A 55,372-nucleotide genomic window follows, 5' to 3' on the forward strand; every position below is an offset into this window, starting at 1 on the left:
CTTGCCTTCCCACAGCGCGTCCAGCTTCTTCATGCACCAGCCGCCGAGCGGGCCCATCAGCATGGCGCCCATGAACATCGGCACGTCGGAGCCGGTCACCACGCCGATCGTGGCGATCGCCCCGACCACCGCGCCGCGATTGCCGTGCACCATCCGGCCGCCGGTGTAGCCGATCAGGATCGGCAGCAGGTAGGTGATCATCGGGCCGACGATGCCGCCGCCGTCGTAGGAGCCCCATCCCCCGATGTGGGCGACCCACCCATCGGGATTCTTCAACGCAGAGAAGATGCCCTGCAGCCAGCCCTGCTCGATGAACAGCGCGGTGATCAGGCCCCACGCGATGAACGCCCCGATGTTGGGCATGACCATGTTCGACAGTGCCGTGCCGAATTTCTGGACGCGCACCCGCGCCCCGGCACGGGGTGGTGTGTCCTGGGTTGCTGTTGCCATGGAACTCCTCCGATTCTTGCCGGTGACGCCGGTCACATGTGCAAGTAGACCGCACAAACGGGCATTCACGCAAGCATTCGGGCATATTCGGTCAGTATTGATGGTGGTTTTATGCCCGGATGGCGGATAGAGTGCTCAACAGCACACCACTCGAGCACGTTGCCGATCCCGAGAGGACTCCCACGATGAAGGCACTGCGCTTCTACGCCCCCGAAGACGTCCGGTTGGAAGACGTGCCGGAACCCGACTGCGCATCCGATGAGGTCAAGCTGCGCGTGCGCAACTGCTCGACGTGCGGCACCGATGTGAAGATCTTCTACAACGGCCACCAGAACCTGACGCCGCCGCGCACGATCGGACACGAGATCGCCGGTGAGATCGTCGAGGTGGGCGATCAGGTCAACGCCACCTATGGCAGCAACTGGGCCGTCGGCGATCGGGTGCAGGTGATCGCAGCGGTGCCGTGTGGTGAATGCTACGAGTGCCGCAAGGGCTGGATGGCGGTGTGCCAGAACCAGACATCGATGGGATACCAGTACGACGGCGGCTTCGCCGAGTACATGATCGTGCCCCGTGAGGTGCTCAAAGTCGATGGGCTGAACCGCATTCCGGACAACGTCGGCTTCGACGAGGCATCTGCCGCCGAGCCGTTCGCCTGTGCGATCAACGCCCAGGAACTGCTCGGCATCGAAGAGGGCGACACCGTCGTCGTGTTCGGCGCCGGGCCGATCGGGTGCATGCACATCCGCATTGCGCGCGGCGTACACAACTGCGGCCCGGTGTATCTGGTCGACGTGAACGCTGCCCGCCTGCAGATGTCGGCCGATGCCGTCGCTCCCGACGAGATCATCAACGGTGCCGAGGTGGACGTGGTGCAGCGGGTCATGGAGTTGACGGGTGGCCGCGGTGCCGACGTGGTGATCACCGCGACTGCTGCGAATGTCGCTCAGGAACAGGCTATTTCGATGGCGGCGCGCAACGGTCGGATCTCGTTCTTCGGCGGTCTGCCCAAGACCGACCCGACGATCACTTGCGACTCGAACCTGGTGCACTACCGGCAGCTGCACATCCACGGCGCGAACGGCTCTGCCCCCGAACACAACAAGCGGGCGCTGGAGTACATCTCGAGCGGGCAGGTGCCGGTCAAGGACCTCATCACCCGTCACATCCCCCTCGACGACGTGCTCGAGGCCTTCCGGATCGTCAAGAACGGCGAAGCGATCAAGGTGACGGTCGAGCCCGTGCCTGCCGAGGTGCCCGCCGGCGTCTGACGTCGCTCGGCCCGAGCCTGTGACCAAGGCGACCCGGTCGACCCGTGACGGCGTGTTTCAAAAACGAACCGTTCAGGTACCCCTGACCCAACGGCTCGACCCCCGGGCTGGATATCAGAGCGAAGGGACCACGCACATGGGCGCCGAAGACAAGGCCAGCAACAAGATCGACGACTTGGGCGGCAAGGCCAAGGAGGGCCTCGGCAAGGTGACCGGCGACAAGGACACCGAGAACGAGGGCAAACTCGACCAGGCCAAGTCGAGCGTCAAGGACGCCGTGGAGAACGTGAAGGACGCTTTCAAGAAGTAGACAGCGACCTCGAGGGCCCGTCACCCGCGTGGTGGCGGGCCCTTCGCGTGCGACCGGTGGCTACAACACGGACGGCGCCGGGGACGCCACCGTGTACCCCAGGTCACGGAGGATCGCCGATTCGACCGGGCTGAGAACGCGCAGTGTCTTGCCGTTCGGGGCGACCGGTCCCATCAGCTTGGCGTTCGGTCCGCCGTAGGGGAATGTCGCCAGTCGCAGGTGTGAGAGCGACAGCGCCTGCAGGGGAACAGGACCGCCGTAGGCGGCGACGGCATTCGCACCGCCGAAGAAGAGGCCCCCGTCGGCGCCCGACAGATTGGCGGCAAAGGCGCCGTTGAAGCGGCCTAGGCTGCTGATCACCCGGGTACCGCTCTGATCGACGATGAACTTGTCGTAGGTGAGCCAGGACCTGCGGTTGGTCTGACCACCGTCCAACACGGCCTGGTAGCCGAGGCTGTGCAACAGCTCGTGCATCGCCACGGTCTGGAAGTCGACCTCGTTGGCCGCCGGCGAATCGTCGTACGAGTAATAGGGGTACGAGAAGTTCACCAGCAGATTGCCGTCGGCGGCGGTGCGGTTCGCATCGGTGTGGAATCGTGAGGTGACCTTCTTGATCATGGCGTTGGAGAAGGCCGGCCGGCGCGGAACCCCGAAGTTCGTGCCCCCGGTCGCCAGATACGTTGCCGCGGGGTTGTTCTCCCCGGTGACGTTGTAGGTGAGGGTGACCGGACTGGACGTGGCGATGTACTCCGACAAGCGGTCGGCCGCCGCCTGCAGTGCCGCCTTGGCCTGAGGCGTCCAGTACTGCGCCCCGCTGCCGTAGGTGAACCGGAACACGATGTCGTCGACCGCGGCCACGGTCAGTGAGACCACGGCGATATTGCTGGCGGCGAGACCGTCGGACGCGGTGTAGCTGAAGGTGTCGACGCCGTGGTAGTTGGTCGAAGGCGTGTAGACGAACGCGCCGTTCGCGTTCAGCGTCACCATGCCGTAGGACGGACCCGCCACCACGCTGGCGACCAACGTGGTTCCGTCGGGGTCGGTGTCGTTGTCCAGCACATTGCCCTTGATGGTCTTGTCTTCGACACCGGCGTAGACGTCACCGCTGGCGACCGGGGCGGTGTTCGCCGCCGCGAGCGCGGCCGCGCTGACCGCGTCGCCGTCGTGCGTCTGGCGTCGCACCCAGGCCATCAGGCCCCACAGCAGCGGAGTGCCGGGCTGCGTGCCGTACCCGGAGCCCACGGCGACGGCGCCGCTCACCGCCCGCAGGACTGTACGGACTATCGGTGTTCGCGAGAGCTCGGGCGTCTCGGTGTCGGTTACCGGGGCCTGCACCGCGACGGGTTCGGGGACGTTCACGCGCCTCGCCGGTGGGTCGGCCTGCGGTGCGACGGCCGGCTCGGCCGGCGCCTGCGCGGGCTCGACACGGTCTTGCGCCGGCACCGCTTCGGTCTCCGCTTCGCTGACCCGCAGGTGCCGCTTCGGCACCCGAGGCTCGTCGTCGGCTCGCAGGCTCTTTCTGGACTTCCGGCGCTCGGCGACCTTGTCGGTGGTGCGCTGGTCTTGCCTGTCGGTCGGTCGCTCGACCGTGCGCTGGCTGCTGTCGACGGCCGTCTCCCCACCGGCATCGGCCCATGCGACGGCGGGGGCGCCTGTCATCGCCAACCCGATCCCCAGGGCAACAGCTAACGTTCCGATCCGCCCGACGTGTGCGGATTGACCCATGGCGACCCCCCACAGTGAGCGTGCTCCCTGGTGAACGCGCTAATCGACGGCAGGGTAACACCGTGGGGTGCGGTGAGGCAGCAAAAAGCCCCGCGTCTGGATCGCAGACTCGGGGCTTTGGCGGTGGCGGAGGGATTTGAACCCTCGGACGGGGGTTACCCGTCACACGCTTTCGAGGCGTGCTCCTTAGGCCGCTCGGACACGCCACCGTGTGGCAGCTTACCGAGCCGGCGCCCGCGGCCCAAACCGGCCGCTGGTGTGCGGTCAGAGCGCCGTATCGGACCAGAACGCGCTCTGGATGCACACCAGCTCAGCGCTGGCCGGCGAAGAACTTCTCGAGCGGAGCGGCACACAGCTCGGCCAGAACCCCGCCACGCACCTGCGGCCGGTGTGTGAGCCGGCGATCGCGCACCACATCCCACAGCGAGCCGACCGCCCCGGTCTTGGGCTCCCACGCGCCGAACACCACCCGCGCCACCCGCGCCATCACCAATGCACCCGCGCACATCGTGCACGGCTCGACCGTCACCGCGAGCGTCGCACCCTCGAGTCGCCAGCCGTCGCCGTGCACTGCCGCCGCGGCGCGCAGCGCGAGGATCTCCGCGTGGGCGGTCGGGTCACCGAGCTCCTCGCGGGCATTCGCCGCCCCGGCGAGTTCCGTGCCGTCGGCAGCCACGACGACGGCACCGATCGGCACGTCACGCGGTCCGGCCGCCAATGCCGCGGCCAGGGCAGCCCGGATCAGCTGCTCGTCGGTCACCGGCCCAATCTGTCCAGCACAGCGGCGAGTTCGTCGGCGAAACCCATCTCCCGGGCGATCCTGCCCACCTGCTCGTCGGCGTAGAGGTCGTCGCTCTCGTCGAGGATCACGCCCATCACGGCTTCGGGCAGGCCGATGTCGGACAGCAAGCCGATGTCACCTTCTTCGAACGGGTCGGCGCTCTCGAGTTCGTCGTCGTCGAAATCCGCGTCGAGCTTCTCCAGCACCTCGGCGGCGATGTCGTAGTCCAGCGCCGCGGTCGCGTCGGACAGCAGCAGACGGGTGCCCGACGGTGCGGGGCGCACGATCACGAAGAACTCGTCGTCGATGTCCAGAATCCCGAAAACAGCTCCGGCACTCCGTAATTCGCGAAGCTCGGTTTCGGCGGCGGACAGGCTGGTCAGTGCGCCCGCGCGCAGCGCGGTGCACCGCCACTTGCCCTCTTCACGCACCACCGCCACGCCGAAGCCGTCCGGTTCATCGACCGAACGCTGCTGAGCCTGTGCACGCTGCGCTGCCATGAGAGCTAACCGTAGTCCCCTGCAATGGCGTTGACCATGCGCTATGCCAACCTGGACAGGTGGAGAAGACACCCGTTTGCGTCCTGGGGCTCGGGTTGATCGGCGGCTCGCTGATGCGCGCGGCCCGGGCCGCCGGGCGCCCCGTGTTCGGATACAACCGGTCGGTCGAGGGTGTGGAGGCCGCCCGCTTCGACGGATACGACGCCACCACTCACCTCGACGAGGCCCTCACCCGCGCCGCCGATCTCGGTGCGTTGGTGGTGCTGGCGGTCCCCATGCCGGCCCTGCCGACGATGCTCGGCCGTGTGCGCGCGACGGCACCGCACTGCGCTCTCACCGATGTCACCAGTGTGAAGGGGGCGGTCCTGGACGAGGTCCGCACGGCCGGGCTGCTCGACCGGTTCGTCGGCGGCCACCCGATGACCGGTACCGCACACTCCGGATGGACCGCCGGTGATGCGGATCTGTTCGTCGGTGCACCCTGGGTCATCAGCGTCGACGACCACGTCGACCCGCAGGTCTGGGCCGAGGTGATGACGTTGGCGCTGGACTGCCGCTCGATCGTGGTGCCCGCCCGGTCCGACGAGCACGACAGAGCTGCGGCGACGATCTCGCACCTGCCCCACCTGCTCGCCGAGGCCCTGGCCGCGACAGCAGCGTCCGTCCCGCTGGCCTTCGCGCTCGCGGCGGGCTCATTCCGCGACGGCACGCGGGTGGCCGCCACCGCGCCCGAGCTGGTACGCGCGATGTGCGAGGCCAACGCCGACGCGCTGTTGCCGGCGCTCGACGATGCGTTGCGGTTGCTCACCCGCGCCCGCGAGCAGTTGGCTCACCACGGCTCGGTCGCCGAACTGGTCACCGCGGGACACGCTGCCCGCGTGGGCTACGACAACGTCAGCCGACCCGATATCGAGGGCACGGTGATCGGCGCCGAGGGCTGGCGCGAGGAGCTGGCCGCCGCCGGGCGGGCCGGCGGTGTGATCAGATCCGTTCTGCCAAGCCGGGATAGTCGAGGATGAAGCCGTCGGCGTCGACGGTGACGGTGGTGTCGGCGACGGGCGAGTCCAGCTTGATGCCGTCGGGGGTGGCCGCGTAGCTGATGTGCGCGACGTCCACCGACAGATCGGGCACCCGCAGATAGACCACCGGAACCGTCACCGACTCCCCGCTGCCGGGCATCACCGCAGCGCGACGGATGGGCAGGGCGTTGAAGAACGGGCTGAAGACCACGTCGACGTCGAGCGCGCCCTCATAGGACGACCTGCTGGTCTGACCCGAGTGCTCCTGGACCAGCCACATGTTCTCCTCGTCGCGTGCGACCGATAGTTGCCGTTCACGCTCGGCCAGCGTGACGGTCATCGACAGCCGCTTCGTGGCGCCGGTCTCATCGGTGACCAGATCGTAGGAGGCGCTGAACGCGGGGTGCGCCGATGTGGCGGCAGCGACGACGCGGCCGTAGGCCTTGATGCGATTACCCGAGAGCTGCACGCGCACCGACTCCATCCGCGGCACATCAGGCGCACGCCACGTCAGCACAGCGGGAAAGGCGGTCGTCTCAGAGCGGTCGGCTTCACTCATGGGTCTACCGTAGGCGACGGCCCCACCCGTTCGTGGCGGGCTGCCGAACTGGGTCGAGATTCGAGCGCCACCTCGTCGGAGAGCAAGGGGGTGGGCACCGATCGGCTGCCGCGCAACCGGCCCGTACCGGGTACCGACAGCCACACCGCGAAGGCCAGCGCGGCGTCCAGGATCAGCGCCAGCAGAGTCACCATCAGTGCGCCCACCAGCGCGATGTGGAACTGGCGGATCTTGATGCCGTCGATCAGGTAGCGGCCCAACCCGCCCAGGCTGGCGTAGGCCGCGATGGTCGCCGTCGCGACGATCTGCAACGTCGCGGTACGCAGACCGCCGAGGATCAGCGGCATGGCGATGGGGGTTTCGACGCGCAGCAGGATGCGCCGTTCCGTCATGCCCATCGACCGCGCCGCATCGACCACCGAGCGGTCCACGTTCGCGATGCCGGCATACGTGCCCGCCAGTAGCGGCGGGATGCCGAGCAACATCAGCGCGACCGTCGGCGGTACCAGTCCGAGACCCCACAGCAAGACGCCGAGCAGCAGCACGCCCAGGGTGGGAAGGGCACGCAGCGCGTTGACGCCGGTGACCACGAGGAAGGTGCCGCGTCCGGTGTGGCCGATCAGCATTCCGATCGGCACCGCGATCAGTGCGGAGAAGAACGTCGCCACCGCCGTGTACTGCAGGTGCTCGAGTATCCGGATGCCCAGCCCGGCCGGGCCGGACCAGTTGGCCGCGGTGAAGATGAACGAGAGTGCCTGCTGGAGGAAGTTCACACCGACGCCCCCTTCGGTGCCGCGGTTTTCGTCTGCGTTCTCGTCCATGGCGTCATGAGCTTGCCGGCCACCATGATCAGCGTGTCGACGACGAGTGCGAGGACGAAGATGGCGATGATGCCGGCCACGATCTGGTCGCTCTTGTTGGACTGATAGCCCTCGGTGAACCACGTACCGAGGCCACCGATGCCGATCACCGAGCCGACCGACACCATCGAGATGTTGGTCACCGCCACCACGCGCAGGCTCGCGATGAGCACCGGAATCGCCAGCGGCAGTTCGACTTTGAGCATCCGGGTGAGCGGCTTGTAGCCGACGGCGGTGGCGGCGTCGAGCACGGCGGGTGACACCGCGTCGAGCGCCTCGGGGACGGCACGGACCAGGAGCGCCACCGTGTAGAGCGTGAGCGCGACGATGACGTTCGCCTCGTCGAGAATCCTCGTGGGGATGATCAACGGCAGCACCACGAACAGGGCCAGTGACGGGATCGTGAAGATGATGCTCGCCGTGACGGTGGTGAGCCGTCGCAGCACCGTCGTGCGCTGCACCAGCGCGCCCAGCGGGACCGCGATCACCAGTCCCAGCACGATCGGGATCAACGAGAGCCGTAGGTGGATCACGGTCAGCGCCCAGAGATCGTCGAGATGGGTGAGCAGGTATTGCATTACTCGTCGGCCTGCCGGGCGGTGCGCTGCGTCTCCAGTGCGTCGATCACGTCGTCGGCGCGGACCCCGCCGATGACCTGGTCGTGCTCGTCGACGGCGACGCCCAGCCCGGCCGGTGACGAGAGTGCCGCGTCCAGCGCCAGCCGCAAGGTGCCGTCGGGACGGAACAGCGAACCCCCGGCGATCGTGCTGTCGTAGAGCGATCGCCCGGCGCGGTGCAGCTCGACGCCGTCGGCGTCGATCCACGCGTACGGGCTGCCGTCCGGATGGGTGACCAACACCCACTCGCCGGGACCCAGCGTCAGGGCGTCGATCTCGGGCTCACCCACGTGGCGGATGTCGTGAACCGGCAGGCCGGTGGCGTGGAAGAACTGCAAACCCCGGTAGCCGCGGTCTGCGCCGACGAAGCCCGCGACCGCGTCGTTGGCGGGATTGGACAGCAGTCGCGCTGGGGCGTCGTACTGCTGCAGTACCCCGCCGCGCCCGAAGACCGCGACCTTGTCGCCGAGCTTGATCGCCTCGTCGATGTCGTGGGTGACGAAGACGATGGTCTTGCGCAATTCCTTTTGCAGCCGCACGATCTCGTTCTGCAGGTCGTCGCGCACCACGGGATCGACCGCACTGAACGGCTCGTCCATCAACAGGATCGGCGGATCGGCCGCCAGGGCGCGAGCCACCCCCACCCGCTGCTGCTGGCCGCCGGACAGCTGTGCCGGGTAGCGGTTGGCCAGCGCCGGGTCCAGGCCCACCCGTTCCAGGACACCCAACGCGGATTTCCGTGCGCTGCGCCGTGATTCACCTTGCAACACCGGTACCGTCGCGACGTTGTCGATGACCCGCAGATGGGGCATCAGGCCCGCACTCTGGATGACGTATCCGATGCCGAGCCGCAGCTTGACCGGATCGACCTTCGTGACGTCGTCACCGTTGACCGTCAGGGTGCCCGACGTCGGGTCGATCATCCGGTTGATCATCCGCATGGACGTCGTCTTGCCGCAGCCGGACGGCCCGACGAACACCGTGAGTGTCCCCTCGGGGACTTCCAGGGTGAGGTCGTCGACGGCGACGGTGCCGTCCGGGTACTTCTTGGTGACGTCGGTGAACGTGATCATCGCCCCTACTTCCCGATCGGCTTGTCGAAACCGTTGTCGGCGATCCACTTTCCCGCAGCTTCGTCGGGGTCGACGCCCTGGTTGCCTTCCACCGAGGTGTTCAACTCGATCAGCGCCTCGGTGGTGAGCTTGGCGCTCACCGCGTCGAGAACCGTCTTCAGTTCCGTCGACTTCTTCTGAGAGGCGACCAGCGGCACCACGTTGGCGGCGAGGAACACGTTCTCGGGATCGTCGAGCACCACGAGATTGCTCTGCTCGATCGCCGGGGAGGTGGAGAAGATGTTGGCCGCGGTGACGGTGCCGTTGGTGAGCGCCTGCACCGTCGCAGGACCGCCGCCGTCGCTGATCGCCACGAAGTTGGCCGGCGCGATGTCCAGACCGTACTTCTCCTTGAGCCCCACGAGGCCGGTCTGCCGCGTCTGGAACTCCGATGGGCCGCCCACTTTGACCTCCGCCGAGCGCGCGGCGAGATCGGCGATCGACTTCAGGTTCCAGCGCTGCGCCGTGGCCTCCGACACCGCCAGGGTGTCCTTGTCCTCGGCGGGCGAGGGAACCAGGATGGACAGGTCACCGGGCAGCGCCTTGAACAGCGCCAGCAGCACGGCGTCGGGTGTGGTGGCCGGGCTCTTCTCGTCGAAGTACTGCAGCAGGTTTCCGGTGTACTCGGGGATCAGGTCGATCGAATGATCCTGTACGGCCGGAATGTAGGTCTCGCGGCTGCCGATCCCGAACTGCCGGGAGACGTCGAATCCGTTGGCTTCCAAAGCCTGGGCATAGATCTCGGCGATGATCTTGGACTCGGTGAAGTCCGCTGAACCCACCTTGATGGACTTCAGATCACCGGACACCTCACCACCGCCGAGCGGGTTGGAGCTGCCACACGCCGCCGGGGTGAGTGCCAGTACCACGGCGAGAAGGACGCGCAACGGCGCCCATCCGGATTTTCGAGAGTGGTTTCGGAAACGGTTCACTCTGGAACGTCCTCTCCAATTCGCGGAAGCTTTCGTGACCCTAACGCGACATCTGTGCATGTTTCATTCGAAGCGCGAAAGGGCAAGAATGGAGCCATGTCCAGCGAACCGTTCTCGTCGGCTGACCCGCCGCCCGCGCACGACGTGCCGACGACACCGGCACAAGGCAACTCTGTGCCGCCGCAGTCGGCGGTGCACCGCACCCGGGCTGCGGCGCTGTGGTCGGCGCTCGCGCTGGGTTTCCTGATCCTGATCGTGCTGCTGATCTTCATCGCGCAGAACACCGAGTCGGCCGAATTCGCGTTCCTGGGGTGGCGGTGGAGCTTGCCGCTGGGCGTCGCGATCCTGGCGGCGGCGGTCGCCGGCGGCTTGCTCACCGTGGCGGTCGGGGCGGTGCGCATTTTCCAGTTGCGCCGGGCGGCGAAGAAGAACCTCAAGGCCGGGTTGTGAGCCGGATTCACCGGATGGACACGACCTGATCGACCGAATCTCGGGGTAAGTCGCCGTCGACGGTGGCAGTGACGTTCATCGAATTGACCGCGATCGACCCGCGGTGGTTGTCCAGCCAGGCGGTGTCCGCGGCGTCGCGCCCCGTCGCGATCCGCAGCATCGACTGCCGCGGCGCCAGGCATGTCGCGTCGACCACGCGCCACTGCCCGTCGACGAACGCTTCGGCCACGGCGTGGAAGTCCATCGGCGAACAGCCCGGTGCGTACACCGACACCAGGCGGGCGGGCACGTTGACCGCCCGCAGCAGGGCGATGACGAGGTGGGCGTAGTCGCGGCACACGCCGGACCCGGCGAGCAAGGTGTCTGCGGCGCCGTCGATCGGATCGCTGGAGCCGGGGACGTAGTTCAACCGAGACCCCACCCACGACGAGACCTTCTCCAACAGCTTGACGGAGTCGGTGAAGTCGCCGAATTCGGTCGCGGCGAAACCGAAGAACTTGTCGGCCTCGGCGTAGCGGCTCGGCCGCAGATACGTGGTCAGGTCCAGCTCGGTCACCGGTGTCGGATCGGCCTGCCCGAGCACGGACGCTGTGTAGCTGACCTTCAGATTGCCGCCGGCGACCTCGAACTTGTGGATGCGATTGCCGTGATCGCCGGAGATCTCGCGAATGCTCTCGCGGGGAATCTCGTTGCCGTCCAACACGAACGACAGCTTCTCGGTGACCTCCGCCCCGGGCTGAGGCGCCACCGCGATCTGGAATTCGAGCGTCGTGGGCTCGGTGATCTCGATGTCGAGTTCGGCACCGACATCACGCTTCATCTGACCGGAGGGCACGCGTCTCTCTACCCACCGGCTCGAAACGGGAAACCTCCGCGCTCAGGACAGTGAGCGCAACCCCGCGGCGATCAGCGGGGCGACGGCCTCTTCGACGCGATCGCCGTCGTCGGTGACGCCGGCCTCCCGCGCGCGATAGGCGATGCCGGCCCCGATGATCGCGAGCTTGAAGTAGGCCAGCGCCATGTAGAAGTCCCAGTGGTCCAGGTCGACTCCGGCGGCGCGTGAGTATTTCTCGGCGAGCGCGTCGGGGTCGGGCACCAACTCCGATGCCCACGCCGCGTCGGCGTGCACGAAATGGAAGGTGGGGTGCCGGTAGACGCACATCAGCGCGGCGTCGCTGAGCGGGTCGCCGAGCGTGGACATCTCCCAGTCGAGCACGGCCACGACCTTGGTCGCGTCCTCGGCGTCGAGGATCGTGTTGTCGATGCGGTAGTCGCCGTGCACGATCGCCGACCGGCTCTGCGCGGGCAGCGATTCAGCCAGCCGGGCGTGCAGCGTTCTGACGTCGGCATCGCAGGGGTCGTCGGGCTGTTTGACCAGGTCCCATTGTGAACCCCAGCGCCGCACCTGGCGCTCGAGATAGCCGGTGGGTTTGCCGAAGTCGCCGAGACCCACCGCCTCGGGTTCCACCGCGTGCAGATCGGCCAGGACACGGATCAGCGCGTCGACACACTTTTCGATGGCGGTTTCGTCGCCGAGCGCCTCGAGCTGCTCGGTGTGGCGCACCACCCGGCCGGGCACGAAATCCACCATCTGGAAGGGCGCGCCCAGCACGGCGTCGTCGTTGCGCATCGTCACCGCCCGGGCCACCGGCACTTTGGTGTCGGCGAGCGCGGCCACCACCCGGTACTCACGGGCCATGTCATGCGCGGACGGCGTGAGCCCGTGCAACGGCGGGCGGCGCAGCACCCACTTCGATAGGTCGTCGGCGACCAGGAACGTCAGATTCGACCGACCACCGGAGACCAGCTCGGCGCGCAGATCACCGCCGCGCGGAACACCCACCTCCCGCAGGTGGCGATCCAGGGCGGTGAGGTCGAGGCCTTCGAGGTCGGTCACGGCGTTCTGTTTACCACCTGGTGTTTCGCGGCAGCAGATCCCATACGTGTTCGGTCCCGTTGACGCTGGCCACCGAGAGCCGACCGCTGCGCGAGGACAGCACCCGGGTCACCGAGGCGTAGTCGACGTGGAAGTTCAGCAGCCGCGGTGTGCGCAGGATCGTGTGCAGCAGCACGTTGATCACACCTCCGTGGCTCAACACCACGACGGTGTCGTCGTGGCCGGCAGCGCCGATCACGTCGTCGACGCCGGCGGTGATGCGGGCGCGGAAGGCATCCTCGTCGACGCTGCTGGGCAGGTGACCGTCGATCAACCGCTGCAGCTCCTGCGGGCTTTCCTGCGCGATCTGCTCGATCGGGATGTAGTGCTCGAGATCGCGGTCGTACTCGGCCAGGCGGTCGTCGACCTCGATGGGCAACCCGAGCTTGTCGGCGACCGGCTTGCCGGTCTCGATGGCCCGCACCTGCGGACTGCTCACCAGGCGGGTGATCGGGAAGCGGGCGAGCGCGTCGGGTAGCCGGGCGGCCTGGGCCACACCGTCGGGCGACAGGCTCGGGTCCGACCCCTCCCCGGGTTCGCTGCGCAGCGGGAGGGCGTGTCGGACGAGAAGCAGTTGCACCGTGCCACCATAGGGCCCGTGACCGGGTATGCCGATGCGCTGTTCGACATGACGGACCGCGTGGTGCTCGTGACCGGGGGCAGTCGCGGGCTGGGCCGGGAGATGGCGTTCGCCGCGGCCCGGTGCGGCGCTGACGTCGTGATCGCCAGCAGAACGTTCGAGGCGTGCGTCGCGACCGCCGAGGAGATCACCGCGGAGACGGGTCGCGCTGCGCTGCCGTACGCGGTGCACGTCGGGCGGTGGGATCAGCTCGACGGCCTCGTCGACGCGGCCTACGAGCGCTTCGGGAGGGTCGACGTGCTGGTGAACAACGCCGGCATGTCGCCGCTGTACGACTCGCTCACCGATGTCACCGAGAAACTGTTCGACGCCGTGCTGAACCTGAACCTCAAGGGCCCGTTCCGGTTGTCGGCTCTGGTGGGCGAGCGAATGCAGGCCGCGGGCGGCGGGTCGATCATCAACGTCAGCACCAGCGGTTCGCTGCGCCCGGATCCGATGTTCCTTCCCTATGCGGCAGCCAAAGCGGGTCTCAATGCGATGACCGAGGCGCTGGCGAAGGCCTACGGACCGACGGTGCGAGTGAATACGCTCATGCCCGGGCCGTTCCTCACCGACATCGCCGACGCGTGGACGTTCGACCCCGACCAGGCCTTCGGCCACCTGGCATTACGGCGTGCCGGTCAGCCGCCGGAGATCATCGGCGCCGCACTGTTTCTGATGTCGGATGCCAGCAGCTTCACGACGGGGTCGATCATCCGCGCTGACGGCGGCCAGCCCTAGCGAGTCACTAGGGCGTCACGATGTCGAAGTCGGGATCGGGCTTGTCCAGCACGTCCACCAGCTTCGCCAGAACGTCGGCGTCGCCGGCGATCTCGACACCCGGCGACGTCGCGTCGCCGGCCGCGAGGCTCAGCAACCGCACCTTGGTCGCCAGCCGGATCGTCGCCTGCGCGGTCTGATCGTCGGCGTCGACCTTGCGGTAGACCAGCACGCCGTTGCGCAGCGTGAGCCGGTAATTGGTGGCGGTGTCGAGGAAGGTGACGTCGATCGCCAGGTCGAGATCCCATGCGCGCGGCCCGTTCACGCTGATCGCCAGCACGTCGAACATCTGCTCGGGCGACAGCTGGGCGGCCATCGTGGTGGACGTGGTGGTGGGGGTGCCGAAGTTCCCGTCACGCAGTTCGGTGGCCCCTGCCAGGAAGAAGTTGCGCCAGGTGGCGGTCTCCGCCCCGTACGCCAGCTGTTCGAGGGTGTCGGCGTAGAGCTGGCGGGCCCCTGCGTGATTCTCGTCGGTGAAGACGGCGTGATCGAGAAGTGTTGCTGCCCAGCGGAAGTCACCGTCGTCGAAGGCCTCCTGCGCGAGCTCGACCACGCGGTCCAGCCCGCCCATCGCGGCGACGTAGCGCGGTCCGGCCGCCTCGGGCGGGTGCGGCCACAACCGGGCCGGGTTGCCGTCGAACCAGCCCATGTAGCGCTGATAGACAGCCTTGACGTTGTGGCTCACGGAGCCGTAGTAACCGCGGGCATGCCAGGCGTTCTCGAGCGCAGGCGGCATCGCAAACGTCTCGGCGATCTCGATCCCGGTGTAGCCCTGGTTGAGCTGACGCAGGGTCTGATCGTGCAGGTAGGCGTAGAGATCGCGTTGCAGCGACAGGAATTCGACGATGCGGTCCTTGCCCCACGTCGGCCAGTGGTGGGAGGCGAACACGACGTCGGCTCGATCGGCGAAGGTGTCGATCGCCTCGGTGAGGTACCCGGCCCAGCCGTGCGGATCGCGCACCAGCGCGCCGCGCAGAGTCAGCAGATTGTGCAGGTTGTGGGTGGCGTTCTCGGCCATGCACAGCGCCCGGAACTTCGGGAAGTAGAAGTGCATCTCGGCCGGCGCCTCCGTACCGGGCGCCATCTGGAATTCGATCTCGACACCGTCGATGGTGTGGGTCTCGCCGGTCTCGCGGATGTCGATGGTGGGCACGATGATCGCCACTTCCCCGGTGGACGGGGTCTGGCCGAGCCCGCACCCCACCTGGCCCTGCGGCCCCCGCTCGAGGACGGCGCCGTACATGTAGCCGGCGCGCCGCGCCATCGCTGTGCCCGCGTAGACGTTCTCCTGCACGGCGTGCGCGGTGAAGCCCTCCGGTGCGAGCACCGCGACCCTGCCCGCATCGACGTCGGCCTGGGTGGTCACCCCGAGCACACCGCCGAAATGGTCGACGTGGCTGTGGGTGTAGATGACGGCGGTGACGGGCCGCTCGCCCCGGTGCTCGCGGTACAGCGCCAGCGCAGCCGCTGCCACCTCGGTGGACACCAGCGGGTCGATCACGATGATCCCGGTGTCGCCCTCGACGAACGTGATGTTGGACAGATCGAATCCGCGCACCTGGTAGATGCCTTCTACCACCTCGTACAGGCCCTGCTTGGCGACGAGCTGGGACTGTCGCCACAAGCTGGGGTGGACCGACGTCGGCGCGTCCCCTTGCAGGAAGTCGTAGACGTCGTTGTCCCACACCACCCGGCCATCGGCCGCGGTGATGACGCAGGGCGTTCTCGCGGCGATGTAGCCGCGATCGGCGTCGGTGAAATCCCGGGTGTCGTCGAACGGGAGGGTGCTCAGATGATCACGGTGCGCGGCTTCGATGGTGCTGGTGGGCGGCTTGTGCTCCATTCCGCTGAGACTGCCACGATGGGCCTCGTCTCGGTGGTTGACTGAGCCGATGGATGTCCGCCGAGTGGTCACAGGTCACGATGCCAACGGGAAATCGGTGTTCGTCAGCGACGACACCGTCGCGCCTCGCACCCCGGTACTGCTGCCGGGTTCGGAGTTCACGATGCTGTGGGGCGGGGACGAGACGTCACATTTCCCCGACGACGGATCGATGCCGAACTGGCGCACGTACTTTCCGCCGGTCGGCGGGTTCCGCTTCTCGATGTTCACGTTGCCGCCCGGTACCGCGACGGCCCGGACGGACGACCTCACCACCGAGGAGGCGATCGCCGACGGCGAGGAGAAGCTCCCCGGCCTCCTCGGCTACATGGAGCTCGACGACCCCGGTATGCACACCACCGACACGATCGACTTCGAGGTGGTGCTCGACGGCACGGTGATCCTGGAGCTCGGCGACGGCGCGGAGGTGACGCTGCACCCCGGCGACACCGTGGTGCAGAACGGGACCCGGCACCGGTGGCGCAACCCCGGCGACGTCCCGGCGCGGCTCGCGCTGTTCTGCTGCGGGGCCGAGCACGACAAGGTCACCCGTCCCGGCTGAGCCACTGCTGCGCGCGGCGCTTCGACGCGCGCGACAGCCAGGCGTCCTGAATCAGCTCCTGCAGCTCGCTCAGCGCGACCTCGCCGAGTCGGCTCTCCCGCACCAGCACCGACAGATGCCCGTCGAAGTGCGGCGTGGTGAAGAACGGCGACTCAGGATCCTGGGTCAGTGCCAGCTTGTCGGCCTCGGACTCCACCCAGATCACGATGACGTCCGGGTACTTCTCTCCGGTGTCGGGATCGACCGCGTCAGGTCGCGGAGTTCGGAAGAACACGAACGACTTGCCGCCCACCTGATAGATCGCGTTGCCCGCTTTCGGCCCCACGATCCGCGTCACATGCGGCATGGCCGCGGCGATGCGGTGCACGTCGTCGACGGTGGCCGGCCGGTCACTCACGGTGCGGCACCCGGTGCAGCTCGACGTCGGTGAGTGCGCCGTCGGCGACGGTCGCGGTCATGTAGGTGCAGTGCGGCTGGCGGCGCCGGTCGGTCGGCGACCCGGGATTGAGCAGCCGCAGCCCCGTCTCGGCCGTCGTGTCCCACGGGATGTGGCTGTGGCCGAACACCAGCACGTCGGTGTCGGGGTAGGCCTTGGCCATCCGCGCGTCGCGGCCGGGCGCGCCGCCCGTCTCGTGGGTGACGGTGAAGCGCAACCCGCCCAACTCCACGTCGGCGCGCTCGGGCAGCCGGCGGCGCAGCTCGTCGCCGTCGTTATTGCCCCAGCAGGCCACCAACCGACGGGACCGTTTCTCCAGCACGTCGAGCAGGCCCGGCTCCACCCAGTCGCCCGCGTGGATCACCACGTCGGCGACGTCGACCGCGTCCCACACCTGGGGCGGCAGGTCCTTGGCGCGCTTCGAGACGTGCGTGTCGGCGATCAGCAGGAGGCGCACGTGCCCAGCCTAGGCCGTCGGGCGGCCGCGAAATTGGCGCACGGGCCCCCTCTCGCCGGCTAATAGGCTGCTTGCCGTGGAGCGTTCGGTCGAGGTGGTGGTCTCGGAACTGCAGGCGGCATCCGAGCGCCTGCGCGACGCCGGACAGCGCCTGCAGGACGGGCTGTCCGGGGTGGACCTCGAGACCCGCCAGCTACTGGGCTCGGGCTGGAAAGGTGGCGCGGCGTCGGCGTACGGGCCCGCCTGGGATCAGTGGCACACCGGGGCCGGACAGGTGGTCCGCGGGCTGCAGACCATGGCGGACCTGCTGAGCCTGGCAGGCAAGGAGTACGCCAAGACCGACGAGCAGTCCGGCGAGGCGCTGAACGCGACGATGCAGGGCGGTGGGGGTGCGCCCACGGGGGGTGGTGGCGGAGGCGGGGCTCCGAGTGCCGCGCCGGTCACTTCTTCGCCCCCGTCCGAGCCGCTGACGGGGTTGGCGCAGGCCATGAATCTCGAGCAGCTGGGCTCGGTCGCGGAGTCCGCGCAGTCGGCGCCCCAGCAGCTCGGCGGTTTCCTGCAGCAGGGCGCGCAGATGGCCGGCGGATTCGTCGAGCAGGTGGCGTCCCTCGTCGAGGGGGCGGGCCAGGGCGGCGAGGCCCCTGCACCCGACACGGCACCAGATTCCGACCGGGATTCACGGCCGCGGGATGACCGATGAGCAAGCTGATCGTCGACTTCGATGCGCTGCGCGCCGCGATCACCCACATGGAGCAGTTCGGCCGCGAGGTGACCGAATGCCTCGACGACATCGAGCACACGATGACGATGCTGCGCGGGTCGTGGGAGGGCGCCGGGTCGGACGCACAGGCGCAGGCCCAGAAGCAGTGGGAGGACGGCGCCGAGCAGATGAAGGAGGCGCTCACCGCACTGCAGAAGGTCGCCGACACGGCGCACAAGAACTACACCGATGCCGTCGCCAAGAACGGTCAGATGTGGCAGGCATGACCATCGGGGGGTCACGCGGTGCGGATCGAGGTTGACCCTGAGGCGTTGATCGCCGCGGGTCAGCAGACCGGTGCGATCGGTTCTCAGCTGGCTCGGCTGTCGGACGCACTGGGCACGGCGCTGGCCGGCGGCATTTCTTCGGGCACGGACCCGGCGGGGATGAACTTCGGGCTGAAGTACGGCCATCAGGCCGGTGAGTTCACCTCGGCGGTCGCGGATGCGGCCAACGCGTTCAACGCGGTGGGCATGCTGTTGCAGGCGACCGGTTACAACTACCGCAACGCCGACGCCGCGGCGACGATCGGCGGGCCCGGCCCGTCGGGCGGCGTCGGCGCCGAGCCCGACAAAGCCTTGCCTGCGCACGTGCCCGCCGGTCCCAACGGTGTCACGGTTCCGCCGCCGGACAAGTGGTACCTGATCCAACCGTTCCTGCAGATGCTGCCCGGCATCGGATTCCTTGCCGGCGGGGCGATGACGTGGCCGTCGGGCAACGCGCCGATCATGGGCGTGACCGCAACGCAGTGGCGCAACTTCGCCACCGGTTTCGCGTTGATCAAGCCACAGCTGAGCGGGATCGAGAGTGTCGTCGCGGCCCAACAGGTCCCCGAAGGCGCGGCGATGAAGGCAGCGCTGAAGGACCTCGGCACCGCCATTTCATCGCTGACCGACGCGTGCACCTCTGTCGCGCAATCGATTACGGATTTTGCCAACGGTGTGCAGGAAACCCAGGACGCGATTCGGCGGATACTCGATCGGCTGTCTCTCGACGGGCTCTGGGACACCGTGAAGGGCATCTTCACCGGTGAGGCCGACGACATTCTGCGCGAGGTCGCCCACGACGTCAGCACGGTGCTGCACAACTTCCAGAATCAGGTGAAGGGCATCGTCGGCCTGCTCGAGGAACTGACCGGCGTGATCGGTGACGCGGCAACGGCATTCCAGAAGTGGATTCGTCCCATCCTGGTGCAGACGTTCGGCGACGGCGCTGGCAACGTTCTCGCCGACTACCTGACGCTGGTGAACGACGTTCAGGTGGGCGCGCTGACCGGATTGATCGGCACCGTGTCGGGCGTGGTGGCGATGGCCGACCCGGACACCTGGAAGGGCATGGCCGAGATGGCGCTCTCGGTGGCCAAGGATCCGTCCAGTGCGCCCGGCGTGCTGGCCAACATGGCCAAGGAATTCGTGGCGTGGGACAAGTGGTCCGGCGATCATCCGGGCCGCGCGGCGGGCGAGGCGATTTTCAACATCGGCTCGCTGTTCGTACCCGGCGGCGCATTGTCGAAGACCGGCAATGTGGCCAAAGGCCTGAACCTCAGCAGGCGCGTCTTGGAGGAAGGGCGGTTGCCCAAGATCGGCGAGCTGGGCAGCTGGACCCGCGCGACGCCGAGTCCGATTGAGGCGCCTCATATTCCGGAGTTCAACCCCGGCACGGCCGGCGGGATCCCGCCGCTGCGGCCCGAGCCAATTCCGGGCGGGGCGGGGCCGGGGTCTGTTGGCGCCGGTTCGGCGCCGGGTGGGTCGGCACCGTCGGGTGGCAGCCCGTCAGGCAGCGGCCCGTCAGGTGGCGGCCCGCGTACTGGTGAGCCGTCGGCACCGAGTGGCCAGCCGTCGGGCGCAAGGGCCGAGGGTAGCTCCGGCCCACGCGCACCGGTGGATGCGGGACGAGGTGGTGGCGACGCGTCGCCGGGCTCTTCGGCGTCGCCCAACGGATCATCGCCGGGCGGGTCGACGCCGTCGGCTTCTCCGGGCGGGGCGGCGTCACCCGGCGGGGGATCCGAACCCGGCGGTTCCGCACATTCGTCCCCGTCACATGCAGCATCGCCGGAGTCATCAGGCGGACGCGCGGGATCGGAAGCAGGCCCGCACAGTGGTGGTTCCGCAGATCCCGGCGGAACCCATGATCCGGGGGCCCACTCCAACGGCAGCGAGCCGTCCCCCGGCAACGATCATCACACGCCGCCCGGCGGCGACGCTCCGCACGACCCGCACGCGCGGGTTTACTCGATGATGGACGACAGTGAGCACACCACGTCCTTCGCTCCTGAACAGCTCATCGACAACCATCGGGTAAACGATGTCCTCGCTGCACACGGGGTGAATAAGAGCGACCTCGTCGACCTGATCAACACCCCGACTGACGCCCTGACGGCGGACCAACGCCACTTGTTGACTTCGATTCGCGACGCCTTGCCCGCACCGACAGCGGATACCGTGATGCAGAAGGTCATTCCGCCCGGATTCTTCGACTCCGAAGGCAACTTCGTCCGTGGCCGAGCTGACGACTACATCATGGGGGGGACCAATTTCGATCCGCGGATAGTCAACGGTTCGGTCACCGTGGCAGGGGACACTGCGCATCTGTCCTCGCCGGCGGCGATCTATGACCATCTTCGGCTGGACTACGGAGGATCGCCTTTTGCGCAGCATGATCCGGGGACAATGCTCATCCGCTTCCAGGCGGACAACCCGACGTCCAGTGATCTCTACGAGGTACCGCGGAACTCCGATATGGGCGGGAACAGTCGGTTCGACAGCTGGGAAGATCCCTTCACTGGAAACGGATTCACAAAATCCGGTGACGACGTCATACCTGAGTACGTTGCATCCGGGATCACGATGCGGGAAGGTGCGGAGATGTGGGAAATCCTTGACGATGGAACGCAACGATTGGTGGCTGTCCTCGATCGCGATGAGTGGATACCCCAGGGCAATTGACATGGATGTTCCTGTCTCGGGCGGTGTCGCAACATACCGGGGGAAGCAGTACCCGATCGCCTTCACCGGCGACAACTGGATCGCACTACGCGCAGAAGGCGGACCAGAATTCCCCGACGCCATCGAAGCTGGTCAGTCCCGGTTCGAGCCCGGCTATTACCGGCCGTGGGTCAAGGTGCCTCGATCGTCGATAGAGAAGACCGTCTACAGAAAGGTGACCGGACTTCTTTCCGGCCACGAAGTTTCTCTCGTCAGTCGATTCCACGACGGACAAATCGGAGTCTCCTTCATCGGATCGCCCGCCGTTGCAGACGAACTCGGACTCGACGGCGACCAGTACATGGGGTGGACGGGACATTACAAGCCCGAGGACTTCGACAGCATCGCGGTGGAGGAGACGCCTTATGCCTGACCGCCTGATATTGCAGAAACTGCTCAACTCCGCCTTGGCGACGGCCATCGTGGAGACTGGCGACGATCAGGTCGGGGGTCTTGTCACCGATGCCGCAGCTGTCGCCGATTTAGCTACCCCGCAACAACTCCTGGCGGCATACGGGGTGGATGGCGCTCCGCAGTTCGTCGACGTGGTCCGTTTCGAACAACCCCGCCTCGCGTCGTTGCGACCGCCCGACGATGCGCCGCGCCCCTGGCCCACCTTCCCGAACGGCTTCCTCCGTGGCGACTCGCTTGCTCGAGTCTGGTCCATGAGCCGCACCCGGTACCCCTACGGATCGGAATACTGGCGACTTCGCTCAGACGGTGAGCAGAAGGTCCTCTCCCGTTATGAAGGGGTTGCTCGAGGCTGGCTCAATGCGAAGCGGTGGCGCCCGCCGAGTTCGATGGTCGGCACGCTCGCGCGGTGGCGCGGCAGCGAATACTTCGCCGATGTCGTCGCAGAGACCGTTCATCTGACAGCCATCGCAACCGACGGACCGACGGGGTTTCAGCCAGTCCGTGCCAATGTGTGGTCAGCGAGCGTCCCGCTTGCCGAGACCGAAATCTTCGAACGCGTCTACACCGCACAGCTCGACGGTGTCCCGGTGCGCATTCTGCGAACATCGGGAAGAACCGCCGAGTTACTCCTGCTCACCGAAGACCCTGTGAGCGCCCAAAGGATCGGCGCCGGCCTGGTCGAGTCCGGCGTCTACGAAGTCGTCATCGATACCGGCAGGTTGAGCGATGTGCGAGGGGTGGAGAACCAGTTGGTGCCGGAAGAACCGTGAACCGACCTCCTGATCGGCGTTGACCGCCAGACAACACAGAGAGACTGCATGCCGCACCTCACAATCGACAGCATCGACTGGGATCAGTCGGGAGGTGGCCTGCCGTACGCCATTTCGGAGTTGCAGAGCCAACTTCCGGTAGCCGGGCGCGTAGCGCGGCAGATGGCGGGACCAGACCGAAGCGACTACTTTTTGGTCGTCGTCGACACGCCCCTGCGCTTCCACCCCTCGCCAACCTTCGATTGGTCGCGAACCCAACCTGAGTTCCACGGCCGCGACGGTGCTGGCGCATTTCTGTGGGTGTACGCGGTGGTGGTGTGCAGCCTCTTGGCGGGCATGCAACTTCACAACGGCATGAGAAGTTTCCCCGTACGGGTCGCTCTGGTCGTCGACAACACCCTCGGCAACGATGAGCGGCTCTCTTTCGAGAAGTGTGAGTACGCCGCACAGGGGTTCGTGAGTGACCTCCCCGGGCGGGAGCCTGTCTCGGAGCCCATCCGGGACTGACGTTGCACGGCAGGGTGACTGACTACCCTTCGCAGAGAGATGGGGACAACGTGATTGATGATCCGTCCCTCGCAAAGTCGGTACAGCCACATCGGAGTGGTGAACCACGGCAGAGTCCCCCTGCAATGCTCAGCCGACATCGCGGCGTGCATCCGGCACGAGTACCCACACACCAGTTACATCGAGAACACAAGAGCCGATGTCCGAAGGGAAGGCCATGCCGGCTGAAGAACTGGCAAGCCTTTCTCGGTCTAGACATGTGGGCAATCTTCTATCGTGGACCGGACTGCAGAGTCCAAGTGCATTGGTCAGAACGACACGGCGCAATCAACTTCATGCTCGCACTGCCGCACGCGGACAACACTTTTGGATTGTCGAACCGCACCGGCACGTGGCGACTGATGCTCCTCCTTTCCCGAGCCCAAGGACAACCTGGTCACGCCTGCCCCCGAACGCAAACGAGAACGAGTTGATGACTTGGCTGCGTGACATCTTCGGCAGTGATTTCCCATCGGCCTGAAGAGCTATGGATTCGGTGACTAGGCCGACTGAATGTCAGCGATCGGAACGACGCGATCGAGCTACGCGACAAGTCGGATTGCGAGGCTTCAAAGAGGAATGAGGACAACGTGGTTGATACTCGTATCGCACCCTCTGGCCGACATCATCGCGTCCTACGAGGATGCCGAAGGCCGCCCACTGTTCAGTGTGTGACGCCGCTACGAGCCCGTCACGAACCCCAGCACCGTCAGCCCGAACACACCCATCAGCAGCAGCGTGCCCGCCACATCGGAGACCGGATTCGACCCCACCGCTGCCGTCACCAGACCCAACAGCACCGCCAGCGCCACGAACGCCAGCCGAACACCCAAGAGAAATCGTTGCCGGACAACCAGATTCAACACAGTGCCGGGCACGGTACGGAAAACCCACACCAACGGCACCACCAGCGCTGCACCCAGCACGCCCGCCGCGATCCGCGGCAGCACCGTCGACATCCCGTCGTCATCGGCCGCCATCACCACGATCAGCGCCACGGCCAGGAACACCACCGACGCCGTCGCCATCCGCAGCACCCGCGCCATCGCCAGCCCGATGTTGTCGATCACCAACGGCCGCAACGCCGGATTCAAACCATCCGCGACCAACAGCCCCCGCACCGCCTGCGTCAACGTCCCCCACCGCAACCGGCTCACCGCAAGGTTGTGCGTCGCCAACGCATTGTTCGGCTCGATCCGCAGCGCCTGCAGATACTGCTGCTCTGCGGCCTGAGCGCCCCACGTCGTGCGAAAGATATCGCCACGCAATACCAGTGCGTCCGTATTCGTCGGGTCGAGCCGCAACGCCTCGTCGACGACCGCCGATGCCTGCTGATCCTGCCGCAACTCGTGCAGCAGGCTGGCGTACGTGTAGTGCGCCAGCGCCGACCCCGGGTGCTGAGTCACCAGACGCCACGCCATCGCCAGCGCATCAGCGCCCCGCCCCTGGCCGTGCAACGCGAGCGTGTAGAGCCGCATCGCGTGCTCGTTGGACGGATCGACGTTCAACACCGCCCACGCTGCAGCCGCGGCCGCACCGTAGTCCTTGACACCGAGGCTCGCCTGGGCGGATCGCGTGAGCATGGAGACGTCGGACATCACCGAAAAGCTTATCCGGGCTTTCACCCGGCCCGGCACACCAGTTTCAGGCGCCAACCTCGTGCGTCCGTCCAGCGTGCGCCTCGGCACGCATCCGCTCCACCATGTGGGGATGGTGCAGTTCGAAAGCGGGCCGCTCCGAACGGATCCGGGGTAGCTCTGTGAAGTTATGCCGCGGGGGCGGGCAGCTGGTGGCCCACTCCAGGGAGTTCCCGTAGCCCCACGGGTCGTCGACCGTCACCGGCTCGCCGTAGCGCCAGCTCTTGAAGATGTTCCACACGAACGGGAGCATCGAGACGCCCAGGATGAAGGAGCCGATCGTCGAGACGATGTTCAACGTCGTGAACCCGTCAGTGGGTAGATAGTCGGCGTAGCGACGCGGCATCCCTTCGTTGCCGAGCCAGTGCTGCACCAGGAACGTGGTGTGGAAGCCGATGAACGTCAACCAGAAATGCAGCTTGCCCAGCCGCTCGTCGAGCAGCCGACCGGTCATCTTCGGGAACCAGAAGTAGATGCCGGCGTAGGTGGCGAACACGATGGTGCCGAACAGCACGTAGTGGAAGTGCGCCACCACGAAATAGCTGTCGGTGACGTGGAAGTCCAGCGGGGGACTGGCCAGCATCACCCCCGACAGCCCACCCAGCAGGAACGTCACGATGAACCCGACCGCGAACAGCATCGGCGTCTCGAACGTCAGCGTGCCCTTCCACATCGTGCCGATCCAGTTGAAGAACTTGATGCCCGTGGGCACCGCGATCAGGAACGTCATGAACGAGAAGAACGGCAGCAGCACCGCACCCGTGGCGAACATGTGGTGCGCCCAGACCGCCATCGACAACGCCGCGATCGAGAACGTGGCGTACACGAGCGTCGTGTAGCCGAAGATCGGTTTCCGGGAGAACACCGGAATGACCTCGCTGATGATGCCGAAGAACGGCAGCGCGATGACGTAGACCTCAGGATGGCCGAAATACCAGAACAGGTGCTGCCACAGGATGACGCCACCGTTGGCGGGGTCGTAGACGTGAGCACCGAGGCGCCGATCGGCCGCCAGGCCGAAGAGCGCCGCCGTCAGCAGCGGGAAGATGAGCAGCACCAGGATCGAGGTCACCAGGATGTTCCACGTGAAGATCGGCATCCGGAACATCGTCATACCGGGCGCGCGCATGCACACGACTGTGGTGACCATGTTGACCGCACCCAAGATGGTGCCCAGACCGCCCACCCCGAGTCCGAAGATCCACAAATCCGCGCCGACCCCCGGAGAATGCACCGCATCCGAGAGCGGAGCGTAAGCCGTCCAACCGAAGTCGGCCGCCCCGCCGGGCGTGATGAAACCTGCCAATGCGATCAGCGCACCGAAGAGGAACAGCCAGAACGACAGCGCATTCAGTCGCGGGAACGCGACATCCGGCGCGCCGATCTGCAACGGCAACACCAGGTTCGCGAACCCGAACACGATCGGGGTCGCATAGAACAGCAGCATCGCCGTGCCGTGCATGGTGAACAGCTGGTTGTACTGCTCGTTGGACAGGAACTGCAGTCCTGGCAGGGCCAACTCGGTGCGAATGAACAGGGCCATGAGCCCGCCCACCATGAAGAAGACGAAACACACGACGCAATACATGATGCCGATCCGCTTGTGATCGGTGGTCGTGATCAACTTGTAGAGCAGGTTGCCTTTGGGCCCCAGGCGAGGAGGGAATGGCCTGCGTGCCACCAGCCTCTCGGTTTTCTCGACGATCGCCACGTCGGCAGTCAACAACTGCGGCGCGGTTGTCCTCTAGGGACGAAAGTCAGCACTTATCCTGTGGAGGTCGAGACAACGGACGGGAAGGTGAGCTGCAGTCATGGCAGGCCGCACCCGCAAGACGCCCGCGAACGGCGAAGACTCCCGCATCATCCGCACCCGCGCCGACGTCGGCCGCACCGCACTCGACGTTCTCGTGACCGAGGGCTCCGATGCCGTCACCCACGCCCGCGTCGCGGAACTCGCCGGCTACTCCAAGACCACGCTCTACACCCACTGGCCGTCGCGCGTCGACTTGCTCCGGATCGCCGTCGACGCCATCGGCGAGCTACCCCACACCGAGCCCTCCGGCGACCTGCGGGCCGACCTGATCGGCGAGCTCCAGTCGTTCCGCGAGGCCGTCACCGAACTACACCTGGACAAGGTCCTCTACGCGATGGCGCAGTGGGCGTCGATCGAGACGATGGCCGAGATCCGCGACGCACTGAACACCGAGGCGCAGCGCCCGGTCCGCGCGATGCTGGAGAACGTTTTCGAGGGTGTGCAGTTGGAAGCGGCGATCTCGATGCTGGCCGGAGTGGTGGCGTGCCCGTCACTGATGTTCGGCACGTTGCCCGACGACGATGTGATCGAGGCGGCGGTCGACATGGTGCTGGCCAACCGGAAAACGAAGCGCGCCCGAAGGGATTCGAACCCCTAACCTTCTGATCCGTAGTCAGATGCTCTATCCGTTGAGCTACGGGCGCTTGGGTGGTGCATGTTCAGTTGTTGGCGGAGGCGAGAGGATTTGAACCTCCGGCCCGCTTTAAGGCGGGCAACTCATTAGCAGTGAGTCCCATTCGGCCGCTCTGGCACGCCTCCTGACGTTGACCGCCGAAAGGAGAGAGTACACAGGCCCTGCCGCGGGAAGCAAAGCAGATCGACCACACCCCTAAACTGGTTCGGTGCCCGCCCGTCTCCGCCCTGAACTCGCCGATCTGCCCGCCTACACGCCGGGCAAGACCGTGCCGGGCGCCATCAAGATCGCCAGCAACGAAACCGTGCACGGCCCCCTGCCCAGCGTGCGGGCCGCGGTCGCCGCCGCGATGGACGGCATCAACCGCTACCCCGACAACGGATACGTCGAGCTCAAAGAGCGCCTCGCCAAGCACGTGAACTTCGCGCCTGAGCACATCTCCGTGGGCTGCGGGTCGGTGAGCCTGTGCCAGCAGCTGATCCAGATCACCTCGACCGTCGGCGACGAGGTGCTGTTCGGCTGGCGCAGCTTCGAGATCTACCCACTGCAGGTCCGCACCGCCGGCGCCACCCCGATACAGGTGCCGCTGACCGACCACACCTTCGACCTCGACGCGATGCTCGCCGCGGTCACCGACCGCACCCGGCTGATCTTCGTCTGCAATCCGAACAACCCGACGAGCACCGTCGTCGACCCCGCCAAGCTGGCCGCATTCGTCGAGGCCGTCCCGTCGCACATCATGGTGGTGCTCGACGAGGCCTACATCGAGTACATCCGCGACGACCTCGTGCCCGACAGCTTCGGCCTGGTCCGGGCGCACCCCAACGTCGTCGTGCTCCGGACCTTCTCCAAGGCGTACGGCCTGGCGGGCCTGCGCGTCGGCTACGCCGTCGCCGAGCCCGACATCGTCAGCGCCCTGTCCAAGGTCTACGTCCCCTTCACCGCCACGACCGTCTCGCAGGCCGCTGCCATTGCCTCGCTCGACGCGGCCGACGAACTGCTCGAACGCACCGACGCCGTCGTCGCCGAACGCACCCGCGTCTCGAACGCACTCCGCGAGGCCGGGTACGAGCTGCCACCGTCGCAGGCCAACTTCGTCTGGCTGCCACTGACCGGCCGCGCCCAGCAGTTCGCCGCCGACGCCGCCAACAACCGCATCATCGTGCGGCCCTACGGTGACGACGGCGTGCGGGTCACCGTGGCCGCCCCGCACGAGAACGACGCCTTCCTCGATTTCGCCCGCACCTGGACAGGACGCCCATGACCGACCCCCGGAAAACCTTCACCGAACTGACCGCGCGCACCGGCCGTATCGACGACGCCGAGCTCGACGCGTTCTGGGCCACGTTGGCGCCCGCCACCATCGAGTTCATGATCGGCGAGTGGAAGGGCGGTGAGTTCGACACCGGCCACAAGGCCAACGGTTTCATGAAGCGGCTCAACTGGTTCGGCAAGACCTTCCATTCGGCTGCCGACGCCAAGCCGCTGGTGTGCCTCGACGCCGACGGCACCAAGTTCTCCAACACCGAGGCGATGAACGGCGAAGCCAGCCTCTGGATGGAGGAGTTCCGTGGCGAGACGGTCGCGTCGATGGTCTATGACGGCAAGCCGGTGCACGACCACTTCAAGGTCGTCGACGACAACGCCGTCCTCGGCATCATGAACGGCAAGGGCGCCATGGACACCAGCTCCGGCACGCCGCGCCACCTGTATTTCTATCTCGAGCGGGTGTGACACCTATCGTGGCGGAGATGAGGACGCGTGCACGGGTGACGACGGCCGCCGTGGTCGGCTTGGCGATCGCGCTCGGCGCGACGACGGCGTGCCAGCGCAGCACTGAAGGTGCGGTCGCCCAGACAACCGAGCCGGGACCGCCGCTGACGACGGAACCGAGCGCGCCGAGCCGGCTGCCGAGCATTCCCGGGCTACCCGGCCTGCCCGAGATCACGATCCCCAATTTGCCGCTGCCGACGCGCAACACCGACGTTCCGGAAGTGCCTCCCCCGCCGAACGCGACGAGCATGGGGTGTCAGGAGTACAACCAGCTCGACGAGGCGACTCGGCTCGCGGTGGTCAAGGCGATTCTCGCCCAGGGCAACAATCCGCTCGGGGTCAACGGCGAGACGGTGGGCCAACTGCTCGCCGACGCGGCCTGTCAGTTCTTTCCCAGCGCCAAGGTCGCCGACGTCCTGATGGGCTGACGGCTCACGGCGGCGGCTAGCCTCATGATCCATGGGCAGCAGCTATGAGTCAGTGACGGTCGAGATCGCCGAGCGCGTCGCGCAGGTCACGTTGATCGGCCCGGGCAAGGGCAACGCGATGGGACCGGCGTTCTGGGCCGAACTCCCGCAGGTGTTCGCAGAATTGGATGCCGACCCCGACGTGCGCGCGATCGTGCTGACCGGCTCCGGCAAGAACTTCAGCTACGGCCTCGACCTGGCCGCGATGGGCGGCACACTGGCCCCGATGATGGAGCAGGGCGCCCTGGCCAAGCCCCGCGCCGAGTTCCACGCCCGCCTGAAGACCATGCAACAGTCGATCACCGCAGTGGCCGACTGCCGCACCCCGGTGATCGCCTCGGTGCACGGCTGGTGCATCGGCGGTGGCGTCGACCTGATCTCGGCCGTCGACATCCGGTATGCCAGCGCCGACGCGAAGTTCTCGGTGCGGGAGGTCAAACTCGCGATCGTCGCCGACGTGGGTTCGCTGGCCCGGCTGCCGCTGATCCTGTCCGACGGACACCTTCGGGAGTTGGCGTTGACGGGCAAGGACATCGACGCTGCACGCGCCGAGAAGATCGGTCTGGTCAACGACGTGTACCCCGACGCCGAGTCATCTCTGGCCGCGGCGCGGGCCACCGCGGCGGAGATCGCTGCGAACCCGCCCCTGGTGGTCGCCGGCATCAAGGACGTGCTCGACGAGCAGCGCACCGCCGCGGTATCGGCCAGCCTGCGCTACGTCGCGGCGTGGAACTCGGCGTTCATGGCGTCGAAGGATCTCACCGAAGGCGTGACCGCGATGTTCGAGAAGCGTCCGCCCGACTTCACCGGCGAGTGATCGTCTAGAGCCGGCGTCCGGCCGTCTCCGGCAGCGCCAGCACACACGCGAGGCTGACCAGACCCAGACCGCCCATCATCACCGACACCGCCCAGCCGCCGTAGGTCGCGAGCAGCATCGGCGACACGACCGGCGGCAGCGCGCCGCCCACGATGGCGCCCAGCGTGTGCGACAGCGCCGCGCCGGTGTAGCGGTACGCGGGGGCGAAGATCTCGGGAAGCAACGCGGCCAGCGGTCCCATACACCACCCGATCAGGCAGTACGTCACCACGATCGTCACGCCGAACATCATCTTGTCGCCGGTCTCGATCAGCGGGAACACCGCGAACGCCCACGGCGCCGTCAGCGCGAATCCCCAGGACACGACGCGGCGCCGGCCGTAGGTGTCGCTGAGGATCGCTGACACCGCGGCGAAGCCCACCGCGCACAGCCCGCCGATCACCCCGGTCATCAACACCAGGTCGTAGGAGAAGTCGAGCCGGTCGGCGGCGTAGTGGACGAAGAAGGTACCCGCCTGGAACACCAGCATGGGAGCGCACACGGCGACACCGGCGGCCAGCAGCACCTGCCGGCCTTGGCGGCGGAACAGCGCAACCAAGGGCGCACCCTGGTGACCGGTGTCCTCGTCGCGCACCGGGGAATCCTTGACGTGCATGCGGATGTAGAGCGCCACCAGGATCAGAATCCCGCTGAGCAGGAACGGGATTCGCCATGCCCAACCGAAGAACGCCGAGCCCGGATCCTCCCCGAAGATGGCCTGCACCACCCAGAACACGAGGTTGGCCAGCACCAGGGCGGTGCCCAGGCCGAGCTGGGTGAACATGCCGTAGAAGCCGCGTCGGTTCTGCGGTGAGTTCTCGGCGCTGAGCAGCACCGCACCGGCCCACTCGCCGCCGACCGCGAAGCCCTGGATCAGCCGCAGACCGAGCAGCAACAACGGCGCCGCCACTCCGATGGTTGCTGTGCTGGGAATGAGGCCCACCCCGACGGTCGCGACGCCCATCAGCAACAGCGTCACGACCAGAGTCTGCTTGCGGCTGATGCGATCGCCGAAGTGTCCGAACACCGCCGCCCCCACCGGACGGGCCAGGAACGCGGCCGCGAACGCACCCAGCGAGGCCGTTGTTGCCATGATCGGGCTCAACTCGGGAAAGAACACCGTCGGGAACACCAGCGCCGCGGCGGTGCCGTAGATGAAGAAGTCGTAGAACTCGATCGCCGAACCGACGTAGCTGGACAGCGCGATCCGCCAGAGCGGTTGGGTGGCGGCAGAGGCCGTTTCCGTCGTCATGGGTCGATATTGACGGCTTTGCCGGATATTCACATCCGCTATTGGGTGGAATGCGTCGGTGGATCGTCATGTCCTCCGATCGGCGGACACCTCCGCAGGTTGGGCACTCGATGGCAATTGGCATTGCTATGGATGTTTCGATGACTTTGCTTCGTGCAACAGAAGCACCGTGAAAAGACGATCCGTGTGGAGTGTCTTGTCCACTGTCGCAACCATATGCGCGGGCACAGCGACCGGGATGGGTGTACCAGCGGCATCCGCACAGGGTTGCAGCGATGTGGAAGTCATATTCGCCCGAGGGACGACCGAGCCTGCCGGCGTAGGGTGGCTCGGCACCGCGTTCATCGACTCGGTCCGCAGCAAGGTGGGCGCCAAATCGGTGTCGACCTACGCAGTGAACTATCCCGCCGACTGGAACCTCTACACCTCGGTGCGCGCAGGCGGTACCGACGCGCTGGCCCGCGTACACGCCACGGCGACCACCTGTCCCGACACCCGCATCGTCCTGGGCGGTTATTCACAGGGCGCCGGTGTCGTCGATGTCGTGGCGATCGGCCAGCGTGTGGGCCTGTTCACCCCGATGCCCATCCCCGCCGAGGACGAGCCGCACGTCGCGGCGCTCGCGGTGTTCGGCAATCCGATGCGCACGATGAACGGCGGCGGCCCGCTCCCCGACAAGAGCCCGGTTTATGGCAGTCGGACCATCGACCAGTGCGCCACCGGCGACCAGTACTGCGACGCGGGACCCTCCACCAATACGGGGCACTACGCCTACGTGCAGAACGGCATGGTCGACCAAGCCGCGGCGTTCGTCGCCGGCCGGGTGTAGCGAAGCGGTGGCGGAGGGATTTGAACCCCCGGACGGTGTTAGCCGTCTCTCGCTTTCAAGGCGAGTGCATTAGGCCGCTCTGCCACGCCACCGCGGGTCAGTCTAGACGCGGCCGACCTTCGCCGACGGCGCCCCCGACTGCAACGCGGTGCTGATCCGGCGGCAGTTCTCCCCCATCGCCGCCACCTGCGGACGCGACAGCCGCTCGACGAAGTGCTCGCGCACCGCCGCCCCGTACGTCTGCTGCGCCGACGACAGCGCGTCTCGGCCCTGCGAGGTGATCGATGCCAGCACCCCGCGACCGTCGTCCGGGCTGGCGCCGCGCGTCACCAGGCTCTGTTTCTCCAGCCGGTTGATCTGCCGCGTGACACGGCTCGGCAGCGACATCAACGACTCCGCGAGATCGCCCATCCGGGCAGAACCCGCCGGCGACGCGGCGAGCAGGTCGAGCAATCGCACGTCGTTCAGTGTGAGCTTGTGCTTGTCCACAAGCGCTCTGTTCATCGTCGCGTACAACCGCAGCGCGGCTTCCAAGAAGTTCTGCCACGCACGCTGTTCTGACACGTCCAAACCCGGCGTATCGCTCGCGCTACGCCCCCCGATGGTCCCCTCCATGTGCACATATTAGAGGCAGCGGCCTGTTGCGATCGGGCAAAAGGACTGCTGTTTCCGCTGCGTAGTAGCGTTGCCCCAATGCTGGCTATCGTGGCGGACTCCGGCCGACTGACCTGGCACACCGTCCCCGATGTGGTACCCGGTCCCGGCGAAGTGTTGCTGCGGGTCACCGCCGCCGGGGTGAATCGGGCCGACCTGCTCCAAGCGGCCGGGCACTACCCACCTCCACCGGGCGCGAGCGACATCATCGGGCTCGAGGTGTCCGGGGTTATCGAGAGCTTGGGTGCCGACCTCGGTACGACGGAGTGGGCCCCGGGGCAACAGGTCTGCGCTTTGCTGGCAGGCGGCGGTTACGCCGAATACGTCGCCGTTCCGGCGGGTCAGCTGCTCCCCGCACCCGAGGGGGTACCTCTGGCATACGCCGCCGGACTACCCGAGGTGGCGTGCACCGTCTGGTCGAACATCGTGATGACCGCCGGCATCCGGCCCGGCCAACTGCTCCTCGTGCACGGGGGCGCAAGCGGCATCGGCACCCACGCGATCCAGGTAGCCGGCGCGCTGGGGTGCCGGGTCGCGGTGACCGCAGGATCGGCGAACAAACTCGAGCTGTGCGCAGAACTCGGCGCGGAGATCACCATCGACTACCACTCCCAGGATTTCGTCGAGGTGATCCGCGACGCGGGCGGGGCCGACGTCATCCTCGACATCATGGGGGCGGCCTACCTGGACCGCAACATCGATGCCCTCGCCAAAGACGGTCGCGTGGTCATCATCGGCATGCAAGGTGGCGCCACGGGCGACCTGAACATCGGCAAGCTCCTGGCCATTCGCGGCGGCGTGTTCGCCACCGCGCTCCGTGCCCGACCCGTTGACGGCCCTGCCGGGAAGTCCGAGATCGTCACGCAGGTGCGGGACAACGTGTGGCCCATGATCGCCGACGGCCAGGTCAGACCGGTGATCGGCGCCGAGTTCCCGATCTCGCAGGCCCAGGCGGCCCACGAGCTGCTCGAATCCGGCGACGTGTCCGGGAAAGTCATTCTGCGCGTAAGTGATTAGCGCAGGTCAGCCGAGCGAAGCGAGCGCCCGCACCAGCTGATCGACCTCGGCCGCGGTGCTGTAGTGGGCCAGTCCGATCGTCACCGCGCCCCCCACGTCGTTGACCCCGATGACGTCGAGCACGCGAGAACTCGCGTTCGCGATCGCGAGGATTCCGTTGTCGGCGAGCCGCTGCACCACCCGCTCGGCGGGCACGTTCTCGACGGCGAAGCTGAGCACCGGGATGCGCTCCTCCGGACTGCCGATCACGATCACCGTGGGCAGCACCCGCAGCGAGGACAGCAGATAGTCGAACAGCCCGTCGAGGTAGGCCGAGGCGGACCTCATCGACACCGCGAGCCGTTCACGACGGCTGCCCTGGGCCGAATCTTCAAGACCGGCAAGGTATTCGATGCTCGCCACCAGGCCGGCGAGATAACCGAACTGGTGCGAGCCCAACTCCAGACGAGCCGGTCCGGTTGCGTCGGGGTCCAAGGAGACCGACCCGAATGCGTCGATGAGCGACGGGTCACGGAAGACGAGCGCGCCGACCGGGGGACCACCCCAGGCCAGTGCGTTGAGCGCCACCACGTCGGCCTCCACCTCGTCGATGTCGATGAGGCGGTAGGGTGCGGCGGCCGAGTGATCGACGACGGCGAGGCCGCCGACGTCGTGCACCAGCTTGGTCACCTCGCGCAGCTCGGTGACCGTGCCCAAAGTGGTTGACGCCGAGGTCAATGCGACCAGCCGGGTGGCCCGGTTCACCAGGCCCTCCCACTGCCACGTGGGCAGGTCTCCGGTCTCGATGTCCACCTCGGCCCACTTGACCTGGGCGCCGTAGCGGTTGGCCGCGCGCAACCACGGGGCGATGTTCGCCTCGTCGTCGAGCCGGGACACCACGACCTCGTAACCGAGGCCGACGCGGCCCGATGCCGCATCGGCAAGCGACGTCAGCAGCACTGCGCGGTCGGCGCCGAGGACCACCCCGGCAGGGTCGGCGTTGACCAGATCGGCCACCGCCTGGCGGGCTGCAGCGAGCACCGCCGCGCTGCGCCGCGATGACGGGTGCGGACTGCCCACCGTCGGCATCGAGCCGCGGAACGCGGTGGACACCGCACGGCTGACCGTATCCGGCAGCAGCATGCCGTGCTGCGCGTCGAAGTGCACCCAGCCATCGCCCAACGATGGGTGCAGACCACGCACCCGGGCGACGTCGTATGCCATGTCAGCCCACCTTAGTGCGTCCAGGGAACCTCGCCGTACCGCCGCATCGCGGTCGGTGAGCGATTGCCCGACCTCGCTCCTGCTGCCCATGCCGTGGCCGGTACGGGACATCTGGGCAGCCATACTAGTCCAGTGAGCAACGGGTACGGCGTGCTGGTTGCGTGGGCGTTGCTGGTGATCCCCGGGGCAATCATCGCCCGGTGCGGCGGGCTGGGTTGGACCGCCGCGGTGGCCGCCGGGCCGGCTCTGACCTACGGCGCCGTGGCCATGGCAATCGTGCCGTTCGGTGCCCTCGCAGTGCCATGGAACGCCGGCACGGCGCTGGTTGCTCTCGCGGTGTTGGCAGCTGCGATCGCTGGTTTGCGGCTACTGGCGCGACGAGTCCGGCCGGGCCTGCAGAACCTGCCGCAGAGATCGCGCCCGCCGCGCGGTGCGGCGCTGGTGACCGGGGCAGGCGTCGTCGTCGGCGCGATCCTGATCTGGGTGGCCGCCTCCCGCGGGCTGCAGAACTGGCAGTCGATTCCCAGCACCTGGGACGCCGTCTGGCACGCCAACACCATCCGGTTCATCCTCGACACCGGCCAGGCCTCCCCGACGCACATGGGCGAACTACGCAACATCGAAACCCACGAGGCGCTGTATTACCCGTCCGCCTTCCACGCGCTGGCCGCGGTGTTCGCCCAGGTGACCGGGGCGGCGCCCGCGACGGCCTACACGGTCGTCTCCGTCGCGGTGTCCTGCTGGCTGTTTCCGGCCAGCGCGGCGGTGTTGACGTGGCAGCTCATGCACCGGTGGGCGGCGCCGTGGCCCACCTTCGGGGCGGCCGCCACCTCGGCGGCGCTGGCCGCATCGTTCACCGCGGTCCCCTATGTCGAATTCGACACCGCCTCGATCGCCAATCTCGCGGCCTACGGCATCGCCGTCGGCGCGTTCGTACTCGTCACCACCACGCTGGCCCACCGCGACCGCATCCCGATGGCCGTGCTGGCCGTCGTCGGGGTCTTCTCCGTGCACATCACCGGCGGAGTGGTCACGGTCCTGCTGGTCGCCGCCTGGTGGTCGGTCGAGGTGCTGCGCCACCCCGTACGGAGCCGTCTCGCCGATCTCGGCACCCTCGTCGCCGTCGCCGCTCCGTCGGTGGCGCTGCTGCTGCCCCAGTTCCTCGGTGTGCTGCAGCAGGCGGAGATCATCGAAGGGCATTCGTTCGTCACCCATCAGGGCAGGAAGCGAGCACTGTTCGACGCGGTCGTGCAGCACACCCGCCACCTCAACGACTTCCCGATCCAATGGTGGCTGGTCGTGCTGGCGGCCGCCGGCGGCATCCTGCTGATCGTTCGGCGGGTGTGGTGGCCCGTGCCGGTGTGGCTGCTGCTGGTCGTGGCGATCGTGCACTCCTCGGCGCCGTTCGGTGGCCCCCTGGGGGCGGCCATCGGCCAGTTCAGCGACCTCTTCTACAGCGACCCGCGCCGGCTGTCCGCGGTGATCACCCTGCTGCTGAGCGCGCTGGCCGGCATCGCGGCCACGGCCGGCGCCTGCTGGTTGACCGAGCGTGTGCCGACGATTCCGGCGCGCGTCCGCCACGCCGCGGTCGCGGCCGTGCTCGCGGTGGCAGCCGTCTCATCCGCCGTGCACTACCTGCCCCGCCACGAGTTCCTGTTCGGCGACAAGTACGACTCGGTGATCATCGACGGCAAGGACCTCGAGGCGTTCGCGTACCTGGCCACGCTGCCGGGGGCGCGCGACACCCTGATCGCCAACGCCAACACCGACGGCACCGCGTGGATGTACGCCATCGCCGATCTGCACCCGCTGTGGACCCACTACGACTACCCGGTGCAGCAGGGACCCGGCTATCACCGATTCATCATCTGGGCCTACGCCGACGACGCCGACACCGATCCCCGGGTGGCCGAGGCGGTCGCGGCGCTGAACATCCGCTACCTTCTCGTGAGCACGCCGGTGGTGCGGGGATTCGTGATCCCCGACGGGCTGGCGTCGCTGGACAAATCCCGCTCCTGGGAGAAGATCTACGACAACGGCGAGACGCGCATCTATCGGTGGCGCGGAGCCCGACCGGAATGACGACGCAACGCTGGGGCACTCTAGGAACATGACTTCGGGCATGACATCGGACAACGACGACAACATCGAGATCATCGGCGACGGGACGCCCGACGCCGAGCAGAGCTCCGACGGGAAATCGCTCACCGACCTCGTCGAGCAACCGGCCAAAGTCATGCGGATCGGCACCATGATCAAACAGCTGCTCGAGGAGGTGCGCGCCGCCCCGCTCGACGAAGCCAGCCGCGGCCGGCTGCGCGACATCCACCGCACCAGCATCAGCGAGCTGGAGGACGGCCTCGCGCCGGAGTTGCGTGCCGAACTCGAGCGGCTCACGCTGCCGTTCACCGAGGACGCGGTGCCGTCGGATTCGGAGCTGCGGATCGCCCAAGCGCAGCTGGTGGGCTGGCTGGAGGGCCTGTTCCACGGCATCCAGACCGCCCTGTTCGCCCAGCAGATGGCCGCCCGTCAGCAGCTCGAGCAGATGCGCCAGGGGGCGCTTCCGCCCGGCGTGAGCATCCCGGGGCAACGCGGCGGGCCCGGGCATCCCGGCACCGGGCAGTACCTGTGAGACGTCGGTGAGCAGTCCCCACAGCTCGACGGAACCATTCATCGAGACGCGCGACGCGTGGGTGGAGTTTCCGATCTTCGACGCCAAGACGCGCTCGCTGAAAAAGGCGTTCCTCGGCAAGGCCGGCGGCGCGATCGGGCGCAACGAATCCAACGTCGTCGTCATCGAGGCGCTCCGCGACATCACGATGTCGTTGAAGATGGGCGACCGGGTCGGCCTGGTCGGACACAACGGCGCGGGTAAGTCCACGCTGCTGCGCCTGCTGTCGGGCATCTACGAGCCGACTCGCGGCGTGGCGACGGTGCAGGGCCGGGTGGCCCCCGTCTTCGACCTGGGCGTCGGCATGGACCCCGAGATCTCCGGCTTCGAGAACATCATCATCCGCGGCCTGTTCCTCGGGCAGACGCGCAAGCAGATGATGTCCAAGGTCGACGAGATCGCCGAGTTCACCGAGCTCGGCGACTACCTGTCGATGCCGCTGCGGACGTACTCGACCGGTATGCGCGTGCGATTGGCGATGGGTGTGGTGACGAGCATCGATCCGGAGATCCTGCTCCTCGACGAGGGCATCGGCGCGGTCGACGCCGACTTCCTGAAGAAGGCGCAGACCCGACTGGCCGATCTGGTGGCACGGTCGGGAATCCTGGTCTTCGCCAGCCATTCCAACGAGTTCCTGGCCCGCCTGTGCAACACCGCGATGTGGATCGACCACGGCACCGTGAAGATGGAGGGCGGCATCGAGGACGTGGTGCGGGCCTACGAGGGCGAGGACGCCGCACGGCATGTGCGGGAGGTCCTCGAGGAGACCGCGCGTGGGTGAGACCGTATGCGCGGTCGTCGTCACCCATCGCCGTCCCGACGAGCTCGCGAAGTCCCTCGACGTCGTGGCGTCGCAGAGCCGCCGCCCCGACCACCTGATCGTCGTCGACAACGACGCCGATGACACGGTGCGGGATATCGTTGCCGGCCAACCGATTTCGACGACCTACCTGGGCTCGAAGCGCAACCTCGGCGGCGCGGGCGGCTTCGCGCTCGGCATGCTGCATGCGCTGGCGCTCGGCGCGGACTGGGTGTGGCTGGCCGACGACGACGGCCGCCCGCAGGACAGTGAGGTGTTGGGGACCTTGCTGCGGTGCGCCGAGCGGCACGGACTCGCCGAGGTGTCGCCGATGGTGTGCAACCTCGACCACCCCGAACGGCTCGCGTTCCCGCTGCGCCGCGGCCTGGTGTGGCGGCGGCTGGCCAGCGAATTGCGCACCGACGGCAGCGGAGACCTGTTGCCCGGCATCGCCTCGCTGTTCAACGGCGCACTGTTCCGCGCGTCGACGATCGAGGCGGTGGGCGTGCCGGATCTGCGGCTGTTCATCCGCGGCGACGAGACCGAGGTGCACCGGCGCCTGATCCGCACGGGTCTGCCGTTCGGCACCTGCCTTGACGCGGTCTATCTCCACCCGTGCGGCACAGAGGAATTCAAGCCCATCCTGGGCGGCCGGATGCACACCCAGTACCCCGACAACGAGATCAAGCGGTTCTACACCTACCGCAACCGCGGCTACCTGCAGGCCCAGCCGGGCATGCGCAAGCTCGTCGCGCAGGAGTGGCTGCGCTTCGGCTGGTACTTCCTGGTGTCGGCGCGCGACCCCCGCGGCTTCGCCGAGTGGATTCGGTTGCGACGGATGGGACGACGAGAGAGGTTCACACGCCGATGACGTTCACCGATGCCGCGGCGCAGTCGAGGACGTTCACCCGCGCATGGGCCGATCTGGTCGGCGGCTTCGGCAAGCGCGAGCTGTGGTTGCACCTGGGTTGGCAGGACATCAAGCAGCGCTACCGACGTTCTGTGCTAGGCCCGTTCTGGATCACCATCGCCACGGGCACGACGGCCGTCGCGATGGGTGCGCTCTACTCCAAGCTGTTCAAACTCGAACTGTCCGAACACCTTCCCTATGTCACGCTCGGGTTGATCATCTGGAACCTGATCAACGCCTCGATCCTCGAGGGCGCCGAGGTGTTCATCGCCAACGAGGGCCTGATCAAACAGCTTCCGACGCCGCTGTCGGTGCACGTCTACCGGCTGGTGTGGCGGCAGATGATCCTGTTCGCCCACAACATCATCATCTTCGTGATCATCGCGATCATCTATCCGAAGCCGTGGACGTGGACCGACCTCGCCGTCATCCCGGCGCTCGGTCTCATTGCGTTGAACTGTGTCTGGGTGTCCCTGTGTTTCGGCATCCTCGCGACCCGCTACCGCGACATCAGCCCGCTGCTGAACAGCCTGGTGCAGCTGCTGTTCTTCATGACGCCGATCATCTGGAACGAGGCCACGCTGCAGGCCCAGGGTGCCGGGCACTGGGCCAAGATCGTCGAACTCAACCCGCTGCTGCACTACCTCGACATCGTGCGCGCACCGCTGCTCGGCGCGGATCAGGAACTGCGGCACTGGCTGGTGGTGCTGGTGCTGACCGTGCTCGGCTGGACGTTCGCCGCACTGGCGATGCGCCAGTATCGGGCGCGGGTGCCGTACTGGGTGTGACGCTCAGCTGACCAGGGCGTTCCGATCCGGCTCCGGTCCGAAGACGAACCGGCGACCCGTGAGCGTGTGCGGGGCGATCCGCACGTAGCGCAGCTTGCGGGTCGCGACCCATGGATACAGGCCGGCGCTGTCGGCCTCGGCGATCTCGGCGGATGCGCTGAGTAGCTTGGCTGTTCCGCGGACCACGACGCTCCACCCCTCGGCGACGTTGTGGTCGTCCGCTTCGAACACGACGTTCTCGTTGAGAACCGCGGTCAGCAGCTTCGTGCCCTCGGCGGTGCGGAACAGCAGGGTCTTGTGCTGGACGACGTAGTTGACGGGGAAGATCTCCGTCCAGCCGCCGACGGTGGTCACCAATCTGCCGAGCGTGAGTCCGGACAGCAGCTGCCAGCTCTGCGATTCGGACAGCTCGGTCACCGGGGCGGTTGTCGCATCCATGTCCACCATGGTCGTCGGCGACGCCGGTGACTCGTAGGGTCCAACGGCACTTCTTCGCCGACTCAGCGGTGCGGCGGTGGGGTCTGCACGGCGGCGTTGATCCGATTCCAGGCGTTGATGGTGACGGCCATCGCGATCACCTGGCCGAGCTCGCGTTGGGTGAACGTGTCGGCGGCGACGGCGTAGACGTCCTCGGGCACCCCGTGATCGCCGAGCACCGTGAGGGATTCGGTGAGCGCGAGGGCAGCCCGTTCGCGCGCACTGAAGAGGTCGCCGGCTTCGGTCCACGCCGCGAGGACGTCGATCTTCTGGTCGCTCACACCCAGTTTGCGTGCGTCGCGGGTGTGCATGTCGAGGCAGAACGCGCAGCGGTTCATCTGCGAGGCGCGGATCTTGATCAGCTCACCCAGCTCGGGCTCGACGTCCTTGGCCGCCGCGGTGGAGAGCTTCATCATCGCGTCGTACAGCTCCGGAGAGCTCTTGTAGATCGGAAATCTCGGACCGGTCAGTGTCTGTGTCATGACATCGACGCTAGGCGGTAGAAGCCCGCGCCGATGGTTCAATTGACCCGTGGTTTCATGGGCCAATTCAGGTGGGCGCGATCTGCACCTGGAACTGCGGCAGATGCTCGTCCCCGGGACGAGGGGCGCGAAGGAGACGGTGATCGCGGCGCTGCGCGAAGCGGCACGATCCGGCCGGCTGACGCCGGGCACCATGTTGCCGGCGTCGCGCACGTTGGCCGCCGATCTCGGACTGGCCCGCAACACCGTCGCCGACGCTTACGCCGAACTCGTCGCCGAGGGGTGGTTCGGGTCCCGCCAGGGGGCGGGCACCTGGGTGCTGAACACGGCCCAGCCGTCTGCCCACACCCGGCCCCGCGGGCAATCGGTCGCCCCGGTCCACAACCTGATGCCCGGGTCGCCGGATGTGTCGGAATTCCCCCGAAGCCAGTGGATCGCGTCGACGCGTCGCGCGCTGATCGCCGCGCCGAACTCCGCACTGCACCTGGGAGACCCGCGGGGACGTATCGAGTTGCGTTCTGCCTTGGCGGATTATCTGGCGCGCGCACGCGATGTTCGAACTTCGCCGGAGTCGATCGTCATCTGCGCCGGCGTCCGCCACGGCGTGGAGCTGCTGACCCGGGCGCTGGGCGGTCCGATTGCGGTCGAAGCGTATGGGCTGCACTTGTTTCGCGATGCGATCACGGCAGCGGGCGGGTCGACGGTGCCGATCGGCGTCGACGACCACGGCGCCGTCGTCGAGGAACTGGAGGGGCTCGACGCTGCCGGCGTGCTTCTGACACCGGCGCACCACAATCCGCTGGGGATGCCGCTGCACCCGTCGCGACGTACCGCGGTGGTCGAATGGGCCCGCCGGACATCGGCTTTCGTGCTCGACGACGACTACGACGGGGAATTTCGCTTCGATCGCCAACCCATCGGCGCGCTGCAGGCGTTGGACCCGGGACGGGTGGTCTACCTCGGATCGGTCAGCAAGAGCCTGTCACCCGCATTGCGGCTGGGGTGGCTCGTCCTGCCCGAGACGCTGATGGACCTGGTCGTCGACGCCGCTGGAGGCCAACAGTTCTCCGTCGACGTGATCAATCAACTCACCCTGGCCGACTTCGTGTCGCGGGGGTACTACGACCGCCACATCCGACGGATGCGCGGGCGGTACCGGCGGCGCAGGGACGCACTCGTGGGCGCACTGACACCGTTCGACGTGGGCACGGCCGGATTGGCTGCCGGACTCAATCTGCTGGTGACGCTGCCCGACGGCACCGAGGCCGAGGTGATGCGCCGGGCGGGCGAGGCCGGGATCGCGCTGACCGGGCTGTCGATCCTGCGCCACCCCGACGCGGCTGTCGATCAGCGCGACGGCATCGTCGTCGGGTACGCCGCGCCACCCGAACATGCCTTCGGCGCGGCGATCTCGGCGTTGTGTGAGGTGCTGGCCGCCAGTCGGTTGTAGCGTCGCACCATGCGGCGTCACATGAACGCGTACGAGCGAATTCTCGAACGCTTCGCGCGTACGCAGCCGGGCTACTGGTACGTCACCCGGCTGGCGCCACGGATCGATCCGCCGCTACTGCGCCTCAGCGGCGGTCGCATCAGCAGTGTGTTCCCGGTTCCGGCGATGCTGTTGACGACGATCGGCGCCAAGACCGGCCAGCGCCGCACCTTGCCGCTGCTGTATGTGGTCGACGGTGATTCGATGATCCTGATCGCGTCCAACTATGGCCGGCCGGGCAACCCGTCGTGGTATCGCAATCTGAAGGTCAACCCCCGCGTCGAAGTCCTCGCCGGCCGGCGCAGCGGCACCTACACCGCGTCGGAGATCACCGACCCTGCCGAGCGCACCGATGCATGGGAGAGGGCCGTGGACCTCTACGCCGGTTACGCGGATTACGAAGTGCGAGCGGGTGATCGAACCATTCCGCTGGTCCGACTGCGGCGGATCCCATGACAAAGGGCGCCCCTTGTGGGGGCGCCCTTTGCCGTTCTCCGAGGGGGGATCTCGGAGGGGACTACTTCACCGTGACGTAGATCGTCTGGTTGATGGTCGAGCGGTTCGAATCGCCGTTGGAGGTACCGAACGGCTCGGCGCCGCGCTGGATGGGCCCGCGGGTCACGGAGACGACCGACGCCTCGTCCAGCGGTGCGCTGGACTGGCGGGTCACGACGACCCGGTTGCCCTGCGCCTCGAGCTCGCTGATGGTCTGCTCGGCGTCGCCTCCGGTCGGGGCGGCGAATGCGGGGGCGGCCAAGCCCAGGGCTCCGGCAGTCAGGGCGGCGGCGGCAGCTGTGGTGATGGTGAACTTCTTCATTGTCTTGCCCTCTTCTGGTTTTCGATCGTGGTGATCTGATAGCTGGAACTCGCCCGCGCCCCAGAACATTTCGGGTGGCAGAAATTTGATCATCGGTGGCAGAAACACATGACTGAAACTCGTCGGCGCACCCGGTATACTCGAACACATGTTCGAAGAATCGGATCTGAGCGCGTTGAGTGCCGCAGATCTGATTGACGCCGCCCGGCAATGGGCGCGCGACGAGAACGCCGCCGCGGCCCGCAAGATGGCGGTGATGGCCGAGTTGTTCACCCGGCGCACGGGAGTCGACGCCGAGGATCGCTCCGGCTGGTGGCTCGATCCCGAGGCAGCGGTCGCCGCCGAGGTGGCGGTGGCCGTGGGCGTCACGCAGGGGCTTGCACTCCACCAGACCCAACGCGCGGTGGCGCTCAGAGATCGGCTGCCCCGGGTGGCGGCGCTGTTCGCCGAGGGGCTCATCACCGATCTGCTGATCCGCAAGATCGTCTACCGCACCGGACTGGTGACCGACCCGGCGGTGATGGCCGAGGTCGATGCGGTGATCGCGGACCGGGTCGGCCGCTGGGGGCAGCTGTCGGAGAAGAAGCTCGAGCAAGCCATCGACGCGACCGTGTTGGCGCACGATCCGATCGCGGTGCGTCAGGTGGTGGAATCCGCGACGGAACGGCGGGTCGAGTTCGGCTCGCCCTCGGACGCGCCGGGATTCACGAGCGTCTGGGCCCTGCTGCCGGCCGCCGACGCGACCGCGCTGCAGGACCGCCTGGAGGCGATTGCGCACACCGTCTGCGCGGCGGACCCCCGCAGCCCCCAGAATCGCCGGGCCGACGCGCTGAATGCGGTCGGTGCCGGGCTCGACGCGCTGGTGTGTCAGTGCGGTCTCGAGGATTGTGACGCCGCCAGCGGGCCGACGCCGAGCCGGAACACGACGGTGTTCGTGATCGCCGACAGCGAGACCGTGAAAGACACGGCCACCCCGGCACCCGCCCGCACGAACAAGCCCGCACTCCTCTTCGGGTCCGGCGTCACTCCGGTGGAGGCGCTGAACCTGACCCGGGCGCGCCTACGCCAGATCATGCACCCGGGGGACTCTCTGCCCGAAGGCCGCTACACGCCGTCGCGCGCACTCGCCGAGTTCGTCCGCTGCCGCGATGTCACCTGCCGCTTTCCCGGCTGCGACGTGCCCGCCACCGAAGCCGACATCGATCACACCGTCCCCTACCCCGTCGGACCCACCCATGCGTCGAACCTCAAGGCGCTGTGCCGTTTTCATCATCTCCTAAAGACGTTCTGGGACGGCCCCGAGGGCTGGCGCGACCGTCAGCTGCCCGACGGCACGGTGATATGGACCAGCCCGACCGGCCACGAGTACACGACGTATCCGGGCAGTCGGCATCTCTTCCCGTCGCTGTGCCGCCCGACCGGCACGCTGTGGGACGACGACCCGCCGAGACCCACAGCCTGCGTGGCGCGCGGTGCGATGATGCCGCGGCGCCGACACACCCGCGCGCAGAACCGAGCCCGCGCGGTCACCGCGGCGCGTCGCCTCAACCAACAGCACGGCGCCGAACCCCACGGACCTCCCCCGTTCTAAGCTGCCCGGGTGGCCGAGCCCCCGCTGTCACCGCAGCTGAGTCTGACGACGCAGATCTGGCGGTTCGTCGTGACCGGTGGGCTGGCGGCCGTCGTGGACTTCGGGCTGTACGTGGCGTTGCTCGCCGCGGGCCTGCACGTCAACGTCGCCAAGACGCTGAGCTTCATCGCCGGGACGACGACGGCCTACCTGATCAATCGACGGTGGACCTTCCAGGCGCCGCCCAGCCGCGCGCGGTTCATCGCAGTGGTGGTGCTCTATGCGGTCACCTACGCGGTTCAGGTGGGCATCAACTACGTGTTCTACCTGCAGTTCCAGAACCAGCCCTGGCAGGTCCCGGTCGCCTTCGTCATCGCACAGGGCACTGCGACCGTGATCAACTTCATCGTGCAGCGCGCCGTCATCTTCCGGCTGCGATGACGGTCGGCCCGGCGGCACGAACAGCGCTGGTCACCAACGGTTGGCATGCCGTCGTGCGTCGGTCGGCACCGGCGCTGGCCGCCTGGGCCACGTTGATGCTCGCCGAGCTCTACGTTCTGGTCGCCTCGGGTGACCAGGACATCGACATCAGCACGTCCCCGACGATCGCCGATTGGTCGGTGCTCGTGGTGCTGGCCGCGCTCGTCCCGCTGATGGCGGGCGTCGCGTTCGCCGTGAGCCGCATCGCGAGCACGCGGGCGCGCGCGGTGATCGCGTGGGGCTCGGTCGTGGTCGGTCTGGCGTCGGACACCTATGAGGCCGGTGGGTGGACGGCCTTCGGCACCGAAGCCGTCGACGTGGCGGTGGTCCTCGTGATCCTGGGCGCGACCGGCTGCGGGTTCGGCGCGATCCTGGCCTGGGCGCTGCGCACCACGTTCACCCATCTGCGCTCGGCGGGCCAACTGTTCGCCAGGGCACTTCCGGTGGTTCTGCTCACCCTTCTGGTGTTCTTCAACAACACCGTCTGGTACATCGCCGCCAACCTCGAGACCAGCCGGATCTGGCTGCTGGCCGGCGGCATGGCCGCGATCGCGCTGACCTTCACGGTCACCGAGTCCATCCACGCCTGCCGCCCTCTGATCGCCGACATCGAGCCACCGTTGCGCCGGTCGGAAAGGGTCAAGGTCGTCGCGGTGGTGTCCCTTGCTCAGAGCATCCAGGCACTGGTCGTCGCCCTCGTGACCGGCGTGATCTTCTTCGTGATGGGGCTCGTGGTGCTCAACGACACGGTGCTCGACCACCTGACCGACGGGAATCCGGCGCGCAGCCAGTGGCTGGACATCGCACTCCCGATCGACCAGGCGCTGGCCCACATCGCACTCATCCTGTCCGCGATGACGTTCATGTATCTCAGCGCCCGCGCGGCCACCGATGCCAAGCACCGCACCGACTTCGTCGACCCGCTGCTCGACGACCTCCGCGCCACCCTCGCGCTGCACCGAGTGGCCGCTGCGAAGCGGTACCCTCTGTGACGATGTTTCGCACCGAGTTTCCGACCACCGCCAAGCGCCTGACCGGCTGGGGCCGCACCGCCCCGACCGTCGCGCAGGTGCTGACGACGCCGGATCCCGAGGTGATCGTCAAGGCCGTCACCCGCGCCGCCGAAGACCCCGACCGGGGGGTACTCGCCCGTGGCCTCGGCCGCTCGTACGGTGACAACGCCCAGAACGGCGGCGGCCTGGTCATCGACATGAACGCGCTCAACCGCATCCATGCGATCAACACCGACGACGCGCTCGTCGACGTCGATGCCGGCGTCAACCTCGACCAGCTGATGCGCGCGGCGCTGCCGCTCGGACTGTGGGTGCCCGTGTTGCCCGGCACCCGCCAGGTCACCATCGGCGGCGCCATCGCCTGCGACATCCACGGCAAGAACCACCACAGTGCCGGCAGCTTCGGCAACCACGTCCGCTCGATGGAGCTGCTCACCGCCGATGGCCAGGTCCGCACGATCACCCCCGACGGTCCCGAGCGTGAGCTCTTCTGGGCCACCGTCGGCGGCAACGGGCTGACCGGCATCATCCTGCGCGCCACCATCGCGATGACGCCGACCGAGACCGCGTACTTCATCGCCGACGGTGACGTCACCGCGAGCCTCGACGAGACGATCGCCTTCCACAGCGACGGCACCGAGGACAACTACACCTACTCCAGCGCGTGGTTCGACGCGATCAGCGCCCCGCCCAAGCTCGGCCGCGCCGCCATCTCCCGCGGTTCCCTGGCCACCCTCGACCAGCTGCCGCCGAAGCTGCAGAAGAATCCGCTGAAATTCGATGCGCCGCAACTGCTCACGCTGCCCGACGTGTTCCCCAACGGCTTGGCGAACAAGTACACCTTCATGCCGATCGGCGAGCTCTGGTACCGCAAGTCGGGCACCTACCGCGGCAAGGTCCAGAACCTGACGCAGTTCTACCACCCGCTCGACATGTTCGGGGAGTGGAACCGGGCCTACGGCTCACTGGGTTTCGGCCAGTACCAGTTCGTGGTTCCTACCGACGCCGTCGAGGAGTTCAAGGCAATCCTCGTCGACATCCAGCGCTCCGGGTTCTACTCCTTCCTCAACGTGTTCAAGCTGTTCGGTCCGGGAAACCAAGCGCCGCTGAGCTTTCCGATCCCCGGCTGGAACGTGTGCGTGGATTTCCCGATCAAGCCGGGCCTCAACGAGTTCCTCAACGGACTCGACAAGCGGGTCCTCGAGTTCGGCGGCCGCCTCTACACCGCCAAGGATTCCCGCACCACAGCCGAGACCTTCCACGCCATGTACCCGCGCATCGACGAGTGGATCGCGGTGCGCCGCAGGGTCGATCCCACCGGGGTCTTCGCCTCCGACATGGCTCGACGACTGGAGCTTCTGTAAATGGTGTTTGATGCCACCGGCAACCCCCAGACCATCCTGCTGCTCGGAGGCACCTCCGAGATCGGGCTGGCGATCTGCGCTCGCTACCTGCGCAACGCCGCGGCCCGCGTGATCCTCGCGTGCATGCCGGGCGATCCGCTGCGCGATGCGGCCGAGGCGCGAATGCGCGATGCGGGTGCCAAGGCCGTCGAGGTCATCGACTTCGACGCCCTCGACACCGACAGCCACCCCGCCGTCATCGACACTGCATGGTCGAAGGGGGACGTCGACGTCGCGATCGTGGCGTTCGGCCTCCTCGGCGACGCCGAGGAGCTGTGGCAGAACCAGCGCAAAGCCGTCCAGATCGCCGACATCAACTACACCGCCGCCGTCTCGGTGGGCGTGCTCGTCGGTGACAAGATGCGCGCGCAGGGCTCCGGTCAGATCATCGCGATGAGCTCCGCCGCCGGCGAACGCGTGCGGCGCTCCAACTTCGTCTACGGCTCCACCAAGGCGGGCCTGGACGGTTTCTACCTCGGTCTGGGAGAAGCATTGCGCGAGTACGGCGTTCGGGTGCTCGTCATCCGGCCCGGCCAGGTGCGCACCCGCATGAGCGCACACGTCAAGGAAGCGCCGTTGACCGTCGACAAGGAGTACGTCGCCGAACTCGCGGTCACCGCGTCGGCCAAGGGCAAGGATCTGGTGTGGGCGCCCGGGGCCTTCCGTTACGTGATGATGGTGCTTCGCCACATCCCCCGCCCGATCTTCCGCAAGCTGCCCATCTGATGCCCAGCGCGCTGGCCGCGCCGGTTCGAGTGGCCGGCCAGATGGCCGTCGCGGCCGCGATTGCTGCCGTGGTCGCGGTCGTCAGCCTGGCCGCGATCGCGCGCGTCGAGTGGCCGGCCTACAACTCCTCCAATCAGCTGCACGCGCTGACCACGGTCGGTCAGGTCGTCTGTCTGGCAGGGCTTCTCGCCGCCGGGCTGGTGTGGCGTCGTGGGCGCCGCACCGTGGCCCGCCTCGGCGCGGTGCTGTTCCTCGCCGCCTTCTCCGTGGTGACGCTGGGGATGCCGCTGGGCGCCACCAAGCTGTACCTGTTCGGGATCTCCGTCGACCAGCAGTTCCGCACCGAATACTTGACGCGGTTGACCGACTCGGCCGCCCTGCACGACATGACCTACATCGGCCTGCCGCCGTTCTATCCGCCCGGCTGGTTCTGGCTCGGCGGCCGGCTCGCTGCGCTGACCGGCACGCCGGCCTGGGAGATGTTCAAGCCGTGGTCGGTCCTCTCGATCACGATCGCGATCGTGCTCGCGTTCGCGCTGTGGGCCGCGATGATCCGCTTCGAGTACGCCCTCGTGGTCAGCACCGCGACCGCCGCCACCGCGCTCGCCTACACCCCAGCCGAGCCTTACGCCGCGATCATCACCGTGCTGCTGCCGCCGATCTTCGTGCTGGCGTGGTCGGGACTGGGCGGCAAGACCCGGGGAGGCGGGAAAACCGGGTGGGCCGCTGTCGTCGCCGTCGGCATCTTCCTCGGCGGCGCCGCGCTGTTCTACACACTGCTGCTCGCCTACGCCGCGTTCACGCTCACGATTATGGCGGTGCTGCTGGCCGTCACCCGCAGGCACTGGGACCCGCTCCTGCGTCTCGCCGTCATCGCGGTCATCTCCGGTGCAATCGCGCTGATCGGGTGGGCGCCCTACCTGATCGCCGCGGCGAAAGGCACGCCCGCCGATCGCGGCACCGCCCAGCACTACCTGCCCGTCGACGGTGCCCAGCTGTCGTTCCCGATGCTGGAGTTCACGCTGCTCGGTGCGCTGTGCCTGCTGGGCACGCTCTGGCTCGTGGTCAGGGCGCGCAGCTCCACCCGTGCGGGGGCGCTGGCCGTGGCGGTGCTCGCCGTCTACGCCTGGTCCCTGCTGTCGATGTTGACCACGCTGGTCGGCACCACGCTGCTGTCGTTCCGGCTGCAATCGACGCTCACCGTGCTGCTCACCGCCGCCGGCGCATTCGGCTTCATCGAGACGGCCCGCGCCCTGGCCGCACGGGTGAGCGCACCGAACGCCCACCGGGTGGTCGCCGTCGCCACCGCGGTCGGCGCGCTCGGCGCGCTCACCTTCAGCCAGGACATCCCCGACGTGCTGCGCTCCGACATCGTCGTCGCCTACACCGACACCGACGGCTCCGGCCAGCGCGCCGACCGCAGGCCCCCCGGCGCCGAGCAGTACTACCGCGAGGTCGACGCGAAGATCCAAGAGGTGACCGGCCGGCCCCGCAACGAGACCGTGGTGATGACGGCCGACTACAGCTTCCTGTCCTACTACCCCTACTACGGCTTCCAGGGTCTGACGTCGCACTACGCCAACCCGCTGGCCCAGTTCACCGAACGGGCGGGCGCCATCGAGGGGTGGTCGATGCTGACCAGCGCCGATCAGTTCATCGCCGCGTTGGACGCGCTGCCGTGGCAGCCGCCCAGCGTCCTCCTGATGCGCCGCGGCGCGGGCGACACCTACACGCTGCGGCTGGCCTCCGACGTCTACCCCAATCAGCCCAATGTGCGGCGCTACCACGTCGCCCTCGACGAGGCGCTGTTCGACGATCCACGCTTCGACGTGTCCACGATCGGGCCGTTCGTGCTGGCCATCCGCACGCCCTCTACGATCTAGCTCCGTGGCGGAGCAGCAGGCGAGGAGTGGTAACCACCGCACCGCGCGCCTGATCGCGATCATCGCGGGCCTGCTGGGCACCGCGCTGGCGATCGCCACCCCGCTGTTGCCGGTGACGCAGACCACCGCGCAGCTGAACTGGCCGCAGAACGGGGTGCTCGCCAGCGTCGACGCCCCGCTGATCGGTTACGTCGCCACCGATCTCGACATCACGATCCCCTGCCAGGCAGCCGCGGGGCTGGACCGGCCCGGCCGCTCCGTGCTGCTGTCCACCGTGCCCAAACAGGCACCCAAGGCCGTCGACCGCGGGCTGCTCATCGAGCGGGTCAACAACGACGTTCTGGTGATCGTCCGCAACACCCCGGTGGTCAGCGCACCGCTGGACCAGGTGCTCAGCCCGGCCTGCCGAGAGCTGACGTTCACCGCCCACGCGGACAAGGTGACCGGCGAGTTCGTCGGTCTCACCCAACCGCCCGACTCCTCCGATGCCGGAGAGCCGCTTCGCGGTGAGCGCAGCGGCTACGACTTCCGCCCTCAGATCGTCGGTGTGTTCACCGACCTGTCCGGCCCGGCGCCGCCCGGTCTGCAATTCTCGGCCACCGTCGATTCCCGGTACAGCACGTCGCCGACTGCGCTCAAGCTCGTCGCGATGATCGTCGGGCTCGCGATGACGGTGATCTCGCTGGCCGCGCTGCACGTGCTCGACAGCGCCGACGGCCGACGGCACAAGCGGTTCCTGCCGCCACGCTGGTGGTCGCTGTCCCCGCTGGACGGGCTGGTCACCGCCGTGATGGTGTGGTGGCACTTCGTCGGCGCCAACACCGCCGACGACGGCTACATCCTGACCATGGCGCGGGTGTCGGAGAACGCCGGCTACATGGCCAACTACTACCGCTGGTTCGGCACCCCCGAATCGCCGTTCGGGTGGTACTACGACCTGCTCGCCCTGTGGGCGCACGTCAGCACCACCAGCGTGTGGATGCGGCTGCCCACGCTGCTGATGGGGCTGGCCTGCTGGTGGGTGATCAGCCGCGAGGTGATCCCCCGCCTCGGCGACGCGGTCAAACACAGCCGGGCCGCGGCGTGGACGGCCGCCGGGCTCTTCCTGGCGTTCTGGCTGCCGCTGAACAACGGTCTGCGTCCGGAGCCGATCATCGCGCTCGGCATCCTGCTGACCTGGTGCTCGGTCGAGCGCGGCGTCGCCACCAGCCGACTGTTGCCCGTGGCGATCGCCGTGATCATCGGGGCCCTCACGCTGTTCTCCGGTCCCACCGGCATCGCCGCCATCGGCGCGCTACTGGTTGCCGTCGGGCCGCTGAAAACGATTGTGGCCGCCCATGTCTCGCGGTTCGGCTACTGGGCGCTGCTGGCGCCGATCGCCGCCGCGGGCACCGTGACGATATTCCTGATCTTCCGCGATCAGACGCTGGCCGCCGAACTGCAGGCCAGCAGCTTCAAGTCCGCCGTCGGACCCAGCCTGGCCTGGTTCGACGAACACATCCGCTACTCGCGGCTGTTCACCACCAGCCCCGACGGGTCGGTGGCCCGTCGGTTCGCCGTGCTGACCGTGCTGCTGGCGCTGGCCGTGGCGATCGCGATGACGCTACGCAAGGGCCGGATCCCCGGGACCGCACTCGGACCGAGCCGCCGCATCATCGGGATCACCGTCATCGCGTTCCTGGCGATGATGTTCACCCCGACCAAGTGGACCCACCACTTCGGCGTGTTCGCCGGGCTGGCCGGTTCGCTGGGCGCTCTGGCGGCCGTGGCCATCTCGACCGCAGCCATGCGGTCCCGCCGCAACCGCACCGTGTTCGCCGCGGCCGTACTGTTCGTCACCGCGCTGTCGTTCGCGACCGTCAACGGGTGGTGGTACGTCTCCAACTTCGGTGTGCCGTGGTCGAATTCGTTCCCGGAATGGCACTTCGGGTTCACCACCATGCTGCTCGGGCTCTCCGTGCTCGCCCTGCTGGTGGCCGCCTGGGTGCACTTCTCGGGACGCGATGCCGCACCCGAGGGGCCCCCGCGGCGCTGGCGGTCTGTGGCCCGCGCGCCGCTGGCGATCGCCACCTGGGCCCTGGTGATCTTCGAGGTGGGCTCGCTGACGCTGGCGATGACCGGCCAGTACCCGGCCTGGACGGTCGGCCGGTCCAACCTCGAGGCGTTGACCGGAAAGACGTGCGGCATGGCCGAAGACGTCATGGTCGAGCAGGATCCCAACGCCGGCATCCTCACCCCGATCGACACCCCGGTCAGCACCTCGCTCGGCGCCGCGCGATCGGAAGGGTTCACCCCGAACGGGATTCCGGCCGACGTGTCCGCCGACCCGGTGTCCGAGCAGCCCGGCTCCGACAACTTCGCCGACTCCGACAGCGGGGTGGTCACCGGCAGCGAAGCGGGCACCGAGGGCGGCACGACCGCCGCTGCCGGGATCAACGACTCCCGCGCCCGGCTGCCCTACAACCTGAACCCCGCGCGCACCCCCGTGCTGGGCAGCTGGCGCAGCGGCACGCAGGCGCCCGCGTTCCTGCGCTCGGCCTGGTACCGCCTGCCCGCCGGCTGGAACGCCGGCGACCGCTCCGACTCACTGCTGGTGGTGTCGGCGGCGGGCCGGTTCGACCCCGACGACCTCGTGGTCCAGTGGGCGGGCGACGACGACATCCCGGGCGGCAGCGTCGGCTTCGCCGATGTGGGTGCGGCACCCGCGTGGCGCAACCTGCGTGTGCCGCTGTCGGCCATCCCCGCCGACGCCACTCGCATCCGGCTGGTGGCCACCGACGACGATCTCAGCCCGACGCACTGGATCGCCGTCACCCCGCCCCGCATCCCGGAGCTGCGCACGCTGCAGGACGTCGTGGGTTCCAGCGACCCCGTGCTGCTGGACTGGTTGGTCGGGCTCGCGTTTCCGTGCCAACGTCCGTTCGGACACCGCCTCGGCGTCATCGAGGTGCCCAAGTGGCGCATCCTGCCGGACCGCTTCGGCGCCGAGGCCAACTCGCCGGTGATGGACTACCTCGGCGGTGGCCCGCTCGGCATCACCGAACTCCTGTTGCGCGCCACCACCGTGCCGACTTACCTGAAGTACGACTGGTCCCGCGACTGGGGTGCGCTGCAGCAGCTCACGCCCTACTACCCAGGCGCTGACGTGGCGCGACTGGATCTCGGTTCGGCAACGCGTAGCGGGCTGTGGAGCCCGGCGCCGCTGCGTCTGTCCTAGACCCGTCTACCATCGAGCCTCGTGCCTGCCCGCAGTTCCCGTCTCGTCGCGATCCTCGCGGGAGTTCTGGGGCTCATCGGCATCCTGTGCTGCGCTGTCACACCGCTTCTCCCGGTCACCCAACAGACCGCCACGATCCTGTGGCCGCAGGGCGCCGACGCCGACGGCTCCGTCAGCGACATCACCGCGCCGCTCGTCTCCGGCGCCCCCAGGGCGCTCGACGTCACGATCCCCTGCACCGCGGTGGCGAGCCTGCCCGCCGACGGCGGAGTGGTGTTCTCGACGATCCCGGCCGACGGGATCGACGCCGGCCGGAACGGGCTGTTCGTCCGGGCCAACGCCGACGTCGTCTACGTCGCGTTCCGCGACACCGTCGCCGCGGTCGCGCCCCGGCAGGACGTGGACCGCGGCGCGTGCAGCGCGCTGCGGCTGTGGGCCAACGTCGGTGCGGTCGGAGCCGATTTCGTCGGCATCCCCGGCGCGACCGGCACGCTCGGCGTCGACAAGCGGCCCCAGGTGGCCGGTGTGTTCACCGATCTGCGGGTCCCGGTGCAATCGGGCCTGAACGCGCGTATCGACGTCGACACCCGTTTCATCACCACGCCGACCGCGCTGAAGACGCTGGTGATGGCGCTCGGCGTCCTCTGTGTGATCGGCTCGATCATCGCGCTCGCGATGCTCGACCGGGTGTCCGGACGGCGCCCGCCGCGCACCCCGCGACGCGTCGGCTGGGCGACCTGGGTGGCCGATCTCGGCGTCATCGGCGGCCTGCTGATCTGGCATGTCGTCGGTGCGACGTCCTCCGACGACGGTTACAACCTGACGATGGCGCGGGTGGCCGGCGAAGCCGGCTACACCACCAACTACTACCGCTATTTCGGGGCGTCCGAGGCGCCGTTCGACTGGTACCAGAGCGTGCTGGCCCACCTGGCCTCGATCAGCGCCGCCGGAGTGTGGATGCGACTGCCCGCCACGCTCGCCGGCATCGGCACCTGGCTGATCATCAGTCGGTGCCTGCTTCCCCGGCTGGGCCGCCGCGTCGCCGCGAACCGCGTGGCCACCTGGACCGCCGCCGCGGTGTTCCTTGCGGCGTGGCTGCCCTTCAACAACGGGTTGCGGCCCGAACCGCTCATCGCCTTCGCCGTGGTGGCGATCCTGATGCTGGTCGAGTGGACCCTCGGGACCCGTCGGCTGTGGCCGTCGGCCGTCGCGATCGTGATCGCGATGTTCTCCGTGACGCTGGCACCGCAGGGCCTGGTCGCGCTGGCGCCGCTGCTGGTGGGCGCACGCGGCATCACCCGCGTCGTGTCGAGCCGCCGCCGCACCGACGGATTCGCGGCGACACTGCTGCCCCTGGTCGCGGCCGTCTCGCTGGTCTCGGTGATCGTGTTCCGCGACCAGACACTCGCGACGGTCGCCGAATCGGTGCGCATCAAGTACGTCGTCGGGCCGACGATCCCCTGGTACCAGGAGTTCCTGCGCTACTACTACCTCACCGTCGAAGAGAGCGTCGACGGTTCGCTGACGCGCCGGTTCGCCGTGCTGGTCCTGCTGCTGTGTGTGTTCGGGCTGATCATGGTGCTGCTGCGACGCGGCCGGGTGCCCGGCGCGGTGAGCGGGCCGGTGTGGCGGCTGACGGGCAGCGCCGCCATCGGTCTGCTGCTGCTGACCCTGACCCCGACGAAGTGGGCGGTGCAGTTCGGTGCCTTCGCCGGGCTGGCCGGTGCGCTCGGCGGGGTGACTGCTTTCGCGTTCGCCCGCGTCGGGCTGCACAGCCGCC

At 67.7% G+C, this 55,372-nt stretch carries 57 protein-coding genes and 4 tRNA genes (2 of these 61 running past the window's edge); 34 read left to right on the forward strand and 27 right to left on the reverse strand.

What is annotated here, in order from left to right:
* A protein-coding gene (locus ACXYX3_RS24275) for a PTS mannitol transporter subunit IICBA (RefSeq protein ID WP_458609330.1) crosses the window boundary here: on the reverse strand, positions 1–450 show its beginning. Its footprint begins 1,542 nt before the window's first position; 450 of the gene's 1,992 nt are visible here — the first part of the coding sequence; it begins with the start codon at positions 448–450; the stop codon falls past the left edge of the window.
* 185 nt (positions 451–635) lie between these two features.
* On the opposite strand from ACXYX3_RS24275, the gene ACXYX3_RS24280 reads away from it, so the two are divergent.
* Entirely contained in the window at positions 636–1,721 is a 1,086-nt protein-coding gene (locus ACXYX3_RS24280; protein WP_458609331.1) for a zinc-dependent dehydrogenase, read from the forward strand.
* A gap of 136 nt (positions 1,722–1,857) precedes the next feature.
* Positions 1,858–2,031 (forward strand): CsbD family protein, encoded by a 174-nt coding sequence (locus ACXYX3_RS24285; RefSeq protein ID WP_241204760.1) that lies wholly within the window; start codon positions 1,858–1,860, stop codon positions 2,029–2,031.
* Positions 2,032–2,091: 60 nt separating this feature from the next.
* Here the strand turns inward: ACXYX3_RS24285 and ACXYX3_RS24290 are convergent, their stop codons facing one another.
* The 4 genes from ACXYX3_RS24290 to ACXYX3_RS24305 all read right to left on the reverse strand — a co-directional run bounded on the left by ACXYX3_RS24290 (position 2,092) and on the right by ACXYX3_RS24305 (position 5,037).
* The gene (locus tag ACXYX3_RS24290; protein WP_458609332.1) at positions 2,092–3,756 is read right to left on the reverse strand and encodes a cadherin-like domain-containing protein; all 1,665 of its coding nucleotides are present in this window, start codon (positions 3,754–3,756) and stop codon (positions 2,092–2,094) included.
* 118 nt (positions 3,757–3,874) lie between these two features.
* A tRNA-Ser gene (locus ACXYX3_RS24295) sits at positions 3,875–3,965 on the reverse strand.
* A gap of 101 nt (positions 3,966–4,066) precedes the next feature.
* Positions 4,067–4,516, reverse strand: a complete 450-nt coding sequence (locus tag ACXYX3_RS24300) for a nucleoside deaminase (protein WP_458609333.1) — start codon at positions 4,514–4,516, stop codon at positions 4,067–4,069.
* Positions 4,513–5,037 carry a tRNA adenosine deaminase-associated protein gene (locus tag ACXYX3_RS24305; RefSeq protein ID WP_458609334.1) on the reverse strand — a complete coding sequence of 175 codons (525 nt, stop codon included), beginning with the start codon at positions 5,035–5,037 and terminating at the stop codon, positions 4,513–4,515. Before ACXYX3_RS24305 ends, ACXYX3_RS24300 begins: the two co-directional genes overlap by 4 nt.
* Positions 5,038–5,150: 113 nt before the next feature.
* Here ACXYX3_RS24305 and ACXYX3_RS24310 point away from each other — a divergent pair, with 113 nt between their 5' ends.
* Positions 5,151–6,056, forward strand: coding sequence for a prephenate dehydrogenase (locus ACXYX3_RS24310; protein WP_458612214.1), 906 nt, complete (start codon positions 5,151–5,153; stop codon positions 6,054–6,056).
* Here ACXYX3_RS24310 and ACXYX3_RS24315 read toward each other — a convergent pair.
* Genes ACXYX3_RS24315 through ACXYX3_RS24335 form a run of 5 tightly spaced genes read right to left on the reverse strand, consistent with a single transcriptional unit; the run spans position 6,019 to position 10,136 of the window.
* Entirely contained in the window at positions 6,019–6,615 is a 597-nt protein-coding gene (locus ACXYX3_RS24315) for a putative glycolipid-binding domain-containing protein (RefSeq protein WP_241204764.1), read from the reverse strand. The genes ACXYX3_RS24310 and ACXYX3_RS24315 overlap by 38 nt on opposite strands.
* Positions 6,612–7,388 carry an ABC transporter permease gene (locus ACXYX3_RS24320; protein WP_458612215.1) on the reverse strand — a complete coding sequence of 259 codons (777 nt, stop codon included), beginning with the start codon at positions 7,386–7,388 and terminating at the stop codon, positions 6,612–6,614. Before ACXYX3_RS24320 ends, ACXYX3_RS24315 begins: the two co-directional genes overlap by 4 nt.
* On the reverse strand, positions 7,385–8,053 hold the full coding sequence (locus ACXYX3_RS24325) for an ABC transporter permease (protein WP_458609335.1): 669 nt from the start codon (positions 8,051–8,053) through the stop codon (positions 7,385–7,387). The genes ACXYX3_RS24320 and ACXYX3_RS24325 overlap by 4 nt, the downstream gene beginning before the upstream one ends.
* The gene (locus tag ACXYX3_RS24330) at positions 8,053–9,165 is read right to left on the reverse strand and encodes an ABC transporter ATP-binding protein (protein ID WP_458609336.1); all 1,113 of its coding nucleotides are present in this window, start codon (positions 9,163–9,165) and stop codon (positions 8,053–8,055) included. Before ACXYX3_RS24330 ends, ACXYX3_RS24325 begins: the two co-directional genes overlap by 1 nt.
* 5 nt (positions 9,166–9,170) lie before the next feature.
* Positions 9,171–10,136, reverse strand: a complete 966-nt coding sequence (locus tag ACXYX3_RS24335; RefSeq protein WP_458609337.1) for an ABC transporter substrate-binding protein — start codon at positions 10,134–10,136, stop codon at positions 9,171–9,173.
* A 96-nt stretch (positions 10,137–10,232) separates the two neighbouring features.
* Here ACXYX3_RS24335 and ACXYX3_RS24340 point away from each other — a divergent pair, with 96 nt between their 5' ends.
* Positions 10,233–10,586: a LapA family protein gene (locus tag ACXYX3_RS24340; RefSeq protein WP_458609338.1), complete on the forward strand. Its 354-nt coding sequence runs from the start codon at positions 10,233–10,235 to the stop codon at positions 10,584–10,586.
* Positions 10,587–10,593: 7 nt separating this feature from the next.
* Here ACXYX3_RS24340 and ACXYX3_RS24345 read toward each other — a convergent pair whose 3' ends face one another.
* Genes ACXYX3_RS24345 through ACXYX3_RS24355 form a run of 3 tightly spaced genes read right to left on the reverse strand, consistent with a single transcriptional unit; the run spans position 10,594 to position 13,102 of the window.
* A complete protein-coding gene (locus tag ACXYX3_RS24345; protein WP_458609339.1) occupies positions 10,594–11,406 on the reverse strand; it encodes a transglutaminase-like domain-containing protein in 813 nt (270 codons plus the stop codon).
* A 57-nt stretch (positions 11,407–11,463) separates the two neighbouring features.
* A complete protein-coding gene (locus ACXYX3_RS24350) occupies positions 11,464–12,483 on the reverse strand; it encodes a phosphotransferase family protein (RefSeq protein WP_458609340.1) in 1,020 nt (339 codons plus the stop codon).
* A 10-nt stretch (positions 12,484–12,493) separates the two neighbouring features.
* A complete protein-coding gene (locus ACXYX3_RS24355) occupies positions 12,494–13,102 on the reverse strand; it encodes a histidine phosphatase family protein (protein ID WP_458609341.1) in 609 nt (202 codons plus the stop codon).
* 48 nt (positions 13,103–13,150) lie between these two features.
* Here ACXYX3_RS24355 and ACXYX3_RS24360 point away from each other — a divergent pair, with 48 nt between their 5' ends.
* Positions 13,151–13,882, forward strand: coding sequence for an SDR family NAD(P)-dependent oxidoreductase (locus tag ACXYX3_RS24360; RefSeq protein ID WP_458612216.1), 732 nt, complete (start codon positions 13,151–13,153; stop codon positions 13,880–13,882).
* Positions 13,883–13,889: 7 nt separating this feature from the next.
* Here ACXYX3_RS24360 and ACXYX3_RS24365 read toward each other — a convergent pair whose 3' ends face one another.
* Positions 13,890–15,764, reverse strand: a complete 1,875-nt coding sequence (locus ACXYX3_RS24365; protein WP_458609342.1) for an alkyl/aryl-sulfatase — start codon at positions 15,762–15,764, stop codon at positions 13,890–13,892.
* A gap of 49 nt (positions 15,765–15,813) precedes the next feature.
* Here ACXYX3_RS24365 and ACXYX3_RS24370 point away from each other — a divergent pair, with 49 nt between their 5' ends.
* A complete protein-coding gene (locus tag ACXYX3_RS24370) occupies positions 15,814–16,365 on the forward strand; it encodes a cupin domain-containing protein (protein WP_458609343.1) in 552 nt (183 codons plus the stop codon).
* Here the strand turns inward: ACXYX3_RS24370 and ACXYX3_RS24375 are convergent.
* Entirely contained in the window at positions 16,349–16,762 is a 414-nt protein-coding gene (locus ACXYX3_RS24375; protein ID WP_458609344.1) for an MmcQ/YjbR family DNA-binding protein, read from the reverse strand. The genes ACXYX3_RS24370 and ACXYX3_RS24375 overlap by 17 nt on opposite strands.
* Positions 16,755–17,258, reverse strand: coding sequence for a metallophosphoesterase family protein (locus ACXYX3_RS24380; protein WP_458609345.1), 504 nt, complete (start codon positions 17,256–17,258; stop codon positions 16,755–16,757). The genes ACXYX3_RS24375 and ACXYX3_RS24380 overlap by 8 nt, the downstream gene beginning before the upstream one ends.
* 76 nt (positions 17,259–17,334) lie before the next feature.
* On the opposite strand from ACXYX3_RS24380, the gene ACXYX3_RS24385 reads away from it, so the two are divergent.
* Genes ACXYX3_RS24385 through ACXYX3_RS24410 form a run of 6 tightly spaced genes read left to right on the forward strand, consistent with a single transcriptional unit; the run spans position 17,335 to position 22,693 of the window.
* The gene (locus ACXYX3_RS24385) at positions 17,335–17,958 is read left to right on the forward strand and encodes a WXG100 family type VII secretion target (protein WP_458609346.1); all 624 of its coding nucleotides are present in this window, start codon (positions 17,335–17,337) and stop codon (positions 17,956–17,958) included.
* A complete protein-coding gene (locus ACXYX3_RS24390; protein WP_458609347.1) occupies positions 17,955–18,245 on the forward strand; it encodes a WXG100 family type VII secretion target in 291 nt (96 codons plus the stop codon). The genes ACXYX3_RS24385 and ACXYX3_RS24390 overlap by 4 nt, the downstream gene beginning before the upstream one ends.
* Before the next feature lie 18 nt (positions 18,246–18,263).
* On the forward strand, positions 18,264–20,963 hold the full coding sequence (locus ACXYX3_RS24395) for a WXG100 family type VII secretion target (protein WP_458609348.1): 2,700 nt from the start codon (positions 18,264–18,266) through the stop codon (positions 20,961–20,963).
* A gap of 1 nt (position 20,964) precedes the next feature.
* On the forward strand, positions 20,965–21,375 hold the full coding sequence (locus ACXYX3_RS24400) for a hypothetical protein (protein WP_458609349.1): 411 nt from the start codon (positions 20,965–20,967) through the stop codon (positions 21,373–21,375).
* A complete protein-coding gene (locus tag ACXYX3_RS24405; protein ID WP_458609350.1) occupies positions 21,368–22,186 on the forward strand; it encodes a hypothetical protein in 819 nt (272 codons plus the stop codon). Before ACXYX3_RS24400 ends, ACXYX3_RS24405 begins: the two co-directional genes overlap by 8 nt.
* A 48-nt stretch (positions 22,187–22,234) precedes the next feature.
* The gene (locus ACXYX3_RS24410; protein ID WP_458609351.1) at positions 22,235–22,693 is read left to right on the forward strand and encodes a hypothetical protein; all 459 of its coding nucleotides are present in this window, start codon (positions 22,235–22,237) and stop codon (positions 22,691–22,693) included.
* A 719-nt stretch (positions 22,694–23,412) separates the two neighbouring features.
* Here ACXYX3_RS24410 and ACXYX3_RS24415 read toward each other — a convergent pair.
* Together ACXYX3_RS24415 and ctaD are read right to left on the reverse strand one after the other, a co-directional pair.
* Complete coding sequence (locus tag ACXYX3_RS24415; RefSeq protein ID WP_458609352.1) at positions 23,413–24,330, reverse strand: tetratricopeptide repeat protein; 918 nt, start codon at positions 24,328–24,330, stop codon at positions 23,413–23,415.
* A 46-nt stretch (positions 24,331–24,376) separates the two neighbouring features.
* Positions 24,377–26,080, reverse strand: coding sequence for an aa3-type cytochrome oxidase subunit I (gene ctaD / locus ACXYX3_RS24420; RefSeq protein WP_458609353.1), 1,704 nt, complete (start codon positions 26,078–26,080; stop codon positions 24,377–24,379).
* A gap of 100 nt (positions 26,081–26,180) precedes the next feature.
* Between ctaD and ACXYX3_RS24425 the strand changes: the two genes are divergently transcribed.
* Complete coding sequence (locus ACXYX3_RS24425; RefSeq protein ID WP_458609354.1) at positions 26,181–26,780, forward strand: TetR/AcrR family transcriptional regulator; 600 nt, start codon at positions 26,181–26,183, stop codon at positions 26,778–26,780.
* On the opposite strand, the gene ACXYX3_RS24430 is transcribed toward ACXYX3_RS24425, so the two are convergent.
* Together ACXYX3_RS24430 and ACXYX3_RS24435 are read right to left on the reverse strand one after the other, a co-directional pair.
* Positions 26,754–26,826: transfer RNA gene (locus tag ACXYX3_RS24430), tRNA-Arg, on the reverse strand. The two genes, ACXYX3_RS24425 and ACXYX3_RS24430, sit on opposite strands and share 27 nt — an antisense overlap.
* A gap of 23 nt (positions 26,827–26,849) precedes the next feature.
* A tRNA-Ser gene (locus tag ACXYX3_RS24435) sits at positions 26,850–26,941 on the reverse strand.
* Between the two features lie 83 nt (positions 26,942–27,024).
* Between ACXYX3_RS24435 and hisC the strand changes: the two genes are divergently transcribed.
* From hisC to ACXYX3_RS24455, 4 genes are read left to right on the forward strand one after another with little or no spacing between them, the layout of a single operon-like run.
* Positions 27,025–28,080, forward strand: coding sequence for a histidinol-phosphate transaminase (gene hisC, locus ACXYX3_RS24440; protein ID WP_458609355.1), 1,056 nt, complete (start codon positions 27,025–27,027; stop codon positions 28,078–28,080).
* On the forward strand, positions 28,077–28,550 hold the full coding sequence (locus ACXYX3_RS24445) for a DUF4334 domain-containing protein (RefSeq protein ID WP_458609356.1): 474 nt from the start codon (positions 28,077–28,079) through the stop codon (positions 28,548–28,550). The genes hisC and ACXYX3_RS24445 overlap by 4 nt, the downstream gene beginning before the upstream one ends.
* 17 nt (positions 28,551–28,567) lie before the next feature.
* Positions 28,568–29,017, forward strand: a complete 450-nt coding sequence (locus tag ACXYX3_RS24450) for a hypothetical protein (protein WP_458609357.1) — start codon at positions 28,568–28,570, stop codon at positions 29,015–29,017.
* Positions 29,018–29,048: 31 nt separating this feature from the next.
* Positions 29,049–29,873 carry a crotonase/enoyl-CoA hydratase family protein gene (locus tag ACXYX3_RS24455; RefSeq protein WP_458609358.1) on the forward strand — a complete coding sequence of 275 codons (825 nt, stop codon included), beginning with the start codon at positions 29,049–29,051 and terminating at the stop codon, positions 29,871–29,873.
* Between the two features lie 4 nt (positions 29,874–29,877).
* Here the strand turns inward: ACXYX3_RS24455 and ACXYX3_RS24460 are convergent, their stop codons facing one another.
* Positions 29,878–31,164 (reverse strand): MFS transporter, encoded by a 1,287-nt coding sequence (locus ACXYX3_RS24460; protein WP_458609359.1) that lies wholly within the window; start codon positions 31,162–31,164, stop codon positions 29,878–29,880.
* A gap of 277 nt (positions 31,165–31,441) precedes the next feature.
* Here ACXYX3_RS24460 and ACXYX3_RS24465 point away from each other — a divergent pair, with 277 nt between their 5' ends.
* Positions 31,442–31,993 carry a cutinase family protein gene (locus tag ACXYX3_RS24465; protein WP_458609360.1) on the forward strand — a complete coding sequence of 184 codons (552 nt, stop codon included), beginning with the start codon at positions 31,442–31,444 and terminating at the stop codon, positions 31,991–31,993.
* 5 nt (positions 31,994–31,998) lie between these two features.
* On the opposite strand, the gene ACXYX3_RS24470 is transcribed toward ACXYX3_RS24465, so the two are convergent.
* Together ACXYX3_RS24470 and ACXYX3_RS24475 are read right to left on the reverse strand one after the other, a co-directional pair.
* A tRNA-Ser gene (locus ACXYX3_RS24470) sits at positions 31,999–32,085 on the reverse strand.
* A 10-nt stretch (positions 32,086–32,095) separates the two neighbouring features.
* Positions 32,096–32,608 (reverse strand): MarR family winged helix-turn-helix transcriptional regulator, encoded by a 513-nt coding sequence (locus ACXYX3_RS24475; RefSeq protein ID WP_241204791.1) that lies wholly within the window; start codon positions 32,606–32,608, stop codon positions 32,096–32,098.
* Between the two features lie 78 nt (positions 32,609–32,686).
* Between ACXYX3_RS24475 and ACXYX3_RS24480 the strand changes: the two genes are divergently transcribed.
* Entirely contained in the window at positions 32,687–33,664 is a 978-nt protein-coding gene (locus ACXYX3_RS24480; protein WP_458609361.1) for an NAD(P)H-quinone oxidoreductase, read from the forward strand.
* Between the two features lie 6 nt (positions 33,665–33,670).
* Here the strand turns inward: ACXYX3_RS24480 and ACXYX3_RS24485 are convergent, their stop codons facing one another.
* Positions 33,671–34,867, reverse strand: a complete 1,197-nt coding sequence (locus tag ACXYX3_RS24485; protein WP_241204793.1) for a cysteine desulfurase-like protein — start codon at positions 34,865–34,867, stop codon at positions 33,671–33,673.
* 132 nt (positions 34,868–34,999) lie between these two features.
* On the opposite strand from ACXYX3_RS24485, the gene ACXYX3_RS24490 reads away from it, so the two are divergent.
* From ACXYX3_RS24490 to wzm, 5 genes are read left to right on the forward strand one after another with little or no spacing between them, the layout of a single operon-like run.
* Positions 35,000–36,949 (forward strand): DUF6541 family protein, encoded by a 1,950-nt coding sequence (locus ACXYX3_RS24490; RefSeq protein ID WP_458609362.1) that lies wholly within the window; start codon positions 35,000–35,002, stop codon positions 36,947–36,949.
* 28 nt (positions 36,950–36,977) lie between these two features.
* Positions 36,978–37,499: a bacterial proteasome activator family protein gene (locus ACXYX3_RS24495; RefSeq protein WP_241204795.1), complete on the forward strand. Its 522-nt coding sequence runs from the start codon at positions 36,978–36,980 to the stop codon at positions 37,497–37,499.
* A gap of 7 nt (positions 37,500–37,506) precedes the next feature.
* The gene (wzt, locus tag ACXYX3_RS24500) at positions 37,507–38,319 is read left to right on the forward strand and encodes a galactan export ABC transporter ATP-binding subunit Wzt/RfbE (protein WP_221352087.1); all 813 of its coding nucleotides are present in this window, start codon (positions 37,507–37,509) and stop codon (positions 38,317–38,319) included.
* On the forward strand, positions 38,312–39,208 hold the full coding sequence (gene glfT1 / locus ACXYX3_RS24505) for a galactofuranosyltransferase GlfT1 (RefSeq protein ID WP_458609363.1): 897 nt from the start codon (positions 38,312–38,314) through the stop codon (positions 39,206–39,208). Before wzt ends, glfT1 begins: the two co-directional genes overlap by 8 nt.
* A complete protein-coding gene (gene wzm / locus ACXYX3_RS24510) occupies positions 39,205–40,035 on the forward strand; it encodes a galactan export ABC transporter permease subunit Wzm/RfbD (RefSeq protein WP_458609364.1) in 831 nt (276 codons plus the stop codon). The genes glfT1 and wzm overlap by 4 nt, the downstream gene beginning before the upstream one ends.
* Before the next feature lie 3 nt (positions 40,036–40,038).
* On the opposite strand, the gene ACXYX3_RS24515 is transcribed toward wzm, so the two are convergent.
* Together ACXYX3_RS24515 and ACXYX3_RS24520 are read right to left on the reverse strand one after the other, a co-directional pair.
* Positions 40,039–40,473 (reverse strand): pyridoxamine 5'-phosphate oxidase family protein, encoded by a 435-nt coding sequence (locus ACXYX3_RS24515; RefSeq protein WP_458609365.1) that lies wholly within the window; start codon positions 40,471–40,473, stop codon positions 40,039–40,041.
* A gap of 62 nt (positions 40,474–40,535) precedes the next feature.
* Entirely contained in the window at positions 40,536–40,994 is a 459-nt protein-coding gene (locus ACXYX3_RS24520; RefSeq protein ID WP_458609366.1) for a carboxymuconolactone decarboxylase family protein, read from the reverse strand.
* A 103-nt stretch (positions 40,995–41,097) separates the two neighbouring features.
* Here ACXYX3_RS24520 and pdxR point away from each other — a divergent pair, with 103 nt between their 5' ends.
* A complete protein-coding gene (gene pdxR, locus ACXYX3_RS24525; protein WP_458612217.1) occupies positions 41,098–42,444 on the forward strand; it encodes a MocR-like pyridoxine biosynthesis transcription factor PdxR in 1,347 nt (448 codons plus the stop codon).
* A gap of 21 nt (positions 42,445–42,465) precedes the next feature.
* On the forward strand, positions 42,466–42,939 hold the full coding sequence (locus ACXYX3_RS24530) for a nitroreductase/quinone reductase family protein (RefSeq protein WP_458609367.1): 474 nt from the start codon (positions 42,466–42,468) through the stop codon (positions 42,937–42,939).
* A gap of 61 nt (positions 42,940–43,000) precedes the next feature.
* Here ACXYX3_RS24530 and ACXYX3_RS24535 read toward each other — a convergent pair whose 3' ends face one another.
* Positions 43,001–43,300: a hypothetical protein gene (locus tag ACXYX3_RS24535; RefSeq protein WP_241204801.1), complete on the reverse strand. Its 300-nt coding sequence runs from the start codon at positions 43,298–43,300 to the stop codon at positions 43,001–43,003.
* Between the two features lie 148 nt (positions 43,301–43,448).
* Between ACXYX3_RS24535 and ACXYX3_RS24540 the strand changes: the two genes are divergently transcribed.
* The 8 genes in view from ACXYX3_RS24540 to ACXYX3_RS24575 are tightly spaced (at most 24 nt apart) and all read left to right on the forward strand, a layout consistent with a single transcriptional unit that may run on beyond the window.
* Positions 43,449–44,891: an HNH endonuclease signature motif containing protein gene (locus ACXYX3_RS24540; RefSeq protein ID WP_458609368.1), complete on the forward strand. Its 1,443-nt coding sequence runs from the start codon at positions 43,449–43,451 to the stop codon at positions 44,889–44,891.
* Between the two features lie 24 nt (positions 44,892–44,915).
* Positions 44,916–45,311 carry a GtrA family protein gene (locus tag ACXYX3_RS24545; protein ID WP_458612218.1) on the forward strand — a complete coding sequence of 132 codons (396 nt, stop codon included), beginning with the start codon at positions 44,916–44,918 and terminating at the stop codon, positions 45,309–45,311.
* Positions 45,308–46,342, forward strand: a complete 1,035-nt coding sequence (locus tag ACXYX3_RS24550) for a hypothetical protein (RefSeq protein ID WP_458609369.1) — start codon at positions 45,308–45,310, stop codon at positions 46,340–46,342. Before ACXYX3_RS24545 ends, ACXYX3_RS24550 begins: the two co-directional genes overlap by 4 nt.
* 2 nt (positions 46,343–46,344) lie before the next feature.
* Positions 46,345–47,727, forward strand: a complete 1,383-nt coding sequence (locus ACXYX3_RS24555) for an FAD-binding oxidoreductase (RefSeq protein WP_241204804.1) — start codon at positions 46,345–46,347, stop codon at positions 47,725–47,727.
* Positions 47,728–48,492, forward strand: a complete 765-nt coding sequence (locus ACXYX3_RS24560) for a decaprenylphospho-beta-D-erythro-pentofuranosid-2-ulose 2-reductase (protein WP_458609370.1) — start codon at positions 47,728–47,730, stop codon at positions 48,490–48,492.
* Positions 48,492–50,375 carry a galactan 5-O-arabinofuranosyltransferase gene (locus ACXYX3_RS24565; RefSeq protein WP_458609371.1) on the forward strand — a complete coding sequence of 628 codons (1,884 nt, stop codon included), beginning with the start codon at positions 48,492–48,494 and terminating at the stop codon, positions 50,373–50,375. The genes ACXYX3_RS24560 and ACXYX3_RS24565 overlap by 1 nt, the downstream gene beginning before the upstream one ends.
* Positions 50,376–50,379: 4 nt before the next feature.
* Positions 50,380–53,592 (forward strand): arabinosyltransferase domain-containing protein, encoded by a 3,213-nt coding sequence (locus ACXYX3_RS24570; protein ID WP_458609372.1) that lies wholly within the window; start codon positions 50,380–50,382, stop codon positions 53,590–53,592.
* Between the two features lie 21 nt (positions 53,593–53,613).
* A protein-coding gene (locus ACXYX3_RS24575; protein WP_458609373.1) for an arabinosyltransferase domain-containing protein crosses the window boundary here: on the forward strand, positions 53,614–55,372 show its 5' portion. 1,493 nt of this gene lie beyond the right edge of the window; 1,759 of the gene's 3,252 nt are visible here — the first part of the coding sequence; its start codon is at positions 53,614–53,616; its stop codon lies beyond the right edge, outside the window.

It is taken from the genome of Mycobacterium sp. Panama NTM2 (genome assembly GCF_054355555.1).

Excerpts from the sequence above, each read along its gene's own strand:
- ACXYX3_RS24325 (WP_458609335.1), bottom strand. The coding sequence starts at position 8,053 with ATGCAATACCTGCTCACCCATCTCGACGATCTCTGGGCGCTGACCGTG.
- ACXYX3_RS24520 (WP_458609366.1), bottom strand. The coding sequence starts at position 40,994 with ATGACACAGACACTGACCGGTCCGAGATTTCCGATCTACAAGAGCTCT.
- ACXYX3_RS24360 (WP_458612216.1), top strand. The coding sequence starts at position 13,151 with ATGACGGACCGCGTGGTGCTCGTGACCGGGGGCAGTCGCGGGCTGGGC.
- ACXYX3_RS24330 (WP_458609336.1), bottom strand. The coding sequence starts at position 9,165 with ATGATCACGTTCACCGACGTCACCAAGAAGTACCCGGACGGCACCGTC.
- ACXYX3_RS24530 (WP_458609367.1), top strand. The coding sequence starts at position 42,466 with ATGAACGCGTACGAGCGAATTCTCGAACGCTTCGCGCGTACGCAGCCG.
- ACXYX3_RS24555 (WP_241204804.1), top strand. The coding sequence starts at position 46,345 with ATGTTTCGCACCGAGTTTCCGACCACCGCCAAGCGCCTGACCGGCTGG.
- ACXYX3_RS24405 (WP_458609350.1), top strand. The coding sequence starts at position 21,368 with ATGCCTGACCGCCTGATATTGCAGAAACTGCTCAACTCCGCCTTGGCG.
- ACXYX3_RS24480 (WP_458609361.1), top strand. The coding sequence starts at position 32,687 with ATGCTGGCTATCGTGGCGGACTCCGGCCGACTGACCTGGCACACCGTC.
- ACXYX3_RS24425 (WP_458609354.1), top strand. The coding sequence starts at position 26,181 with ATGGCAGGCCGCACCCGCAAGACGCCCGCGAACGGCGAAGACTCCCGC.
- ACXYX3_RS24515 (WP_458609365.1), bottom strand. The coding sequence starts at position 40,473 with ATGGATGCGACAACCGCCCCGGTGACCGAGCTGTCCGAATCGCAGAGC.
- ACXYX3_RS24365 (WP_458609342.1), bottom strand. The coding sequence starts at position 15,764 with ATGGAGCACAAGCCGCCCACCAGCACCATCGAAGCCGCGCACCGTGAT.
- ACXYX3_RS24280 (WP_458609331.1), top strand. The coding sequence starts at position 636 with ATGAAGGCACTGCGCTTCTACGCCCCCGAAGACGTCCGGTTGGAAGAC.
- ACXYX3_RS24445 (WP_458609356.1), top strand. The coding sequence starts at position 28,077 with ATGACCGACCCCCGGAAAACCTTCACCGAACTGACCGCGCGCACCGGC.
- ACXYX3_RS24495 (WP_241204795.1), top strand. The coding sequence starts at position 36,978 with ATGACTTCGGGCATGACATCGGACAACGACGACAACATCGAGATCATC.
- ACXYX3_RS24340 (WP_458609338.1), top strand. The coding sequence starts at position 10,233 with ATGTCCAGCGAACCGTTCTCGTCGGCTGACCCGCCGCCCGCGCACGAC.
- ACXYX3_RS24290 (WP_458609332.1), bottom strand. The coding sequence starts at position 3,756 with ATGGGTCAATCCGCACACGTCGGGCGGATCGGAACGTTAGCTGTTGCC.
- ACXYX3_RS24550 (WP_458609369.1), top strand. The coding sequence starts at position 45,308 with ATGACGGTCGGCCCGGCGGCACGAACAGCGCTGGTCACCAACGGTTGG.
- ACXYX3_RS24305 (WP_458609334.1), bottom strand. The coding sequence starts at position 5,037 with ATGGCAGCGCAGCGTGCACAGGCTCAGCAGCGTTCGGTCGATGAACCG.
- ACXYX3_RS24450 (WP_458609357.1), top strand. The coding sequence starts at position 28,568 with ATGAGGACGCGTGCACGGGTGACGACGGCCGCCGTGGTCGGCTTGGCG.
- ACXYX3_RS24370 (WP_458609343.1), top strand. The coding sequence starts at position 15,814 with ATGGATGTCCGCCGAGTGGTCACAGGTCACGATGCCAACGGGAAATCG.
- ACXYX3_RS24400 (WP_458609349.1), top strand. The coding sequence starts at position 20,965 with ATGGATGTTCCTGTCTCGGGCGGTGTCGCAACATACCGGGGGAAGCAG.
- ACXYX3_RS24460 (WP_458609359.1), bottom strand. The coding sequence starts at position 31,164 with ATGACGACGGAAACGGCCTCTGCCGCCACCCAACCGCTCTGGCGGATC.
- ACXYX3_RS24285 (WP_241204760.1), top strand. The coding sequence starts at position 1,858 with ATGGGCGCCGAAGACAAGGCCAGCAACAAGATCGACGACTTGGGCGGC.
- ACXYX3_RS24485 (WP_241204793.1), bottom strand. The coding sequence starts at position 34,867 with ATGGCATACGACGTCGCCCGGGTGCGTGGTCTGCACCCATCGTTGGGC.
- ACXYX3_RS24345 (WP_458609339.1), bottom strand. The coding sequence starts at position 11,406 with ATGAAGCGTGATGTCGGTGCCGAACTCGACATCGAGATCACCGAGCCC.
- pdxR (WP_458612217.1), top strand. The coding sequence starts at position 41,098 with ATGCTCGTCCCCGGGACGAGGGGCGCGAAGGAGACGGTGATCGCGGCG.
- ACXYX3_RS24410 (WP_458609351.1), top strand. The coding sequence starts at position 22,235 with ATGCCGCACCTCACAATCGACAGCATCGACTGGGATCAGTCGGGAGGT.
- ACXYX3_RS24310 (WP_458612214.1), top strand. The coding sequence starts at position 5,151 with ATGCGCGCGGCCCGGGCCGCCGGGCGCCCCGTGTTCGGATACAACCGG.
- ACXYX3_RS24390 (WP_458609347.1), top strand. The coding sequence starts at position 17,955 with ATGAGCAAGCTGATCGTCGACTTCGATGCGCTGCGCGCCGCGATCACC.
- ACXYX3_RS24560 (WP_458609370.1), top strand. The coding sequence starts at position 47,728 with ATGGTGTTTGATGCCACCGGCAACCCCCAGACCATCCTGCTGCTCGGA.
- ACXYX3_RS24540 (WP_458609368.1), top strand. The coding sequence starts at position 43,449 with ATGTTCGAAGAATCGGATCTGAGCGCGTTGAGTGCCGCAGATCTGATT.
- ACXYX3_RS24565 (WP_458609371.1), top strand. The coding sequence starts at position 48,492 with ATGCCCAGCGCGCTGGCCGCGCCGGTTCGAGTGGCCGGCCAGATGGCC.
- ACXYX3_RS24415 (WP_458609352.1), bottom strand. The coding sequence starts at position 24,330 with ATGTCCGACGTCTCCATGCTCACGCGATCCGCCCAGGCGAGCCTCGGT.
- ACXYX3_RS24535 (WP_241204801.1), bottom strand. The coding sequence starts at position 43,300 with ATGAAGAAGTTCACCATCACCACAGCTGCCGCCGCCGCCCTGACTGCC.
- ACXYX3_RS24455 (WP_458609358.1), top strand. The coding sequence starts at position 29,049 with ATGGGCAGCAGCTATGAGTCAGTGACGGTCGAGATCGCCGAGCGCGTC.
- wzm (WP_458609364.1), top strand. The coding sequence starts at position 39,205 with ATGACGTTCACCGATGCCGCGGCGCAGTCGAGGACGTTCACCCGCGCA.
- ACXYX3_RS24475 (WP_241204791.1), bottom strand. The coding sequence starts at position 32,608 with ATGGAGGGGACCATCGGGGGGCGTAGCGCGAGCGATACGCCGGGTTTG.
- ACXYX3_RS24315 (WP_241204764.1), bottom strand. The coding sequence starts at position 6,615 with ATGAGTGAAGCCGACCGCTCTGAGACGACCGCCTTTCCCGCTGTGCTG.